The sequence below is a fragment of the Pseudomonas sp. UBA6315 genome (genome assembly GCF_002438125.1).
Classification (GTDB): domain Bacteria; phylum Pseudomonadota; class Gammaproteobacteria; order Pseudomonadales; family Pseudomonadaceae; genus Aquipseudomonas; species Aquipseudomonas faucium.
This window is the reverse complement of the sequence record NZ_DJTF01000139.1, coordinates 1-43,895: the sequence shown is the minus strand read 5'-3', so window position 1 is coordinate 43,895 and position 43,895 is coordinate 1. Positions and strand designations below refer to the sequence as shown.

Annotated in this window: 34 protein-coding genes and 1 pseudogene; 21 read left to right on the top strand and 14 right to left on the bottom strand. The window is 66.0% G+C overall.

What is annotated here, in order from left to right; translation table 11 throughout:
- From B3E94_RS16615 to B3E94_RS16605, 3 genes are all read left to right on the top strand, one after another.
- Positions 1–1,229, top strand: a 1,229-nt coding sequence (locus B3E94_RS16615) for a DUF2345 domain-containing protein (RefSeq protein WP_286914372.1), incomplete at its 5' end; no start/stop codon positions are given.
- A complete protein-coding gene (locus tag B3E94_RS16610; protein WP_286914371.1) occupies positions 1,226–3,046 on the top strand; it encodes a phospholipase D-like domain-containing protein in 1,821 nt (606 codons plus the stop codon). The genes B3E94_RS16615 and B3E94_RS16610, both read left to right, overlap by 4 nt.
- Positions 3,046–4,302 carry an SEL1-like repeat protein gene (locus tag B3E94_RS16605; RefSeq protein ID WP_286914370.1) on the top strand — a complete coding sequence of 419 codons (1,257 nt, stop codon included), beginning with the start codon at positions 3,046–3,048 and terminating at the stop codon, positions 4,300–4,302. The genes B3E94_RS16610 and B3E94_RS16605 overlap by 1 nt, the downstream gene beginning before the upstream one ends.
- A 70-nt stretch (positions 4,303–4,372) precedes the next feature.
- Here the strand turns inward: B3E94_RS16605 and B3E94_RS16600 are convergent, their stop codons facing one another.
- The gene (locus B3E94_RS16600; protein WP_286914368.1) at positions 4,373–4,852 is read right to left on the bottom strand and encodes a GNAT family N-acetyltransferase; all 480 of its coding nucleotides are present in this window, start codon (positions 4,850–4,852) and stop codon (positions 4,373–4,375) included.
- A gap of 125 nt (positions 4,853–4,977) precedes the next feature.
- Between B3E94_RS16600 and B3E94_RS16595 the strand changes: the two genes are divergently transcribed.
- The 4 genes from B3E94_RS16595 to B3E94_RS16580 all read left to right on the top strand — a co-directional run bounded on the left by B3E94_RS16595 (position 4,978) and on the right by B3E94_RS16580 (position 8,405).
- Complete coding sequence (locus B3E94_RS16595; protein WP_286914367.1) at positions 4,978–5,604, top strand: LysE family translocator; 627 nt, start codon at positions 4,978–4,980, stop codon at positions 5,602–5,604.
- A gap of 24 nt (positions 5,605–5,628) precedes the next feature.
- Entirely contained in the window at positions 5,629–6,528 is a 900-nt protein-coding gene (locus B3E94_RS16590; RefSeq protein ID WP_286914366.1) for an alpha/beta fold hydrolase, read from the top strand.
- A gap of 73 nt (positions 6,529–6,601) precedes the next feature.
- Complete coding sequence (locus tag B3E94_RS16585) at positions 6,602–7,465, top strand: pirin family protein (protein WP_286914365.1); 864 nt, start codon at positions 6,602–6,604, stop codon at positions 7,463–7,465.
- Between the two features lie 7 nt (positions 7,466–7,472).
- Entirely contained in the window at positions 7,473–8,405 is a 933-nt protein-coding gene (locus B3E94_RS16580) for a DNA-3-methyladenine glycosylase family protein (protein WP_286914364.1), read from the top strand.
- Here the strand turns inward: B3E94_RS16580 and B3E94_RS16575 are convergent.
- Complete coding sequence (locus tag B3E94_RS16575) at positions 8,374–8,601, bottom strand: DUF6555 family protein (protein ID WP_286914363.1); 228 nt, start codon at positions 8,599–8,601, stop codon at positions 8,374–8,376. The genes B3E94_RS16580 and B3E94_RS16575 overlap by 32 nt on opposite strands.
- 289 nt (positions 8,602–8,890) lie before the next feature.
- Between B3E94_RS16575 and B3E94_RS16570 the strand changes: the two genes are divergently transcribed.
- Positions 8,891–9,151 (top strand): DUF1652 domain-containing protein, encoded by a 261-nt coding sequence (locus B3E94_RS16570; RefSeq protein ID WP_176517617.1) that lies wholly within the window; start codon positions 8,891–8,893, stop codon positions 9,149–9,151.
- Between the two features lie 17 nt (positions 9,152–9,168).
- On the opposite strand, the gene B3E94_RS16565 is transcribed toward B3E94_RS16570, so the two are convergent.
- The 3 genes from B3E94_RS16565 to alkB form a co-directional block, all read right to left on the bottom strand.
- On the bottom strand, positions 9,169–9,783 hold the full coding sequence (locus tag B3E94_RS16565; RefSeq protein ID WP_236237531.1) for a Yip1 family protein: 615 nt from the start codon (positions 9,781–9,783) through the stop codon (positions 9,169–9,171).
- 86 nt (positions 9,784–9,869) lie between these two features.
- Positions 9,870–10,157, bottom strand: a complete 288-nt coding sequence (locus B3E94_RS16560) for a hypothetical protein (RefSeq protein ID WP_008091393.1) — start codon at positions 10,155–10,157, stop codon at positions 9,870–9,872.
- Between the two features lie 173 nt (positions 10,158–10,330).
- Positions 10,331–10,975 (bottom strand): DNA oxidative demethylase AlkB, encoded by a 645-nt coding sequence (gene alkB / locus B3E94_RS16555; RefSeq protein WP_286914362.1) that lies wholly within the window; start codon positions 10,973–10,975, stop codon positions 10,331–10,333.
- 286 nt (positions 10,976–11,261) lie between these two features.
- On the opposite strand from alkB, the gene B3E94_RS16550 reads away from it, so the two are divergent.
- From B3E94_RS16550 to qhpG, 4 genes are read left to right on the top strand one after another with little or no spacing between them, the layout of a single operon-like run.
- Complete coding sequence (locus B3E94_RS16550) at positions 11,262–13,172, top strand: sigma-54-dependent Fis family transcriptional regulator (protein WP_286914360.1); 1,911 nt, start codon at positions 11,262–11,264, stop codon at positions 13,170–13,172.
- Between the two features lies 1 nt (position 13,173).
- Entirely contained in the window at positions 13,174–14,907 is a 1,734-nt protein-coding gene (locus B3E94_RS16545; protein WP_286914358.1) for an ABC transporter ATP-binding protein, read from the top strand.
- Positions 14,897–15,574, top strand: a complete 678-nt coding sequence (qhpE, locus tag B3E94_RS16540; protein ID WP_286914357.1) for a subtilisin-like serine protease QhpE — start codon at positions 14,897–14,899, stop codon at positions 15,572–15,574. The genes B3E94_RS16545 and qhpE overlap by 11 nt, the downstream gene beginning before the upstream one ends.
- The gene (gene qhpG, locus B3E94_RS16535) at positions 15,567–16,859 is read left to right on the top strand and encodes a flavin-dependent monooxygenase QhpG (RefSeq protein ID WP_286914356.1); all 1,293 of its coding nucleotides are present in this window, start codon (positions 15,567–15,569) and stop codon (positions 16,857–16,859) included. The genes qhpE and qhpG overlap by 8 nt, the downstream gene beginning before the upstream one ends.
- 113 nt (positions 16,860–16,972) lie before the next feature.
- Here the strand turns inward: qhpG and B3E94_RS16530 are convergent, their stop codons facing one another.
- Positions 16,973–18,466, bottom strand: coding sequence for an aldehyde dehydrogenase family protein (locus tag B3E94_RS16530; RefSeq protein ID WP_286914354.1), 1,494 nt, complete (start codon positions 18,464–18,466; stop codon positions 16,973–16,975).
- A 463-nt stretch (positions 18,467–18,929) separates the two neighbouring features.
- On the opposite strand from B3E94_RS16530, the gene peaA reads away from it, so the two are divergent.
- From peaA to B3E94_RS16505, 5 genes are all read left to right on the top strand, one after another.
- Positions 18,930–20,495, top strand: coding sequence for a quinohemoprotein amine dehydrogenase subunit alpha (gene peaA, locus B3E94_RS16525; protein WP_286914353.1), 1,566 nt, complete (start codon positions 18,930–18,932; stop codon positions 20,493–20,495).
- 48 nt (positions 20,496–20,543) lie between these two features.
- Complete coding sequence (gene peaB / locus B3E94_RS16520; RefSeq protein ID WP_236236259.1) at positions 20,544–21,974, top strand: quinohemoprotein amine dehydrogenase maturation protein; 1,431 nt, start codon at positions 20,544–20,546, stop codon at positions 21,972–21,974.
- Between the two features lies 1 nt (position 21,975).
- Positions 21,976–22,299, top strand: a complete 324-nt coding sequence (gene qhpC / locus B3E94_RS16515; RefSeq protein WP_176517541.1) for a quinohemoprotein amine dehydrogenase subunit gamma — start codon at positions 21,976–21,978, stop codon at positions 22,297–22,299.
- Between the two features lie 32 nt (positions 22,300–22,331).
- Positions 22,332–23,453 carry a quinohemoprotein amine dehydrogenase subunit beta gene (gene peaD, locus B3E94_RS16510; protein WP_286914352.1) on the top strand — a complete coding sequence of 374 codons (1,122 nt, stop codon included), beginning with the start codon at positions 22,332–22,334 and terminating at the stop codon, positions 23,451–23,453.
- A 125-nt stretch (positions 23,454–23,578) separates the two neighbouring features.
- Complete coding sequence (locus tag B3E94_RS16505) at positions 23,579–25,252, top strand: fatty acid CoA ligase family protein (RefSeq protein WP_286914351.1); 1,674 nt, start codon at positions 23,579–23,581, stop codon at positions 25,250–25,252.
- Between the two features lie 129 nt (positions 25,253–25,381).
- Here B3E94_RS16505 and mobA read toward each other — a convergent pair whose 3' ends face one another.
- Genes mobA through B3E94_RS16490 form a run of 3 tightly spaced genes read right to left on the bottom strand, consistent with a single transcriptional unit; the run spans position 25,382 to position 30,318 of the window.
- Entirely contained in the window at positions 25,382–25,957 is a 576-nt protein-coding gene (gene mobA, locus B3E94_RS16500) for a molybdenum cofactor guanylyltransferase MobA (RefSeq protein WP_286914350.1), read from the bottom strand.
- A 60-nt stretch (positions 25,958–26,017) separates the two neighbouring features.
- Positions 26,018–29,140, bottom strand: a complete 3,123-nt coding sequence (locus tag B3E94_RS16495) for an efflux RND transporter permease subunit (RefSeq protein ID WP_286914348.1) — start codon at positions 29,138–29,140, stop codon at positions 26,018–26,020.
- Between the two features lie 11 nt (positions 29,141–29,151).
- Entirely contained in the window at positions 29,152–30,318 is a 1,167-nt protein-coding gene (locus B3E94_RS16490) for an efflux RND transporter periplasmic adaptor subunit (protein ID WP_286914347.1), read from the bottom strand.
- Between the two features lie 273 nt (positions 30,319–30,591).
- On the opposite strand from B3E94_RS16490, the gene B3E94_RS16485 reads away from it, so the two are divergent.
- Positions 30,592–31,293, top strand: coding sequence for a response regulator transcription factor (locus B3E94_RS16485; RefSeq protein WP_176517533.1), 702 nt, complete (start codon positions 30,592–30,594; stop codon positions 31,291–31,293).
- 6 nt (positions 31,294–31,299) lie between these two features.
- Positions 31,300–32,601 carry an ATP-binding protein gene (locus B3E94_RS16480; RefSeq protein ID WP_286914345.1) on the top strand — a complete coding sequence of 434 codons (1,302 nt, stop codon included), beginning with the start codon at positions 31,300–31,302 and terminating at the stop codon, positions 32,599–32,601.
- 54 nt (positions 32,602–32,655) lie between these two features.
- On the opposite strand, the gene B3E94_RS16475 is transcribed toward B3E94_RS16480, so the two are convergent.
- The 5 genes and pseudogenes from B3E94_RS16475 to wecB all read right to left on the bottom strand — a co-directional run bounded on the left by B3E94_RS16475 (position 32,656) and on the right by wecB (position 41,044).
- Positions 32,656–33,747 carry a GGDEF domain-containing protein gene (locus tag B3E94_RS16475; protein ID WP_286914344.1) on the bottom strand — a complete coding sequence of 364 codons (1,092 nt, stop codon included), beginning with the start codon at positions 33,745–33,747 and terminating at the stop codon, positions 32,656–32,658.
- Between the two features lie 134 nt (positions 33,748–33,881).
- Positions 33,882–34,721: a DUF4434 family protein gene (locus B3E94_RS16470; protein ID WP_286914343.1), complete on the bottom strand. Its 840-nt coding sequence runs from the start codon at positions 34,719–34,721 to the stop codon at positions 33,882–33,884.
- A pseudogene (locus B3E94_RS16465) lies at positions 34,721–37,722 on the bottom strand (phage receptor). Before B3E94_RS16465 ends, B3E94_RS16470 begins: the two are co-directional and overlap by 1 nt.
- Entirely contained in the window at positions 37,719–39,893 is a 2,175-nt protein-coding gene (gene nrfB, locus B3E94_RS16460) for a cyclic di-3',5'-guanylate-activated glycosyltransferase NrfB (protein ID WP_286914342.1), read from the bottom strand. Before nrfB ends, B3E94_RS16465 begins: the two are co-directional and overlap by 4 nt.
- Positions 39,890–41,044: a non-hydrolyzing UDP-N-acetylglucosamine 2-epimerase gene (wecB, locus tag B3E94_RS16455; RefSeq protein ID WP_236193775.1), complete on the bottom strand. Its 1,155-nt coding sequence runs from the start codon at positions 41,042–41,044 to the stop codon at positions 39,890–39,892. The genes nrfB and wecB overlap by 4 nt, the downstream gene beginning before the upstream one ends.
- Positions 41,045–41,349: 305 nt before the next feature.
- Here wecB and B3E94_RS16450 point away from each other — a divergent pair, with 305 nt between their 5' ends.
- Positions 41,350–41,781 (top strand): PACE efflux transporter, encoded by a 432-nt coding sequence (locus tag B3E94_RS16450; RefSeq protein WP_176518355.1) that lies wholly within the window; start codon positions 41,350–41,352, stop codon positions 41,779–41,781.
- Positions 41,782–41,965: 184 nt separating this feature from the next.
- Positions 41,966–43,528: a threonine ammonia-lyase, biosynthetic gene (gene ilvA, locus B3E94_RS16445; RefSeq protein ID WP_286914340.1), complete on the top strand. Its 1,563-nt coding sequence runs from the start codon at positions 41,966–41,968 to the stop codon at positions 43,526–43,528.
- The last annotated feature ends 367 nt before the right edge of the window (positions 43,529–43,895 follow it).

Below are 43,895 nucleotides of genomic sequence, written 5' to 3'. Positions count from 1 at the left end.
CGGACCACGTGACCCTGCGCAATTACCAACGCAACGTGTTGCGCACACCGGCCAACAACAAGCTGCGCATGGACGACACCCGGGGGCAGGAGCACGTCAAGCTGAGTTCCGAGCATGGCGGCAAGAGCCAGCTCAACCTGGGGCATGTGGTTGATGGGCAGAAGCAGAAGCGTGGTGAAGGGTTTGAGCTGAGGAGCGATGCCTGGGGCGCGATTCGCGGCGGCAAGGGCGTGTTCATCAGCGCGGACGAGCAGACGAAGGCCCAAGGCAACGTGCTGCACATGAGTGATGCGACTCGACGCCTGCAACAGGCGGGCGAGCAATTGCAGCAACTCTCTGCCGACGCTGAGGCCAGCCAGGCAGAGCCCGCCGATGTACAGGCGCAGCTGACACTGCTGAGCGACCAGCTCAATGAGCTCAAGGCCGCGGTGCTATTGCTTAGCGCACCGCAAGGCATTGCCGTGAGCAGCGGCAAGCACCTGCAGCTGGCCGCGCAAGACAACCTGATGCTTAACGCCGGCGGCCAAGCGGACCTGAGTGTAGTCAAGCGTCTGTTCGTCGGTGTTGGTAGGGGGCTGAGCCTGTTCGTGCGCAAGCTGGGGATCAAGCTGATTGCCAATCAGGGCCCGATAACCGTCCAGGCGCAGAACGACACCCTGGAGCTGTTGGCCCGCAATGGGCTGTCGATCACCAGCACCGAAGACGCAATCAGCATCACCGCCAAGAAGAAGATCACCCTCAATGCTGGAGGCAGCTACATCACCCTCGATGCCTGTTGCATCGAAGCGGGGACCGAGGGTGATTACAACGTCAAGTCGGCGCACTTCGATTACAGCGGCCCGGCGAGCATGAAGGCTGCGCATGCGGAGTATCCCAAGCGCCAGTCGCCACAGCGGATGACATTGAAGCTGCCACAAGTCCCCAACGCACCCTCGGCCACCTGGGCCGGCATGCCCTACACGCTGTTTGCGGATGGAGTCGTGCTGCAGCAGGGCGTGGTGGACGAAAGCGGTGCGCTGAAGGTGGACCATCAGGTTGTGACCCGCCAGTACAAGGTGCAATTCGCCAATAACGTCAGCCTGCGGATTCCCATACCGGACCAGTACAGCAACGTGGAGCAAGGCCACTTGGCCAATCGTGGCCTGCGTCGTCACACCTCCATTGCTGAGCCTATCGCCAATGCACGCAATGAGTACATCAAGCTGTTTGATCAGGAAGGCCAAGCATGAGTCAGAGCGTAACTGTCGTACCCCTCGCATTCCAGTACACCGATGAATGCACTTTCACCCCGCCCTGGTTCGTCGAGGAAACGGACTACGACCCCGCACTCGCCCGTTACACCCCTCTGGTCAACGGTGAAGAAACCTTCCGTACCGTGCACCTGGCCATAGCCGCCGCGCAGAAGTCGATCGACATCATCTGCTGGGGTTTCCAGCCTTCGATGTACCTGATCCGCGACGGCAGCGCCCCTTGCCTGGGCGAGCTGCTGCTGGCCAAGGCCCGCGAAGGGGTGCAGGTGCGCATCCTGGGCTGGGAAATGCCGTTCAACACGGCGGGTTTTGCGGGCGAGGCGAACCTGCCGGGCAAGGGGCTGCTGCGCCTCAAGGACCGCGCCATGCAGAGCTCGACCGAAACGCAGTACGCCTTCGACCGGGACTGGTTCAAGCTGTGCGAGGCCGCTGACCGCCAGGCGGCCAAACGTGTTGGCGGTGGCTTTCCGGTGTTCGTCAGCCGTGGCTTCAGCTGGCGTGAGCGTGCCGAAATTGCCTACCAGGTAAAGCGCCACGGCCTTGATCCGCACATCAGCACCAGCATGCGCCAAACCCTGAAACTGACGGCCACCCATCACCAGAAGAGTGTGCTGGTCGACTTTGAGCTGCCCGACAGCGCCGTCGGCTTCGTGATGGGCCACAACTTTCTCGACGAATATTGGGACACCGACAAGCACTCGGCGCTCAACCGTAGCGAGCACAGCAAACCCGCTCCGGACCGAGGCCCGCGTGGTATGCGGCCACGTCAGGACATTTCGAGCCAGGTCAGTGGCCCGGTGCTTGAACATCTGCACGCCAACTTCGCCACGGCCTGGCACAAGGAAACGGGCGAAGACCTGCTGGTCAATCGGCAAGCGCATGCCGTGGCCCAGGCGTTGAACCTCAAGTCGGGTAGCGGCCAGCGGCTGATGTGCCAATTGCTGCGAACTCAACCGCAGATGAGCACGAAGCGTGAGATCGAGGCGTTGTACCTGCAGGCCGTGAACAACGCCACCCAGTTCATCTACATCGAGAACCAGTACTTTCGTTGGCCGCCGTTGGCCGAGGCAATCAAGAAAGCCGCGCTGGACCAGACCGGCGGCGGGCGCGATCCCGGTGTGCACGGCGCCTTGCACCTGTTTGTGGTCACCAACGCCACCGACGACGGCATCGGTGCCGGGACGGTGAACACGCAGCGGATGATCGAAAGCCTGGGGCGGGCCGAGACCATCCCGCAGGTGACCAAGCTGCGCCGGATCGAACAGGTCAGGAAGGCCGCGCCGCCGCGGCCACGGCCTGACGGCCCGAATGACCAGGTGGGCCGGCGTGCTCAGGCGAAATGGCAGGCGGAACTCGATGAGCAGATCAAAGAGATAGAAGAAAGCACGGTGGCGCCAGAAGACATACCGGGGTTGAAAGTGCATCTGTGCTCGTTGGTGGCGCCAGATTCACCGGCAAAGCAGCCGTGGATGCCGGTGTATATCCACTCGAAGTTGATGATTGTGAACGATGTGTTCACCACGCATGGCTCGGCGAATATCAATACGCGGAGCATGCAGGTGGACAGTGAACTTAATATTGCGCACGAGTGGGCGAGTGAGGCGCAGAAGTTGAGGCGGCGGTTGTGGGAACTGCATACGAATGGGGAGGGGGTACAGGATAATCCCAGGGAGGCGTTTGATGCGTGGAGGGAGTTGATTGATGAGAATAGGCGCTTTCAGATTAAGAAGGCAGTTCCGAAATGCTCGCTTGTAGAGTTCTTCTACGGTAAGCCAGTCCTAAAGGATTTGGATTGATGCGATCATTTTTGTTTCCATTTTTCATGTTGCTTACGGCTTGTAGTGTGAGCGAAATTTCAGTGCGTCATAAGGTTAAGCAAATGGACTCTCTTCATGATGTTAAAGTGAGCGCAACTTCCAGGTGTTTGCACGAAACTTTTCCGCCTGCATCAAGTGATGCTGATGTTCTGTTTGGCTATGCGCGCTGGTTGCAGAGAAATAATCAGCTAAGACGAGACGTTGGTGTCAATGTTCAAGTTGAGCGACTTTATCGGATCAGTGCTGAGCATGATCATTACAAAGCGAACATCAATTTGCAAAATGGCGCGATGCGAGGGCACTTTAAGCTGCGCGGCTGGGAGCACTTGAGATTCAGTGAGAAATTGATTGAGGCTAAAGTTGCTACAGGTTATTTGTTTGTTGCCTATTTTCTTGAGCAGGGTTCGGCCGGTCTGCAGCAAGACTCAGAAATGGCCCTTCGATACTATCGAAGGGCTGCTGACGAAGGGAGTGCGCTAGCTCAATATTATGTTGCAGAAAAGCTTGAGTCGATTGACGCTTTGTCTCAGGTCGCAAACGAAATGTATCGCTGTGCTGCTGAACAGGGGCACGGCAAGGCTTCCGTTGCATTAGGGATAATACTTAGAGAGGGGGGTAAGTACCGTGAAGCACTTGAAGTGCTTCAATTGGGAATCGCGGGTGGTTACGAACATTCTGCGGGACGATTGGGGAATGCTTTTCGAGTCCAACCTGCACACAGTACGCGTTACTTTGGCATGGACGAAGATATAGAACGGGCCGACAGGTACAAAGCAATATGGAGTATCCTCGCAAACTACTCTTATGCCGATCCAAAAGTTCCTGAAATCAACGAAATCGTGCCCCTCCCACCCGCAAAATTGCCACCGTGGGACGGGAAGCTGCAATGGCTGGAAGCACGCCTGGCAAACGTTCCACCAGAGAAGCCTAGCGAAGCCCTTATTCAAAAATTGGCCAAGGAAAAGCTGCTTGACCCGGCCAGCGGCAAACCCCTGCCAGGCTCTCCCGCATTGAGCAAGGCCGACTTCCCAATCATGGTGTGCGCCAGTGGCCAAGCCTGCCCAGAAAGTGGCTACTGGAAAGTGATGTACAGAGGGGGAGAGCACATTCGGTATTTCAATGAGGGCGAAGTCATGCCGACTCATTTGATGGTCTGGACGCACCCTCGACCATGGCCGTTGCGAGATAAGCCCATGCAGCGGGAAATACACGTGGAGTGGGGGCTGCTTGGGTGAAAAGCAGCCCGGATAGACATCGCCCGTGGGTTGGCAAGTTCAAGCCCCCAGAGCAGCGAACCGGCGCTGTTCACCCCTGCGCAAACTGCCGCAGCTTCTCGCCATCGAGCCGATAGCGAATCCACTCATCCTGCGGCTCGGCCCCCAGCGACTGGTAGAACCCGATCGCTGGCTCATTCCAGTCCAGAACGCTCCACTCCAGCCGCCCGCAGCCGTTTGCGACCGCTTCGCGGGCGATGTGCCGCAGCAATTCACGTCCAGCACCGCCGCCACGTTGCTCGGGCGTGATGTACAGGTCTTCCAGGTAGATGCCGTTGCGCCCCAGCCAGGTCGAGTAGCTGTAGAAGTACACGGCAAAGCCGATCGCCTGCCCGTCGCGCTCACAGATCAGGCTGTGCACCGTGCTGCCGTCATCGAACAGGGTGCGCTCGATATCGGCGACGCTGGCGATCACTTCGTGGCGGGCGCGCTCGTACTCGGCCAGCTCGGTGATGAAGCGCAGGATCTGCGCGGCATCACTACGTACCGCAGGGCGAATGGTCAGGCTCATGCTTGGGTTCCTTGTGCTGCTGAGGTGGCGGTACAGTGATGTGTATCTGCGTAATTAACCATAACTGTACCGGTCGCAGGGCAGGGCGACTGCGTTAGTGTGACAGCACTCATAACGATACTGGAATGCCTGCCATGCTTGCCTCTGCCGACCTGCTCACGGCCTTCATGCTGTTTGCCTTCGTGTCCTCGATCACCCCGGGGCCCAACAACACCATGCTGCTGGCCTCGGGGGTGAACTTTGGCGTGCGTCGCTCGATCCCCCATGCCATGGGCATCAGCCTGGGCTTCATGGTCATGGTGCTGGCGGTCGGCCTGGGGCTGGGCGAGGTGTTCAAGGCGTGGCCGGTGCTGTACACCGTGCTGCGCTACGTGGGGGCGGCCTACCTGCTGTACCTGGCGTGGAAGATCGCCACCGCCGGGCCGCTGAGCGCCGAGTCGCCCAATGCGCGCAAGCCGATGGGCTTTTTCGGCGCGGCGGCGTTCCAGTGGGTCAACCCCAAGGCCTGGGTCATGGCGGTGGGGGCCATCACCACTTACACGCCGGCCCAGGGCTATGTGATGAACGTGATCGTCATCGCCGCGCTGTTCGCCCTGGTCAACCTGCCCAGTGTGGGCATCTGGGTGATGTTCGGCAGCGCACTGCGCAAGCTGCTGCAGAACCCGCGCTGGCTGATGCTGTTCAATGTCCTGATGGCCTTGCTGCTGGTGATTTCGCTTTATCCGCTGCTGTTTGTAGAATCGGCACCCTGATAGACCGCCGAGTACAGTAAACCGATGCAATTGATTCCCTGGTCCCACGACTGCTCCGAAGGCTTCACCCTGCGCGGCTGGCGCTCGGAGCCCAGTGGCAAGCCGTTGCTGCACTTCGTGCACGGCAACGGCTTCTGCTGCCTGGCGTACCTGCCGCTGCTGATGGACCTGGCCGAGCATTTCGACCTGTGGCTGTGCGACGTGCAAGGCCACGGCGACAGTGACCATGGCGGCGAGTTTCGCGGCTGGAACCGCACGGCGGCGCTGGCACTGGAAGCGTTCGAAAGTGGCCGCGGCGAGTACGGCGACGTGCCCCGCCATGCCTTGGGGCACAGCTTTGGGGGCGTGCTCACCGGGCTGATGCTGGCCAGTGCACCGGGCCTGTTCGCGCGTGCCGTGCTGCTCGACCCGGTGCTGTTCAGCCGGCGCATGATCGGCACCATGGGCATCGCTGCGCGCCTGGGCCTGCACCGCAGCCATGCCCTGGCGCGCAAGGCCGCCAGCCGGCGCACGCACTGGCCCGACCGCGAGGCGGCGCTGGCGTCGCTGAAGGGCCGGGGGATTTTCAAGGGCTGGAGCGATGCCGCGCTGCATGCCTACGTCGAGCACGCCCTGGGCGATTGTGGCGAAGGCGTGGTGCTCAAGTGCCGGCCCAGCCGCGAGGTGGATATCTTCAGCTCGTTCCCGGCGCGCATGTGGGCGCAACTGGCCGCCATCCAAGTGCCGACCTTGGTGCTGTATGGCGCGCGCACCTATCCCTTCGTGCCGCGTTCGGTGCAACGCCTGGCTCGCATCAACCCGCAGGTGAGCGCCCGTGAAGTGGCCGGTGGGCACTGTTTCATGCAGGAAGACCCGGCCACGGCGGCGCAACAGGTGTTGGATTTCCTGCAAAACGGCTCAACTGTTCCACTTATGGGACGATGAGTGCCATTTCAGCTGTCTACTGACAGATTGTGCGCACTGGTAAGGTTAACCCAGCCAAGAGAGGAGACTTCTCATGAAAAAGATTCTGGGTATCCACCACAGCCCGCATGCCCATTGGGTAGGCGACGGCTTCCCGGTGAGCAGCCTGTTCACCTACGACAACCTGGCCAGCCAGATCAGCCCGTTCTTGCTGCTGGACTACGCCGGCCCCCACACCTTCACCCCGACCAGTGCCCGGCGCGGCGTTGGCCAGCACCCGCACCGGGGTTTCGAGACCGTGACCATCGTCTACCAGGGCGAGCTGGAGCACCGCGACTCCACCGGTGCTGGCGGCCTGATCGGCCCGGGTGACGTGCAGTGGATGACCGCCGCCAACGGCATCATCCATGAAGAGTTCCATGCCCCGTCCTTCGCCAAGAGCGGTGGCACCCTGGAAATGGTGCAGTTGTGGGTCAACCTGCCGGCTCGCGACAAGCGTGCGGCAGCGGGCTACCAGACGCTGCTCGATGCGGATATTCCGGTCATCTCGCTGCAGGACGATGCGGGCAGCCTGCGCGTCATCGCCGGCAGCTATGCCGGCCAGCCGGGGCCTGCGCGCACCTTCACCGCGATGGACGTCTGGGACATGCGCCTGCGCGCCGGTGCCCAGCTGCAACTGCCGGTTGCCGCGGGGCGCAATGCCGCACTGGTGGTGCTCAACGGCAAGCTGCGGGTCAATGGCGAGCGCGATGCCGGCCCGGCGAGCCTGGTGTTGCTGGACCGGGCGGGCGAGGGTGTGGCCCTGCAGGTGCTGGAAGACACCAGCGTGCTGCTGCTCAGCGGCGAGCCGATCGATGAGCCGATCGTCGGTTACGGCCCGTTCGTGATGAATAGCCAGGCGGAGATCGCCGAGTCGTTCGACGATTTCCATGCCGGGCGTTTCGGGCAGATGGCATGATTGGCCGATGAGCCCCTTGCACGCGGTACGACGCATCAGCCGCAGCCACCTGCAGCACACGCTGTGGCTGCGCTACCGTGCGCCGTACCACTGGCCGTCGACCCTGGCCTTTTTGGCTGCCCGCTGTATCCCTGGCATCGAAACCTTCAACGAAGGCGTGTACCGGCGCACCCTGGTGGTCGCCGGCCGCCACGCCGTATTGGAGGCCAGGCCCGCACGCGGGCACCATTTATTGGTTCGTTTGACCGGCGTACCCAACGCCGCACTCCCAGGGCTGATCGCCCGCATCCGCCGGGTGTTCGACCTGGACACCAACCCCGCACACATCGCCCAAGCCTTGAACGCCGACCCGCTGCTGGCCCGTTTGCTAGCCGCGCGCCCCGGCCTGCGCGTGCCGCAGGGGTGGGACGCTTGCGAGCAGGCCATGCGCACGGTGCTGGGCCAGCAGATCAGCGTGGCGGGGGCGATGACCTTGGCCGGCCGCCTGGTGGCACGCCACGGCCAGGCGCTGCAGGTGCAGGTGGATGGTTTGACCCACATATTCCCCACCCTCGAAGCGATCGCCAGCGCCCAGCTGGAAAACCTCGGCATGCCGCGCTCGCGGGCGGCCACGCTCGCCACCCTTGCCCGTGCGCTGCAGGCGCAACCCGGCCTGTTGCGCCCGGGGCAGCCGCTTGAAACCGTGCTGGGCAACCTCTGCCGCCTCAAGGGCATCGGCCCCTGGAGTGCCCAGTACCTGGCCCTGCGCCAAGTCGGTGCGCGAGATGCATTGCCGTTGGGGGATGTGGCGCTGGTCAAGGCATTACGCCTGTACGAAGGCCCCGACGCCCAGCTTGGCGAACGCGCCCTGGCCTGGCGCCCCTGGCGGGCCTATGCCCCGCAGCACCTGTGGGCTTCGCTGGCCGACTTCAGCCCGACTGCCGCCAGCGCACGTCGCTGATGCCGAAGCGCTCGGCCATCGGCCGGCTGACCATGCGCACCTTTTCGTGGCTGTAGCGGCCAATGCGGCCCAGGCCGGCATCGCAACTGGCCCAGTGCCAGGCCTCGGCGTTGTCCATCTGCTCGGCACGGATGACGAAGGACTTGGGCTTGCCATGCAGCTGATAGTCGATCACGTAGAGTTTGGCGTCGATCATCGGGGCGTCAGCGTCCTGTGTGGCTTGAGCAATGGAGCCTCAGCGCCGGCAAAAAGTTTGCCCGTGCCCGCCCAATGGCGGTTTAGCGACCGCTGGTCGCCCCGTGCCATCATTGGACCGAACGGTCACCGCCTGCCGGGGTTCTTCCACTAAGGTGCTAGATGATCTCGCGCGCAACCATTGCCCAGGCGCATGGACGGCCGTTTGGGCATGCGCATTATCAATTGGCACCCTGCCTGCCAAAGGCGTACTCCAACAACAGGCCATCCAGTACAGAGAGGGTCGTACCATGTCGTTGATAGGCGTTTCGATGCTGGAAATGCGGCAAATGATCGAACAGGCCTGCCTGCCTGACCGCTGCGAAGTGAGCTGCACCGATGGCGTCAGCCTGACCATCCGGCTGGCCCAGGGGCAAAGCCTGGAGGAGGGCGTCGTCCTTACCGGGGTGTCGTTGCAAGGCCTCAACAGTTGCCGCGATGTGGTGAACCTGGTGGGGCAGCTGCACGCCCTGCGGTCCACCCATCCTTCGCCGCTCAGGGCCATCGCCTGAGCGACGCCGTGCACCGGTCAGCCGAGGCTGGCCGGGCGCACGTATTCGGGCATCAGCCCGTTGCTCCAGAACAGGATCATCGACACCAGGATGGTCACCAGCAGCAACAGCCCCACCCCCCACACGCAGGTTGCGAACAGCATCGCCTGTTCCTTGCGCAGGCGTAAAAAGGTCTGCAGGCCGCCATACAGCAGCACGGTGGCATAGGCAGACGCGGCCGCCAGCACGATCAACGCCAGCCAGCGAATCGGCACCAGGCCGATCACCCCGGCGAAGAACCACGGCGTGGCGCAATAGGCGGCAAAACCGATGCACTGGTTCAGGCTCGGTTGCGTATCGAAGCCGCGTGACATCCAGCGGATCATCACCCCCATCAGCATCACCCCGACCACCGTGGTGGCATACAGCAGCGCCGCCAGTTGCGCCGCGCTGGCCATGCTCAGGCGCACGCGCTCCTCGGCAGCCAGGCTCCAGCCAAAGGTGGTGGTGCCGACGAACAGGCACAGCGCCGGGATCAGCGCCAGGGCCAGCAGGCGCGGCAGGTATTGCTGCGGGTGGTCTTCCTCGGCCCGGCGTATTTCCATCCAGGCATCTGAAGGGTGGGTGAAAAGCTTGAGCAACGGACTGTTCATGGCGTTCTCCACAAAGGCAGGGGCCTTTAGGTATGGAGGTACGCCATTTGCGCCAGGTTCAGCCCGGTTCGCCGCCGTTGATCGGCTTACTGCAGCTCCACCAGCAGGTTGAGGCCGCCATCGCCGCATTTGCCCTGGTCGCGAACCACCCCATGGTAGCTGCGGCCATCCCAGATGAACGCAACGCTATGGGCGCGCTCGACCTTGTCGGGCAGCGGCGGGCAAATGTGCAGGCGCAGGGCGGGGCGCCCTTGCAGGCTCAGGGCGGCGAGCTGGCATTGGCATTCCACGCTCTGGGCCACCGGGCCGAACAGGGTGTCGCGCACATAGTCGAGCTGCACGGGGGTGTTGGGGGCGCGGCCGGGCATCTTCATGGCTGCGGGGCTTTTGTGGCGGGGCGCTGAGTGAGCATCGGCAAGCTCCTGACAGGGGCAACGAGTATCTCTGTTTTGAGCAGGATGAGGGGCAGATGTTCAAAATGATTCATGTGAATTCATCCCGGCCGCTGGCGATGGCGCAAGGCAGGCGCAAACCGCCGGAAAATGGCTCAGCCAGCCTTGCGCAGCGTCAGGTTGATCCGCCGTTCGCCCATCCGTGGATGCACGCCAGGCTTGATCGGCAGCACGCCATGAAAGCGCAGCCGGTCTTCGCCCCCCCACACCAGCACATCGCCATGGCTCAAGGGGATGCGCTGGGTGCGCTCGGCACGCTGCAGCCCACCGAACAGGAACACGGCGGGCAAGCCCAGTGAGATCGACACGATCGGCTGGCCGAAATCCGCTTCGTCGCGGTCCTGGTGCAGGCTCAGGCGGGTGCCGGGCAGGTAGTGGTTGACCAGGCAGGCGTCGGGCACGAAGCCTTCGAAGCCGGCAGCTGCGGCTGCACGCGTGGCCAGGCCGAGCAGCACCTGGGGCAGGGCGGGCCAGGGCTGGCCGCTGACGGGGTCGGTGGGGCTGTAGCGATAACCTTTGGCGTCACTGACCCAGCCCAGCGCGCCGCAGTTGGTCAGGGCCACTGCCATGTTCAGGCCGCCTGGGGTCTGCATGTGCCGCCAGGGCGCGGCGCGCAGCACCGGGCGCAGGGCATCCAGTATTGGCTCGATCTCGGGCAGGGCGAAGCCGGGCAGCAGCACGGTGTGGCTGGCCAGGCGTTGCGGCTGGGGGCCGAACAGGTCGAGGTCGGACTGGATCATGGTGGTGGCGTTGGGGTTGGGGGCTGCCCATTCTAACGCTGTTGGCCTGCCAGGCCGTGGGCCGTTGCAATAAATGTGGAAGATTGCGCCAGCCGGCAAGGAGCAGGCGCCGGCAAATCCACAAGCCAGGGGCCCTTTGCCAACCATCGCGTTCTCCCTTTACGTAAACGTCACCTTATGCCACCTTCTACCGCAGCCTGATGACGGTCAGGAATTTCTCCCGCACACTGCCCAAAATTCCCAAGCCCGTCCCCCGCCACCTTGCGGGGCACAGCCGGAGTAGAAAATGGCGCGACAACTAATAACAAACGCCCAAGACCCGCTGCACGAATCCCGCCAGGCTCGCCTGAAGCTGGCCAGTGAGGGCGAGCTGCCGCTGGGCATGCTGCGCGACGAAATCGACGCCTCCTGGCGCCGCAGCCTGGGCCATGGCCTGGACTGCCTGCAGGGCGAGCAGGTGGGCCTGGGCCTGGAGCAGGGGCATGACCTGCGCATGCTCCTGGAGCGCAACCGCCTGCTGGTCGACGCCGTTACCCCCGAGCTGGACTACCTGGTCGCACGCCAAGGCAAGGCGGGGATCATCATCCTTGGCGACGCCCAAGCCAACGTGCTGGCCATCGAAGGCCAGACCCACGTGCTCAGCCGCGAGGGCCTGCGCGACTTGCACCCGGGTAGCTGCTGGAGCGAGTCGCTGCGCGGCACCAATGCCATCGGCACGGCGGTGGTCGAAGGCCGGCCGACGCTGATCAACTGCGGCGAACACTACCTGGACCGCCTCAGCCCGTTCTCCTGCACCTCCGTGCCGCTGCGCGACCCGCACGGCGAGGTGATCGGTGTGCTCGACATCACCCGCGAAGGGGTGATGGCGCAACCGCAGGACAGCCTGACCACGCTGATGCTGGCAGCCGGCAACATCGAAAGCCGGCTGTTCGGCCTGTGCCACCCGGAGCATCTGGTGCTGGCCTTCCACAGCCGCACGCAATACCTCAACAGTGCCTGGCAAGGGCTGCTGGCGCTGAGCCTGGACGGTGAAGTGCTGGCCGCCAACGACAACGCCTGCCAGCTGCTGCAGGTGCCTCGCCATGAGCTGCTGGGCCGGCGCAGCAGCGACCTGCTGGGCGAGCGCTCGCCCGCCTTCATCGCGCGCCTGTGGCAGGGCGGGGTGAGCAGCGTGCAGACGGCCAAGGGCGAGTTCTACTTCCGCGCCTTGCAGCTGCCGCGCCATGCGCGGGTCAATGGCAGCGCGCCCGCCAGCAAGCCGGCGCTGAGCAAGCCAGCGCCCGCGCTCGAAGCGCTGGCCGGTGGCGACCCGCGCCTGGCGCGCAACCTGCGCATGGCCCGCCAGGGGCTGGGCAATGGCCTGCCGGTGCTGCTGCTGGGCGAGACCGGTACCGGCAAGGAAGTGGTCGCCCGCGCCTTGCACCAGGCCAGCCCGCGTGCCGACAAGCCCTTCGTGGCCGTTAACTGCGCGGCCATCCCCGAAGGGCTGATCGAGTCCGAACTGTTCGGCTACCGCGAAGGTGCCTTCACCGGCTCGCGCCGCGGCGGCATGGTCGGGCGCCTGATGCAGGCCCACGGCGGCACGCTGTTCCTCGATGAAATCGGCGACATGCCGCTGGCCCTGCAGGCGCGCCTGCTACGGGTGCTGCAGGAGCGGCGGGTGGCGCCATTGGGTGCGGGCGACGAGCAGGACATCGACGTGGCGCTGATCTGCGCCACCCACCGCGACCTGAAGCGCCTGGTGCAGGACCAGCATTTTCGTGAAGACCTCTACTACCGGGTCAACGGCGTGTCGCTGCGCCTGCCGGCACTGCGCGAGCGCGACGACCTGGCAGCGATCATCGAAGGCCTGCTGGACAAGGCCGGGGCCAAGGGCGTGAGCCTCGACCCGGCGCTGGCCGGTTTGCTCGAAGGCTTCGACTGGCCGGGCAACATCCGCCAGCTGGAAATGGTGGTGCGCACGGCGCTGGCCATGCGCGAGGACGGCGAACAGTTGCTGACCCTGGACCACCTCACCGATTGCCTGCTCGACGAACTGGCCAGCGGCGGTGCGCCCTCCGGGAGCTTGAAGGACAGCGAACTGGAGCTGATCCGCAACGCCCTGGCGCGCCATCAGGGCAATGTTTCGGCGGCCGCCGAGGCGCTGGGCATCAGCCGGGCGACCTTGTACCGCAAACTCAAGCAGTTGCGGGGCTGACATGGGCGGCTTGTTCGCAAGGCTGATGGAGTCCAGCGACCCTGTGCTCATGCGCCAGGCCCTGGCCTGGCTGTATGGTTTCGTGCGCCCGCAGCGGCGTGCCATCGGCGTGTTGCTGGGCCTGTCGCTGGGCGCCTCGCTGCTGGCCCTGGCGCAACCCTGGCTGGTCAAGACGCTGATCGACGAAGGCCTGCTGGCCAAGGATTACCAGACCCTCTGGCACATGGCGGCGATCATGATCGGCGCCGGGCTGCTCGGCACCGTGCTGGCCGGGGTCAACCGCTACCTGCACACGCGGTTGTCCGGGCGCATTCTGTTCGCCCTGCGTGACGACCTGTACCGCCACCTGCAGCGGCTGTCGCCGAACTTCTACGGGCGCCGGCGCACCGGCGATATCCTGTCGCGGCTCGATGGCGACGTTGCCGAGATCCAGCGGTTCGCCGTGGATTCGCTGTTTTCGGCGGTGTCGGCAGTGATCGGCCTGGTGGGCGCGGTGGCGCTGATGCTGATGCTGTCCTGGCAGCTGTCGCTGCTGCTGGCGCTGCTGATTCCGCTCGAGGTGCTGTGGCTGCGCTGGATGCGGCGCAAGGTCGAGCGCGAAGTGCGCAGCCTGCGTGAGCGTTCGGCGGATGTGTCCTCGTTCCTGGTCGAGACGCTGCCGGCGATGAAGTTCATCCAGGCCGCCGGCCAGCAGGGCCGGGAAGCCGGGCGCCTGGACCAGCTGGGCCAGGGCTACATGCGCCAGCTGCTCAAGGTGCAGGTCACCGAATTCTTCACCCAGGCGATCCCCGGCACGCTGACCTCGTGGTGCCGCGCCTGCGCGTTTCTGGTGGGCGGCTGGTGGGTGATCCAGGGTACCTGGCAGCTGGGCGCGCTGATTGCGTTCTCCACCTACATGGGCATGGCCGTGGGCCCGGTACAGAGCCTGTTGGGGCTGTATGTGGCGGTGCAGCGCATGGCGGTGAGCCTGGGCCGGGTGATGGAGCTGAAACAGGAAGCCGTGGCCGTGCACGAGGCGGCGGTGCCGCGGCCGATGCCGCAAGGGCCGGGCGAGCTGCGCCTGGAGGCGCTGCGCTTTGCCCATGACGGGCGCCAGGGCGCGGTGCTGGACAACGTCGACGCCTGCCTGCCCGGGGGCCTGAAGGTCGCCATCAGCGGCGCCTCGGGCGTGGGCAAGTCGACCCTGATCGACCTGCTGCAGCGCTTCTACGACCCCGATGACGGGCGCATTCTGCTCGACGGCGTGGACCTGCGCGAGCTCGACCTGGCCGCCGTGCGCCAGCGCATCGCGGTGGTCAGCCAGGACATCGTGCTGTTTCGCGGCACCCTGGCGCAGAACCTCGCCTACGGCGCGCCCCAGGCCAGCCGCGAAGCGCTGGAACAGGTGGTGCGCCTGGCGCACCTGGAAGGCCTGGTGGCCAGCCTGCCGCTGGGCCTCGATGGCCTGCTCGGCGAGCGCGGCCAGCAGCTTTCCGGTGGCCAGAAGCAACGCATCGCCATCGCCCGCGCGGTGCTCCAGGCTCCGTCGATCCTGGTGCTGGACGAAGCCACCTCGGCGGTGGACGAAGCCACCGAGCGCGAAGTGATCGCCGCCATCGACGAACTGTTCGCCGGGCGCACGCGCATCCTCATCAGCCACCGCGCCGCGACCTTGGCCGATGCTGACCTGCACTTGCATCTGCAGGGCGGGCAACTGCGGGTATTGCCCCAGGAGGCCCTGAAACATGGCCACTGAAATACGCCTCGGGATGGTCGACAGCGGCTGCACGCCGGCCCAGGCCGAGAGGCTGGGCGCCGCACGCCGCTTCTGGCTGGAAGAGGGCGTGCTGCGTGAAGGCGAATTGCAACCCGACCGCCTGGGCCATGGCAGCGCTGTGCTGGCGCGCCTGCAGGGGGAGGCGAGCAGGGTGCCGGTGCTGCTGGCCCAGGTGTTCGGCGAACAGGGCAGCACCAGTGCCTTGCAGGTAGCCGCTGGCATGCTGTGGCTGGCCGAGCAGGGGGCGACCTTGATCAACCTGAGCCTCGGGCTGCAGCAGGACCGCCCGGCGCTGCGCCAGGCCTGCGCCGAAGTGCAGGCCGCAGGCGTGCTGCTGTGCGCATCGAGCCCTGCCCAGGGCGCGGCGGTCTACCCGGCCAGCTACCCGGGGGTGATACGCATCACCGGTGACGCCCGCTGCGCGCCGGGCCAGTGGTCGTGGCTGGGCAGCGCCCAGGCCGATTTCGGTGGGCACGTCGGTGAACGGCGCATGGCCGGTGCCAGCCTGGGCTGCGCGGCGGTGGCGGGGCGGATGGCTGCCCTGCTGCAGCAACAGCCCGGGCTGGACCGCCAGCAGCTGCTCGCCTGGCTGCAGGCCCACGCCAGTTTCACCGGCCCCGAGCGGCGCAGGGCAGGCGATGCCTGAGCCGCGCATTGTGGTGCTGGGTGCAGGCCCGGCGGGCGCCGCTACCGCGCTTGGCCTGCGGCGCCTGGGCTACCCGGTCACCGTGGTCAGCGACTGGCGGCGCTTCGCCGCGCTCGAAGGGGTTTCCCAGCGGGTGCTGGAGGGCCTGCGCAACGCCGGCCTGGGCGGCGCCCTGGCAGAGGCGGCGATGCCGGCGACCCGCGAGGTGCGCTGGAATGGCCAGCACCTGCAGCTGAACCAGGAGTTTCTGCTCGACCGCCAGTGCTTCGACCGAGCCCTGCGCCTGGACCTCGAGCGGGCAGGGGTGAAGGTGGTCGAAGGGCGCGTGCGCGAGGTCACGCACAAGGGCGTGCATTGCGTCGGCCTGGACGACGGGCAGGTGCTGCACGCTGAGTTTCTGGTCGAAGCACGAGGCCGCCAGGCGCCGCTCTCGGCAGACCGTCTGCGCGGGCCGGAAACCATCAGCCTGCTGAACCTCTGGCAGGGTGAGCCCGGGGCGCCGGCGTCGGCGGTGGAGAGCCTGGACCAAGGCTGGGCGTGGATGGCCCGGCGCGCCGATGGCCGTTGCTACTGGCAGATCACCCTGGATGCCGGCGGTTTGCCGGGCAAGGCCGCATTGCCCGAGTACTGCGCCGAGCGCCGCCGGGGTTCGGCGCTGGTGGCCGAACTGTTCGGTGCGCAGGCCTTCGCGCCTGCCCAGGTGCATGCGCGCAGCAGCACGGCGATCCTTGCGGGTGAATGCGTGGGGGACGACTGGATCCGCGTGGGGGATGCCGCCATGGCGGTTGACCCCTTGTCGGGGAATGGGATTTTCCAGTCGCTGTCGTCGGCCTTGCAGGCGCCTGTGGTGGTCAACACCTTGTTGCGCAGGCCTGAGCGGGCGGCGTTGGCCAAGCGCTTTCACCAGCAGCGGGTGGAGCAGCTGTTTTTGCGCTTTGCTCGCATCGGGCGGGATTTTTATGGGCAGGAACAGGCGCGTGCCGGGCTTTCGTTCTGGGCCAGGCGCCGGGGCTGGCCGGATGCGCAGCCGCTGCACCTGGCGGCGGATTGGGCGGCGGTGCGGGTAGAGACGCGGCCTGTGTTGCGTGATGGGTTTGTGGATGAGGCCGAAGTGGTGGTGACGGCGGATCAGCCGTTGGGGATCTGGCATCTGCAGGGGGTGGAGCTGGCGCCGGTGGTGCGTGGGCTGCGGGGTGGGCTGGGGGTTGAGCACGTGCTCAAGGGCCTGGCCTTGGCGCAGCAGGGGATGGTGCGGCGGTGGCTGGTGGAGCAGGGTTGCAGTTGATGTTCTGTTGGGCTGTTCTGGCCCTATCGCCGGCAAGCCGGCTCCCACAGGGATAGCGCAGGGCTCACTGTGGGAGCCGGCTTGCCGGCGATAGGGCCGCTACAGATCTGCGATCAAAGCTTGATCAACACCGACTTAAGCTCGGTGTAATGCTCGATCGCCGCCGCGCCCATCTCACGCCCCACCCCAGACATCTTGTAGCCGCCAAACGGCAATGCCGGGTCCAGCGCGCTGTGGCAGTTGACCCACACCGACCCCGACTTGATCCGCGGAATCATCCGGTGCACCGCCGCCAGGTCGTTGGACCAGATGCTCGCCCCCAGCCCATAAGGGTTGTCGTTGGCCATGCCGATCACCTCGTCGAGGTCATCGAACGGCATCGCCACCAGCACCGGGCCGAAGATTTCTTCCTGCACCAGGCGGTGGCGCTGGTCGACGTCGACGATCACCGTCGGCTTGACGAAGTAACCTGGGCCGAACCCTTCGCCACCACAGGCAATGGTCGCGCCCAGCTCGCGGCCCAGCTCGATGTAGCCGGTGACCCGGTCCTGCTGCTTGGCCGAGATCAGCGGCCCCATCTGCACTGCCGGGTCCAGGCCGCTGCCCAGTTTCATGCCATTGGCGATGCCGGCGATGTCGGCCACCACGTTGTCGAAATGCTTGCGGTGCACATACAGGCGCGAGCCGGTGCAGCACACCTGGCCCTGGTTGAAGAAGATCGCCGTGGCGGCGCCGGCGGCGGCCTGCTGCAGGTCGGCGTCGGGCATGACGATGGTCGGTGACTTGCCGCCCAGCTCGAGGGTAACGCGGGTCATGTTGTCCATCGCCGCCTTGCCGATCAGCTTGCCCACCTCGGTGGAGCCGGTGAAGGTCAGCTTGTCCACGCCGGGGTGGCGGCTCAGCGCTGCACCAGCGTTCAGGCCGGTGCCGGTGATCACGTTGAGCACCCCGGCCGGGTAGCCGGCTTCGTCCACCAGCTCGGCGAGCTTGAGCGCGGTCAGTGGGGTTTCGTCGGCCGGCTTGAGGACCATGGTGCAGCCGGTGGCCAGGGCCGGGCCGAGCTTCCAGCAGGCCAGCAGCAGCGGGAAGTTCCAGGCGACGATGGCGCCCACCACGCCCACCGCTTCGCGGCGCACGAAGCCATGGAACTGGTCGTTGGGCATCAACGGCATCGACGCCTCGACGGTGCTACCCTCGATCTTGGTGGCCCAACCGGCCATGTAGCGCAAGAAATCGATCGCCAGCTGCACGTCCATGACCTTGGCCACGGCGGCGCTCTTGCCGTTGTTCAGGCATTCCAGCTCAGCCAGCTGCTGCGCGTCGCGCTCCATCAGGTCGGCCAGGCGCCACAGCAGGTTCTGCCGCTCGCGCGGGCGCATGCGGCTCCACGGCGAGTCGTCGAAGGCCTGGCGCGCGGCGCGCACGGCGCGGTCGACGTCCTCGGCCTCGGCCGCCGGCACTTCGCCGAGGATCTCGCCGGTGGCCGGGTTGCGGAACGACAGGGTGCGGCCGCTGGTGGCGTCCTGCCACTCGGCGCCGATGCGCATCTTCAGCTTGCGATCGAGGAAGGCGCGGGTGGCGGGCAGGATGGGCAGTTCGGAAAGCATGGGGCGGTGCCTCTTGTCATTGGATGTGCCCGGGGCTGGCGCAATGGCCGTGCCAAAATCGCGCATCGGGCGCAAAGGCCTGTGCTGCCTTGGCTTTGCCCAGGTGCAAGGGTGCGATTGCGTGGTTGCGCTGTTGCACTTTGAGACGGTGTGAGACGGTGGATGAAACAGTGCCTGTGAGGCCCTATCGCCGGCAAGCCGGCTCCCACAGGTAGGTAGGAGCCGGCTTGCCGGCGATGGCCTGCGCAGCGGGCCCTGTCTCAACCTGATACACCCTGTCGCGAATTGGCACGGTCCTACTCGCCCATGGCGGCCACCCGGTAACCCCAAAAACCCCTCAAGAGCCTGAAATACAACGACTTCCCAGCATCTGGCACAGTTTCTGTATCACAACTGTCACATGCACACCTGCTGTACCCAAGCGTGCGAAAACCATAAGAACAACAACCGTGGAGGTCTGACCTTGAAGACGACTCGACTCCGGCGGCATGCGGGCAAACTGGCGCTTGTCGCCGCCGCACTGCTGGGCACCCAGGCCATGGCGGCCGAACAGGGCCCGAGCCTGTTGCAGAACAAGTGCATGGGGTGCCACATCCCCGAAGGCAACGACACCTACAGCCGCATCAGCCACCAGCGCAAGACGCCCGAAGGCTGGCTGATGAGCATCGCCCGCATGCAGGTCATGCACGGCCTGCAGATCAGCGACGACGACCGCCGCACCTTGGTCAAGTACCTGGCCGACAAGCAGGGCCTGGCGCCGAGCGAAACCGATGGCGTGCGCTACGCCATGGAGCGCCGCCTCAACACCGTCGAGCACTTCGACAGCATGCTCAGCGAAACCTGCGGGCGTTGCCACTCCGGTGCCCGCGTTGCCCTGCAGCGCCGCCCGGCGCAGGAATGGGAGCACCTGGTCAACTTCCACCTCGGCCAGTGGCCGTCGCTGGAGTACCAGGCCCAGGCGCGCGATCGCGACTGGCTGGAAATTGCCCTGAAACAGGTAGTGCCGGAACTGGCCAAGCGCTTCCCGCTGCAAAGCCCGGCCTGGGAGCAATGGCAGCAAGCCAAGCCCAAGGCCGATAGCCTGCCGGGCCAATGGGCCTTCAGCGGCCACATGCTGGCCAAGGGCGACGTGCGCGGCGTGATGACCGTCAGCCCCGACCAGGGCGATACCTTCAAGGTCGAGGTCAAGGGCAGCTACGCCGACGGCACGCCGTTCAACGGCAACGGCTCGGCGATCCTCTACAACGGCTACGAATGGCGCGGCAACGTCAAGGTTGGCGAGGCCAACCTGCGCCAGGTGTTCGCAGCGCTCGATGGCGAGATGAAAGGCCGCATGTTCGAGGCCGACCACGATGAGCGCGGCCTGGACTTCAGCGCCGTGAAGGAAGGCAAGGCGCGCCTGCTGGCGGTGCAACCGGCGTTCATCAAGGCCGGGGGCGAAAGCGAGATCAGCCTGGTCGGCACCGGCCTTGACGGCAAGCCGGACCTGGGTGCGGGCGTGGAAGTGACCGAGGTGCTGGAGCAGACCCCGACCCTGGTGCGGGTCAAGGCGCGCGCCGCGGCCGATGCCAAGCCAGGCCTGCGCGAAATCGCCGTGGGCGCGCTCAAGGGCGTCAACCTGGCGGTGTACGACAAGGTCGAGGAAGTGAAGGTGGTGCCGGCGTTCTCCATTGCCCGCATCGGCGAAAACGGCGCTTCGGTGCCCAAGGTGCAGGGCCGCTTCGAGGCCGAGGCCTGGGGCAAGGATGCCAGCGGCCAGCCGCTGCGCATCGGCTACCTGCCGGCCACCTGGAAGGTCGAGCCGTTCAACGAGCGTGCGGTCGAGGACGAAGACGTCAAGTTCGCCGGCCAGATGCAGGCCGACGGCGTGTTCGTGCCAGGCGGCGCCGGCCCGAACCCGGCGCGCAAGATGATGACCAACAACGCCGGCAACCTGAAGGTGGTCGCGACCCTGGCTGACGGCGGCCAGACGGGCGAGGGGCACTTGATCGTCACCGTTCAGCGCTGGAACAGCCCGCCCTTGCCATAAGGGCCGGTTGCCAAGCTTGTTCAACGGATCGATTACGCGGAGGTCGCCATGGGCGCACTACTGAACCTGGTCGAGCGCAACCTGCACGAAGTGCAGGTCGACGCCGACCGCATGCTGTTCCATATCCCCAGCAGCTCGCTGTTCGCCACTGACGCGGTGACCGGCAGCATCATCGACACCCTGCGCCAGCAAGGCTGCAGCGCCGAGGAGCTGACCCAGCGCCTCGGCCAGCAGTTCGCCGGCCAGGACATCCAGGAAACCCTGCGCGAGCTGATCGCCCTGGAGCTGGTCAGCGACGGCTCGCCACTGACGCCGGAAATCGCCCTCAGGCAGGTCGAGCGCACCGCGCTCAACACCGTGGTGCTCAACGTCAACACCGGCTGCAACCTGAGCTGCACCTACTGCTACAAGGAAGACCTGGACAAACCCTCGGCCGGCAAGAAGATGAGCACCGCCACCGCCGAAGCCTCGGTGGAGATGCTGCTCAAGGAATCGCCCGACGAGCAGCGCTACAGCGTGGTGTTCTTCGGCGGCGAGCCGCTGTCCAACCGGCCGCTGATCGAGCACATGGTGGCCTACTGCGAGCGGCGTTTCGCCGAGGCGGGCAAGCAGGTGGAATTCATCATGACCACCAATGCCACGCTGCTCACCGAAGAGATCGTCGACTGGCTCAACGCCCACCGCTTCGGCCTGTCGGTGAGCATCGACGGGCCCAAGACCGTGCACGATCGCAACCGCATCACCGTGGGCGGGCAGGGCACCTATGACGTGGTGCGGCGCAAGGCCGACATGCTGCTGTCGCGCTACACCAGCCGCCCGGTGGGCGCGCGGGTGACCCTGACCCGCGGCATCACCGATGTCGAGACCATCTGGAACCACCTGTTCAACGAGATGGGCTTTGCCGAAGTCGGCTTCGCCCCGGTGACCTCCGGCGATATGTCCGACTTCAACCTCACCGGTGACGAGCTCATCGAGGTGTTCGCCAACATGAAGGCCCTGGGCCGGCGTTACCTGGAAGCGGCACTGGAGCACCGCAACATCGGGTTTTCCAACCTGCACCAGCTGATCACCGACATCCACGAGGGCCACAAGAAGGCCCTGCCGTGCGGCGCCGGGCTGAAGATGCTGGCGGTGGACCACGAAGGCGAGCTGAACCTGTGCCACCGCTTCACCGGCTCCAGCCTGCCGACCTTTGGCAACGTGCACCAGGGCGTCAAGCAGGCGCAGCTCAACGACTTTCTGTCCCAGCGCCTGGACCGCAGCAACACCGGCTGCGACAGCTGCCGCATCCGCAACCTGTGCTCCGGTGGCTGCTACCACGAGAGCTACGCGCGCTACGGCGACCCGCAGCACCCGACCTACCACTATTGCGAGCTGATGCGCGACTGGGTCGACTTCGGCATCGAGGTCTACAGCCGCATCATGGCCGCCAACCCGGCCTTCATCGATCGCTACATCACCCCGCGAAAGGCCCACTGACATGAAGCACTTGAAGCCCCTGAACAACAAGGCGCGCATCCTGGAGCAGGCCGCCGCCGAAGACCGCGTCGAAGAAGTCATGGCCATGAGCGCCGTGGCCGGCTGCACCGCCACCACCGACCCGGGTTGGGAAGTGGACGCCTTTGGCGGCGTCAGCTCGCTGTGCCAGCCGATGGAGGCCGACCTGTACGGCTGCTCCGACCCTTGCTGGTGGCCGGCCCAGGTGCCGGACATGATGAGCACCTACCAGGACTGGAACGCCCAGGCCACCAACTCCCAGGAAGACTGGCGCAACCTCGGCACCGTGTTCCCGAAAGACAAGTGACCGGCCCGACAAGAAAAACAAGGGGAAACCGCATGAATGCTGGACGCTGCGCGCAACTCGCGCTCACCATCGCCGCCACGGCCTGCGCCTGGGCGGTGCAGGCCGACGACGCAGGCAAGGCCCTGAAGGCCGGCCAGGAATACCTGGTGACCACCAACTACCCGAACAACCTGCACCTGGTCGATGTGGCCAGCGACACGCTCTACAAGAGCTGCCCGCTGCCCGGCAAGTTCGGCCCCGGCACCGCAATGATGGCGCCGGACAACCACACCGCCTACGTGCTCAACAACCACTACGCCGACATCTACGGCGTGGACCTGGACACCTGCAAGACCACCTTCCACGCCAACCTGTCGAGCGTGCCCGGTGAAGTCGGCAAGTCGATGTACTCGTTCGCCATCAGCCCCGATGGCAAGGAGATCTACGCCACGGTCAACCCGACCCAGCAGCTCAACGACCACTACGTGGTCAAGCCGCCGCGCCTGGAGGTGTTCAACAGCGCCGACGGCGTCGATGCCAAGCCCGTGCGTACCTTCCCGATGCCGCGCCAGGTGTACCTGATGCGCGCCGCCGACGATGGCAGCCTGTTCTTCGGCGGGCCCGACATGTACAAGATGGACGTGAAAACCGGCAAGTACGAGGTGGCCCTGCCGCTGCGCAACTGGCACCGCCAAGGCTACAGCGCCCCGGACGTGCTGTACTTCTGGCCGCACCAGAGCCCGCGCCACGAGTTCTCGATGCTCTACACCATCGCCAAGTTCAAGGACGAGAAACAGGACCCGAACACCGCCGAGCTGCTGTACGGCTACCTGAGCGTCGACCTCAAGACCGGCAAGACCCACACCCAGGAGTTCGCCGACCTGACCGAGCTGTACTTCACCGGCCTGCGCTCGCCCAAGGACCCCAACCAGATCTACGGCGTGCTCAACCGCCTGGCCAAGTACGACATCAAGCAGCGCAAGCTGATCAAGGCGGCTAACCTGGAGCACACCTACTACTGCGTGACCTTCGACAAGAAGGGCGACAAGTTGTACCTGGGCGGTACCTTCAATGACCTGGCGGTGTTCGACCCCGAGACGCTGGAGAAGGTGAAGAACATCAAGCTGCCCGGTGGCGACATGTCCACCACCACGCCGCAGGTGTTCGTCCGCTAGTTCGGTGTTGCCTCTATCGCCGGCAAGCCGGCTCCCACAGCAGGGCTCACAGCGCCCGGTGTGGGAGCCGACTTGCCGGCGATAGGGCCGGTTAATCCACTACAAGAACAACAAGGCGATCGCCCATGACCCAGCCCAGCTACACCCAGGGCAACCAGGACAAAGCCCTGCTCAGCCATTGCATCGGCGACGCCTTCGACGCCACCGTCGCCCGCTTCCCCGACCGCGAAGCCCTGGTGGTGCGCCATCAGGCGCTGCGCTACACCTGGCAGCAACTGGCCGAAGCCGTCGACCAGCATGCCCGCGCCCTGATCGCCCTGGGCGTGCAGCCGGGCGACCGCTTGGGCATCTGGGCGCCCAACTGCGCCGAGTGGTGCATCACCCAGTTCGCCAGCGCCAAGGTCGGCGCGATCCTGGTCAACATCAACCCGGCCTACCGCAGCAGCGAACTGGACTACGCCCTCGGCCAGTCGGGCTGTCGCTGGGTGATCTGCGCCGATGCCTTCAAGAGCTCCGACTACCACGCCATGCTCCTGAGCCTGATCCCAGGCCTTGCGCAAGGGCAGCCCGGCGCGCTGATCTGTGCGCGCTTTCCCGAGCTGCGCGGGGTGGTCAGCCTGGCCGTGGTGGCGCCGCCTGGTTTTCTTGCCTGGCACGAACTGCAGGCGCGCGCGGCGTCGGTCAGCCACCAGGCCCTGGCCGAGCGCCAGGCGCAATTGCGCTGCGACGACCCGATCAACATCCAGTACACCTCCGGCACCACCGGCTTTCCCAAGGGCGCCACGCTCAGCCACAGCAACATCCTCAACAACGGCTACATGGTCGGCGAGAGCCTGGGCCTGACAGAGCACGACCGCCTGGTGGTACCGGTGCCGCTGTACCACTGCTTCGGCATGGTCATGGCCAACCTCGGCTGCATGACCCACGGCAGCACCCTGATCTACCCCAACGATGCCTTCGACCCGTTGGCCACCTTGCGCGCCGTGGCCGAAGAAAAGGCCACGGCGCTGTACGGCGTGCCGACCATGTTCATCGCCGAGCTCGACCACCCGCAACGCGGCGAATTCGACCTGTCGAGCCTGCGCACCGGGATCATGGCCGGCGCCACCTGCCCGATCGAGGTGATGCGCCGGGTGATCGACGAGATGCACATGGCCGAGGTGCAGATCGCCTACGGCATGACCGAAACCAGCCCGGTGTCGCTGCAGACCGGCGCCAATGACGACCTCGAGCGCCGCGTCACCAGCGTGGGCCGCACCCAGCCACGGCTGGAAAGCAAGGTGGTCGATGGCGACGGCCACTGCGTGCCGCGCGGCGAGATCGGCGAGCTGTGCACCCGCGGCTACAGCGTGATGCTGGGCTACTGGAACAACCCCAACGCCACGGCCGAGAGCATCGATGGCGAAGGCTGGATGCACACCGGCGACCTGGCGGTGATGGACGAGCAGGGCTATGTGCGCATTGTCGGGCGCAGCAAGGACATGATCATCCGCGGTGGCGAGAACATCTATCCGCGTGAGCTGGAGGAGTTTTTCTTCACCCACCCGGCGGTGGCCGACGTGCAGGTGATCGGCGTGCCGTGCAGCAAGTATGGCGAGGAGATCGTGGCGTGGGTGCGTTTGCATCCTGGGCAGGTGGCCAGCGAGGACGAGCTGCGCGAATGGGCGAGGGCGCGGATTGCGCATTTCAAGGTGCCCAGGTACTTCCGCTTTGTCGACGAGTTCCCGATGACGGTGACCGGCAAGGTGCAGAAGTTCAGGATGCGCGAGATCAGTGTCGAGGAATTATCAGTGGGTTGATGGGCTGTATCTGCTGGCCCTATCGCCGGCAAGCCGGCTCCCACAAAAGGGCTCACATCGCCCTCTGTGTAGGCGCCCTCCTGTGGGAGCCGGCTTGCCGGCGATAGGGCCAGTACAGCCACCCACCACTCAGCCCTGCAGCAAATCCGGGCTGTTGAAGTTGCTCAGCCGAGCATCCCCCTCGGCACATTCCAGCCCCTGTACCGCCTCCAGCAGCAGCGCCTTCTGCAAGCTTCGCTCACCCGCCGCCCAGGCCTGCTCCAGCGCCGGCAACAGCCTGCGCGGCAACACGCTGAACATCGGCTGCCAATACCCACCCTGGCGCACCATGGCCGCACAATCATTGGCCACCGCCAAGTGCAGCAAGCCCTCGATCAACGCCCGGTCAATCAACGGCGCATCGCAGGCCAGCACCACCACCCACGGATGCCGCGCCGCCGCCAAGCCTGCGATCACCCCCGCCAAAGGCCCAGGAAAGTCCGCTTCGGCATCGCCCACCAACTGGTCGGCAAAGGGCCGATAGAGCGCCTGGTTGCGGTTGCAGGAGATCACCACATCGTCACTGAGCGGCCGCACCACCCGCTGCACATGCGCCACCAGCGGCTCGCCGCGCCATGCCAGCAGCCCTTTGTCACGGCCGCCCATGCGCTGGCCACGGCCACCGGCGAGAATGAGGATGGAGCAGGGGGGGAGTGCGTCAGTCATGAAAAAGGGTCCCGGGCGTCAATGCCCGGAACCCTCTCATTCAACGCAAGGCTTGTCCAGTCAGGCTTGGCGGGTTTCTGCCTGCTCGGCAGAGGCCGCTTTACGCCCGGCCAAACGCATCACCACCACGAAGAACACCGGCACGAACACGATCGCCAGGGTGGCGCTGAGCATGCCGCCGATCACCCCGGTGCCGATCGCCTGCTGGCTGGCCGAGCTTGCGCCGGTGGCGATGGCCAGCGGCACCACGCCGAGGATGAACGCCAGCGAGGTCATCACGATCGGCCGCAGGCGCAGGCGGGCGGCCTGCACGGCCGCATCGACGGCGTCCACGCCCTGGTCCACCAGGCCCTTGGCGAACTCGATGATGAGGATGGCGTTCTTCGCCGACAGGCCGATCAGGGTGATCAGCCCGACCTTGAAGAACACATCGTTGGGCATGCCGCGCAAGGTCACGGCCAGCACCGCGCCGAGCACGCCCAGCGGCACTACCAGCAGCACGGCGGTGGGGATCGACCAGCTTTCGTACAGCGCCGCCAGGCACAGGAACACCACCAGCAACGACAAGGCCATCAACAGCGGGGCCTGGCTGCCGGAGAGGCGCTCCTGCAGCGACAGGCCGGTCCATTCCAGGCCGGCGCCGGCCGGCAGCTGGGCGACCAGGCGTTCCACCTCGGCCATGGCCTCGCCAGAGCTGTAGCCGGCGGCCGGCTCGCCGGAAATCGACACCGCCGGGTAGCCGTTGTAGCGGGTCAGCTGCACCGGGCCGCTGACCCACTTGGCCTGGACGAACGCGCCCAGCGGCACCATCTTGCCGCTGCTGTTGCGCACGTGGATCTTCAGCAGGTCTTCGACCTGGCTGCGCTGGTCGCCTTCGGCCTGCACCACCACCCGCTGCATGCGGCCCTGGTTGGGGAAGTCGTTGACGTAGTTGGAGCCCACGGCGGTGTCCAGCACCGCGCCGATGTCGGCGAACGAGATGCCCAGCGCGTTGGCCTGGCGACGGTCGATTTCCAGCTGCACCTGCGGGCTTTCGGCCAGCGAGGCTTCGCGCACGTTGACCAGCACCTTGCTCTTGCGCGCACCGTCCAGCAACTCGTCACGCGCCGCCATCAGCTCGGCATGGCCCATGCCGCCACGGTCCTGCAGGCGGAACTCGAAGCCGGTGGACTCGCCCAGGCCGTCGATCGGCGGCGGCAGCACCGAGAACGCCACGGCATCGCGTATTTGCGCAAACGCAGCGCTGGCCCGGTCGGCAATCGACTGGGCGCTGTCGTCGGCGCCGCGTTCGGACCAGTCCTTCAAGGTGGTAAAGGTCAGCGCCGCGTTCTGCCCGCTGCCGGAGAAGCTGAAGCCGAGGATCACCGTGGTGTTGCCCACGCCCGCTTCCGCGGCGTTGTGCGCCTCGATCTGCGCGGCCACCTGCTCGGTGCGCATGCGGCTGGCACCCGGCGGCAGCTGGATGTCGGTGATGGTGTAGCCCTGGTCCTCGGTGGGCAGGAAGGCCGTGGGCAACTGGCTGAAGCCGTAGCCCAGCACCGCCAGCAGCACGCCGTACACCAGCAGGTAGCGCCCGCTGCGCTTGAGCGCCTGGACCACCCAGCGCTCGTAGCCCTTGCTCATCGACTCGAAGCGGCGGTTGAACCAGCCGAAGAAGCCTTTGCGCTCATGGTGCTCGCCCTTGGCCAGGGGCTTGAGCAAGGTGGCGCACAGGGCAGGGGTCAGGCTCAGGGCGAGGAACGCCGAGAACAGGATCGACACCGCCATCGACAGCGAGAACTGCTGGTAGATGACGCCCACCGAGCCCTTCATGAAGGCCATCGGCAGGAACACCGCCACCAGCACCAGGGTGATGCCGACGATGGCGCCGCTGATCTGGCCCATGGCCTTGCGGGTCGCCTCCTTGGGCGGCAGGCCTTCCTCGGCCATGATCCGTTCGACGTTCTCCACCACCACGATGGCATCGTCCACCAGGATACCGATGGCCAGCACCATGCCGAACAAGGTCAGCACGTTGACCGAGAAGCCCAGCGCCAGCATCACCGCGAAGGTGCCCATCAGCGCCACCGGCACCACCAGGGTCGGGATCAGCGTGTAGCGCAGGTTCTGCAGGAACAGGAACATCACCGCGAACACCAGCAGCATGGCCTCGAACAGGGTGTTGATGACCTGCTGGATCGACACCTTGACGAACGGCGAGGTGTCGTAGGGGATGTCGTACTTCACCCCTTCGGGGAAGTAGCGCGACAGCTCCTGCATCTTCGCCCGCACCAGGGTGGCGGTTTCCATGGCGTTGGCGCCCGGCGCCAGCTGCACGCTGAAGGCGCTGGCCGGCTTGCCGTTCAGGCGGGTGCCGTACTGGTATTCCTGGGCGCCGATTTCCACCCGGGCGACATCGCCGATGGTCACCGTGGAGCCGTCCTGGTTGGCCCGCAGCACGATCGCGGCGAACTCCTCGGGGGTGCTCAGCTGGCCCTTGACCACCACGTTGGCGGTGATTTCCTGGGTGCCGCGGGCGGGCAGGTCGCCGATGCTGCCCGGGGCCACCTGGGCGTTCTGCGCGGCGATGGCGTCGGCCACATCGTTGGGGGTGAGGTTGAAGCCGATCAGCTTGGCCGGGTCGATCCAGATCCGCATGGCGCGTTCGGAGCCATACAGCTGGGCCTTGCCGACACCCTTGAGGCGGCGAATCTCGTTCATCACGTTGCGTGCCAGGATGTCCGACAGCGCGGTTTCATCCAGGCTGCCGTCCACCGAGGTGAGGGTGCCCAGCAGCAAAAAGCCGGTGGAGACCTTTTCCACTTGCAGGCCCTGCTGGGTGACCGGGCGCGGCAGGCGCGACTCGACCACCTTGAGGCGGTTCTGCACGTCCACCTGGGCCAGGTCCGGGTGGGTGCCCGGCTCGAAGGTGGCGGTGATGGTGGCGCTGCCCAGGCTGCTCTGCGACTCGAAGTACAGCAGGTTGTCGGCGCCATTGAGCTCCTGCTCGATCAGGCTGACCACGCTCTCGTCCATGGTCGCCGCCGAGGCGCCTGGGTACACGGCGTAGATTTCCACCTGCGGCGGCGCCACGTTGGGGTACTGGGCCACCGGCAATTGCGGGATGGCCAGGGCACCGGCCAGCAGGATGAACAACGCGACCACCCAGGCGAACACCGGGCGGTCGATGAAGAATTGCGGCATGGGTCAGGCCCTCACTGGCCGTTGTGCTGGGCGATGGGCTGGGCGCCGTCGACGTGTACCTGGTCGCCGGCCTTGACGTGCTGCAGGCCTTCGACCACCACGCGCTCGCCGGCGGCCAGGCCGTCGCTGACCAGCCAGCGGTCGCCCTGGGCGCTGCCCAGCTGCACCTGGCGTTCGCTGACGCGCGCCTGGGCGTCGACCACCAGCACCTTGGGCACGCCTGCGCTGTCACGCAGGATGGCCCGCTGCGGCACGCTCAGGCCCTTGGGCTGCAGCGCCTGGTCCAGGCGCACGCGCACGTAGCTGCCGGGCAGCAAGTCGAGGTCGGGGTTGGGGAACTCGCTGCGCAGGGTGATCTGGTTGGTACTCGGGTCGACGCTGATGTCGGAGAACAGCAGCTTGCCGGGCAGCGGGTAGGCGCTGCCGTCGTCCTGGATCAGCGTGGCGCGCGCCTCGCGGGCGCCCACCTGCTGCAGTTCACCGGCCCGCAGGGCGCGGCGCAGGGCATTGAGCTCGCGGGTCGACTGGGTGACATCGGCGTGGATCGGGTCCAGTTGCTGGATGGTCGCCAGTGGCGTGGTCTCGTTCTGGCCGACCAGCGCACCTTCGGTCACCAGTGCGCGGCCGATGCGCCCGGAGATGGGCGCGGTGACCGTGGCGTAGCCCAGGTTCAGGCGTGCCCGCTCCAGGGCAGCCTTGGACTCGGCGACCACGGCATCGGCCTGCAGGAAGGCGGCGCGGGCGTTGTCGTATTCCTGGCGGCTGACCGCCTTGTCGTCGACCAGTTCGCGGTAGCGCTGCTCTTGCAGGCGGGCCTGGTACAGGTTGGCCTCGGCCTTGGCCAGGGTGGCGCGGGCGCTGTCGTGGTCGGCCTTGAACGGGGCCGGGTCGATGAGGAACAGCACGTCGCCCTGCTTGACGTCGCTGCCCTCGCGATAGACGCGCTTGAGCACCACGCCCGCGACCCGGGCGCGGACCTCGGCGGTGCGCGGGGCGAGGATGCGCCCGCTCAGCTCGGTGCTGATGGCCAGGGGCTCGAGCTGCAGGGTTTCTACCCGCACCTGGGGCTTGGGGGCGTCTTCGGGCTGTTCGGCGCTGTCGTTGCAACCGGCCAGGGAAACGGCCAGCAGCGCCACGAGCGCCACGGGGCGCAGGTGCGGGGGGAGGATGATAGGCATACGGATCTTCCGATGATGACCCGGTGTATGCTACGGCAGCCGTTCCCTGGGTGCCTGTTAACAGCTGTAGGACGTGTGTGAAAAAGTGTGAAGAATGAGCCTACCCAGTTGTAGGATTCTATATTCTCCTTGGCTATCTGTGCTGGCTTCTTCGCGGGGCAAGCCCGCTCCCACAGGTACCCCGTAGCCCTTGAAGCCTGCGGGATACCTGTGGGAGCGGGCTTGCCCCGCGAAGAGGCCGGTAAGGTCCTCCCCCATTTTTCTCAAGCGCCTATGCCCAATATTCTCCTGGTCGAAGACGACAGTGCCCTGTCCGAGCTGATCGCCAGCTACTTGCAACGCAACGATTTCCATGTACGGGTGATTGCCCGTGGCGACCATGTGCTCGACAGCTTCCACCGCGACAAGCCGGACCTGGTGATCCTCGACCTGATGCTGCCCGGCATCGACGGCCTGCAGGTGTGCCGCCTGTTGCGCCAGGCTTCGCAAAGCCTGCCGATCCTGATGCTGACCGCCCGCGACGACAGCCACGACCAGGTGCTGGGCCTGGAAATGGGCGCCGACGATTACGTCACCAAACCCTGCGAGCCACGGGTACTGCTGGCCCGCGTGCGCACCTTGCTGCGCCGCAGCAGCGTCAACGAACCGCGCCTGGACAACGAGCAGATCCTGGTCGGCGGCCTGCGCATCGACCTGGCCGAGCGCCTGGTCAGCTGGCGCGGCGAGGAGGTGGAGCTGTCCAGCGGCGAATACAACCTGCTGGTGGTGCTGGCGCGCAACGCCGGCGAAGTGCTCAGCCGCGACCGCATCCTCCAGCAATTGCGCGGCATCGAGTTCAATGGCACCGACCGTTCGGTGGACGTGGCCATTTCCAAGCTGCGCCGCAAGTTCGATGACAGCGCAGGCGAGGCGCGCAAGATCAAGACCGTGTGGGGCAAGGGCTACTTGTTCAGCCGCGTCGAGTGGGAGTGCTGAGGGCACATGCTGAAGATCCTGGTGCGCCTGTACCTGGTGATCATCGTCGCCTACGCCGGCGCGCTGCTGCTGATCCCCGATGCCATCGTCGGCCTGTTCCACGAGCGCTTCATGGCCTACAACCTGGACCAGGCCAAGGGCGTGCAGTCGCTGATCGTCCGCCAGTTCCGCCAGGCCCCGCAGGCGCAATGGCCGGCCGTTGAAAAGGAACTGGCGCAGGCCTTCGCGCCGCTGCAGGTCAGCCTGCTGCGCAACGACCAGGCCGATTTGAGCGCCGCCGAGCAGGCGCGCCTGGAGCACGGCCTGTTCGCGGTGCGCATCGGCGACTGGGGTTACTACCAGACGGTGCTGGCGCCGCTGGACAAGGACTGGCTGGTCAGCCTGCATGCGCCGCCCGACCCGCTGGACATCAACCTGCTGTCCTGGGGCGTGACCGTGCTGATCGGCGCCGCCATGCTCGGCTGCCTGCTGCTTTGGGTATGGCCGCACTGGCGCGACCTGGAGCGCCTGAAGGAAACCGCCCGGCGCCTGGGCCAAGGGCAGATGGCCGAGCGCACGCACATTTCGCCGCATTCGAACATCGGTGAACTGGCCGGGGTGTTCGACACCATGGCCAGCGACCTGGAGCGCCACGTCAACCAGCAGCGCGAGCTGCTCAACGCGGTGTCCCACGAATTGCGCACGCCGCTCACCCGCCTGGATTTCGGCCTGGTGCTGTTGTTCGACGAAGTGCCGCCGAGCAGCCGCAAGCGCCTGCTGGAACTGGTGGGGCATGTGCGCGAGCTGGACGAGCTGGTGCTCGAGCTGCTGTCCTACAGCCGCCTGTACAACGCCGACCAGGCCCGCGAGCGGGTCGAGGTGTCGTTGCTGGAGCTGGTCGACAGCGTGCTTGGCAGCTTTGCCGAAGAACTCGATGCCCGTGGCATTCGCTGGGAGGTGCAGGCCGAAGGCAAGCTGCCACGCTTCGTGCTCGACCCGCGGCTGACGGCGCGGGCGGTGCAGAACCTGGTGCGCAATGCCATGCGCTACTGCGATGAGAGCCTGCTGCTGCGCCTGCGCCTGGAAGAGGACGGCGCCTGCCTGCTGACGGTGGAAGATGACGGGATCGGCATTCCGGTGGAAGAGCGCGAGCGGATTTTCCAGCCGTTCTACCGCCTGGACCGCAGCCGCGACCGCAATACCGGTGGCTTTGGCCTGGGGCTTGCGATCAGCCGGCGGGCGATCGAGGGGCAGGGCGGCACCTTGACCGTGGCGCAGTCGGCGCTGGGTGGGGCGCAGTTCAGGATTCGTTTGCCTGCGGGCGGCTAGGTTGGCAGGCCCGGCCCTATCGCCGGCAAGCCGGCTCCCACAGGCAGGCGCTGGCTAACTGTTTTCTGCAAGCCTGGCAGTCCACAGGACGAAGCGATCCTTGCCACTGTGCTTGGCCTCGTACAACGCCTGGTCGGCCTTGACCAGCGCCATGGTCAGGGTGTCCTCGCTGTCTACCCGCGCCAGCCCGATGCTGATGGTCACCGGGTGTTCACCCACATCCTCGCGCACCCGCCTGCACAACGCCGCCACCTGCCGCTCGGCGCCTGCCTGGTCGAGCTCCTTGAAAAAGATCACGAACTCCTCGCCGCCAAGCCTGGCGAATTCATAGCCGCCCATGGTCGCCTTGATGTGCACCGCCACGCGCTTGAGCACCTCATCGCCGATGTCATGGCCAAAGCGGTCATTCACCTTCTTGAAGTTGTCGATGTCGACCATCGCCAGGTACTGCCCGGCAGGCGCGGCCTTGAGCTGACGCTCGGCCTTGGCCATGAACGAGCGGCGGTTGGGGATGTCGGTCAGCACGTCGATGTAGGCCTGGTCCAGCAGCACCTTGGACATGTAGAAATTGTGCAGCTTGGCCTGGCGGATGCGCAGGTAGCTGTAGACCACCAGGCCGCTGAGGAACAGCGCATAGCTGATGAGCATGGCCGCTTCCAGGTCGGTCAGGCGGATGTTGGTGCTGAAGAAGGGGTTGAGCACGGCCCAGGTGATGGCCATGGCGCAGAAGAACGACCAGCGCCGCACCGGCAATACCGACACGCTGTAGAGCACGGTGGAGGTGCCCAGCACCAGCCAGACCGGGCGCAGGGCGATGGGGATGCCTTCGATGACCAGGCGCATGCCCAGGGTGATGACGGCGATGAACAGCAGGTTGAGTACGTCGAAGTGGTGGGACTTGCGGGTGAAGCCCAGCACCACCGTGAGGCTGCACATCAGCCCGACGAACAGGCCCGAGCGCCAGGTGAAGCCCTGGTGGCCCAGGTAGCTGACGATCAGGTCGAAGATCAGCCAGACGGCGATGCTGACGCAGAAGATCAACTGGCAGAAACGCCGGGAGTTCTCGAATTCGTATTGGCGAAACTCCGAGCGCAACGCGGCGGGGGCGACTTGTTGGCGAACGTAGTCTTCGATGGTCCTGAGCATCGGGGTTTCCTTGTGCGGACTGCTTTTGCCTGGGCCGGCCCTTTCGCGGGGCAAGCCCGCTCCCACAGATTCTCCACCGATTCGGAAACTAACTGTGGGAGCGGGCTTGCCCGCGAAAGGGCCGGCACTGACACTCAATTGAACGACAGGATACCCCGAGCCCAAGGCCGATAGCGCAATGCAAACACCGCTTCGGCATGGCACCCACCGCTCAGCCTGGGCTCACCCGGCTCGGCGCGAAACGCCTGCCCCGGTGCACTCACCTGGCGAAACGCTTCACGCACCACACCCACCCGGCACGGCAGGGCCTGCTCATAGCCCTGGCGCACCAGCGGCGGCAGCCGCCCGGTGCCGATGCCGTCCTGCCACCACACGGTCAAGCCCAGCCCGGCCAGTTCATCCAGCCACGCGGCATTGACCCGCGGCGCCAGGTGGCCGGCGCTAAAGGCGCTGATATGCAAGGGTTTGTCCAGCTGGCGGTTGAAGGCCTGCAACTGCTTGAACAACGCCTCGCGGCGGCTGGCGTCACGAAAGTGCAGGTCATCCAGCTCCAGCGGCAGGTACCAGCCCGCCACGGGTAACTGCCAGTCCTTGCTCACTTGCTGGTACTGGCTCAGCGAGCGGCCCAGCTGTGCCTTCCAGTAGCTGCCCAGGCCATCGGCGTCGAGCGCTTCGATGCGCTGGTAGTAGGCCGGGTCCATGTACAACCCCAGCACCAACTGCAAGCCCTGGGCCTGGGCCTCGCGCAGGCTGTTCGCCAGCCAGCCCTGGGCACCGCCGAAATCGCTGTCGCCATAGGCGCTCCATTGCACGATCAGGGTCTTGCCGCCCTGGGCCACGGTGGCGCGCCACAGTTGCTGCCACTGGGCGGCGCTGACCCCGGCATCGCGGTTCAGCGGCTGGTAGAACAGGCGCTGGTCGGCCATGGCCGGCAGGCACAGGGCAAGTAGGCAAACGGCCAGGAAGGTACGCATCAGAAGGTCATCTCCGCGCCAACCAGCACGCCGTTGGCGCGCTCGTAGAGGTTGCCACCCAGCGACTGCTGGTACTCGGCGCGCACTTTCAGCGAGCCGCGGTAGGCGTTGTAGCGATCGTCGTCGAACCACCATTGCCAGCGCACGCCGACACCGGCGCGGGCATCCTGGCGCCAGTCGTTGCTCGGGTCTTGGCTTGAGAACTCGAAGAAGCCGTAGGGCATGAGGGTTTGCGGCGAATTGCCGGGCAGTTTCCAGGCATGGCCCTGCTGGTAGCGCGACAGCCAGGCGTGATCGCCGGCGCGGGTCCACCAGGCGGCGTCGAGGTAGAGGAAGCGCTCGTTCCAGTCGTCCTCGTCGACCCGCCAGTCGTTGCGCCAGTCGCCCTGGTCGAGGAACGAGGCGGTGGCCCGCAGCAGCAGGTCGTTGCTCGACTCGGCATGGTGGCGCAGGTCGCCCCAGTTGCCGCCGACCTTGGCCGGGCTGAGCAGCTCGCCCAGGCTCAGGTTGTTATTGTGCTCTTCGTCGATCTGGCGCTGGTGGTAGAGCTCGGCATACAGGTTGAGGTTGGCCTGGCCCAATGGCTTGTAGCGCAGGCCCACCCCGGTGCCCATGCTCTGGGCGTAGTCGGTGCGGCTCTGGCCGCCGAACAGCACACGGCCGTACACCGACAGGGTGCTGCCGTTGCGGCTGGGTTCTTCGCCCAGGGCGTGGTCCCACATGGCCAGCTGCACGTTCTGCGACTGGGCGCGGCGCGAGCTGCCGCTGCGCTGGCCGTTGTCGAGGAACTTGTCGTTGGTCGAGGTGCCGGCGGGCGACCAGGTGCTGGCCAGGGTGATGGTGTCACGCCGCGACAGCGCTTCATGGGCGCGCCGCTGGCGGTACTCGCGGGCTTTCAGGCTGCCGTATTCGTCGTCGCCGTCGACCAGGTTCTGCTCCACATCGAGGATGCGCCGCAGCTCGCGGCGCGCGGCGGCGCTGTCTTCGGCTTCGTCGTAGCGCAGCGCCAGGGTTTCACCCAGGCGGTAATCCTCGGGGAAATCGCCAGTGGCCTGTTGCAGGTAGGGGATCGACTGGCGGCGCTGGGCCTTGTCCGCCGAGCCGGCCAGGCGCATCCCGTAGTCGGCGCGGTAGCGTGGCTGGTCGGGGGCCAGGCGCACCGCTTCGGCGAGCCAGGCGGTGCTCTGCGCGCTGTCGCCGGCCAATTGCGCGGTGCTGGCGGCGGCATAGTAGTGGTCGGCCCGCGGGTTGCTCGCCAGCGCCTGGCGCTGGAAGCCCAGGGCTGCCTGCAGATCGCCCTGGCGCTGGGCAAGGCGGCGCCCAGCGCCCAGTCATCGGCGCTGCGGTGGGCGGCGGCATCCCAGTAGCGGCGGGCGGTGTCGGCATCGCCGAGGTTCAGTGCGCCGCTGGCGGCGGTCAGCCGGGCGTTGTCGGTCCAGGCGCTGTCCGGCAGGCTGCGCCAGATTGGCGCGGCCGCCTGGGAATCGCCGGCGGCTTCCAGTGCATAGGCCAGTGGCAGGCGGCTGCCGGCACCGTCCAGGCGCTCGGCGGCCTGGTAGTAGACCACCGCTTCACCGGGCTGGTCGGGCATGGCGCAGCGGCCCAGGGCACGCAACTGGCCCGCTTCGTTCGGGGTTGCCGGGATGGCCTGGCGCACGGCCGCGCACTGGCCGTTTTCGGCCAGCCGGGCGAGCAGCTGGGCGCGGGTGTTGGCATCGACCCTGGGCACCAGGTTGAGCAGGCGGCGGCTGTCCAGCGGGCCGTCGTTGCGGGCGTAGAGATTGCCCAGGCGCTGCAGCAGCGATGGCGTCAGCCGGCCTTGGCGGCGGTCGTAGGCCTGCTCCAGCAAGGCCCTGGCACGCTCGCTCTGGCCCTGTTGCAGGAGCAGGAAGCTGGCTTGCTCCAGCGCCGCCAGGTCACCGCTCTGGCGGTAACGCCGCTCCCACTCGGCCGCCGTGCGCGGTTGCGGCGGTTGCACCGGGTCGCCATACAGGCGCTGCTTGAGCACGGCATAGGCGCGGGCATCGGCCGTGGCGGGGCAGGCCTTGAACTGCTCGCGGGCCAGCTCCGGGTCGTGCCGCGACAGCCAGTCCACGGTTTCCAGGCAAGGGCGTTGCAGCTCGTTGCTCAGGCGCCGCACCAGCACCGCGTCGTCGCCTTCGCGGGCCAGCTCCCAGAGTTGCTGGCGCAGCTCTGGCCGTTGCAGCTGGTCGCTCGGCAGGGCCTGCAGCGAACGCTGCGCCAGCTGGTTGTGGCCCACGGCGATGGCGCGGTTGGCCATGGCCAGGCGCGCCTGGTTGGCGGCTTCGGCAGAGGGCGCGCTGGCGAGCAGCTTGTTCAGCCCTTTTTCGTCGACCTGCTGCACATAGGCATTGGCCAGGCGCTGCCAGTCCTGTGGCGGCAGCTGGCCCTGGTCGGCCAAGGGCGCGAGTTGTTCGATGGTTTCCTTCCAGTTGCGCAACTGTTCGGCGAAGTTGGCCCGGGCCAGGCGCAGCACCTGGCCATCGTTGCGCGGTGGCAATTGGTTGAGCCAGTCCAGGGCCTTGGCGGCGCCGCCGAACTTGGCCAGGCTCAGGCTGTAGGCCTGCCATAGGCGCACGCGCTGGTTGCCGTCGGCGGCGGCCAGCCAGCTTTCCACCTGGCTTGCCGGCGGCGGGTCCTGCTCGATCCAGGTCAGGCGCAGCTCCAGCAGAGCATCGGCATGTTCGGCGCCGTCGCCCATCTGCTCGGCCATGGCCTCGGCTTCCTTGTAGCGGCGCTGATGGGCCAGGGCCTCGACCAGCAGGGCGCGGGCCTCGTCGTTGTTCGGCACGCGGCCGAGCACGTGGCGGGTCAGGCGCTCCACTTCGGCCCAGTTGTCCTTTTTCGCTTCGCGGTAGCTGCGCTCCATGAACGGGTAGCTGGTGAAGCGCTGGAAATCGGTCATCGGCGCGGCCACGGCGGGGAGCGCGGCGCAGCACAGTAAAAGGCTGGTGAAGGTCAGGGTAAAGCGCGGCTTCATGCCACCTCCCGGATCAGGTCATAGGCGGCCTGCTGTTCGCTGGCCTGTTCGGCGAGGGCTTGTTCGAGCACCTGCTCGGTGATGATGCCGCGGGCGATCAGGTGTTCGCCGAGGCTCTCCTGCTCGGGGTCGAAGTCGATCAGCGCCTGGTTGAACAGGGTCACCGGGACCATGCCGCGCACCTGCAGCAGGGCGCCGAGCATGACCTGATGGCTGCTGACCTGTTCGAGCAGCTCGGCGTTGTCCTGGTGCTGTTCGAGCACCTGGAGCATGTGCCGGGTTTCTTCCTTCTGCCAGGGGCTGGGGTAGTGGTAGCGCAGGCCCAGGGTGACCCGGCCCTGGGGCGCCAGGCGGTAGCTGACCGGGCGCTTGAGCTGGCGGCTGATCACCCCCAGCGAAACCTGGCTGACCGGGCTTTCGCTGGCCAGCACCAGGGTGTCGCCGTCCTCGGCCACCGGCAGTACGCCGTAATGGGTGGCCAGGCGCCGCGGCAGCGCGGCGATCAGCTGCGGGTCGAGCTTGAACGGGTTGAGCGGGGCCCAGGGCAGGTCGAGCTGCTCGGCCAACGCCTGCACCAGTTGCTCGCTGCTCAGCCAGCCGCGCAGCAGCAGCTCGCGGCCCAGGCGCCGGCGTACCGGGCTGTTGATGGCCTGGTCGAGCTGCTGTTCGCTGATGTACCCCTTGGCCACCAGGCGCTGGCCCAGTGGTGTGCGCGCAGGCGCAGCGATGGCGGGGAACTCGTGGGTGGTCTTGTCCCAGGCCACCCGGCGCGAGTCGCCCATCTCCATCACCTGGCGCAAGGCGCGCAGGTTGGCGAAGAAGTTGACGAAGTTGCTCCACATCATCCGCGGCGCCGACAGCAAGCCTTCGCCGATGCCGTAGTAGCGGGTGACGAACCAGCCGCGCTGGAACAGGCGGTTGATCAGCATCAGGCCGTTGAGCCAGAGCAGGGTGGTGAGCAGCTGGCTGTCGCTGAGGATCGACATGAACCGCCACGACTGCGGCGCGATCACGGTCACCAGCCACATGGCCAGCAGCACCAGCAGCAACAGGTTGACCAAAAAACTCAGCAGGTAGGCGAACAGGCCGCGGCGGTCACGCCAGAGGAAGTAGTTGAGCGCGCCGGTGCGGCTCCAGCCCAGGTTGCTGGTGCCCTGGAACACGATGCCGACGATCCACCGGGATTTTTGCCGGATGGCGTGCTGCCAGTCGCGCGGGAAGTGCTCGCGCACGCAGATCACCTGGGAGAACTCGCGGCTCATGCCCAGGCGCCACTCTTGCTTGAGGGTCAGCGCAGGGTCGGTGATGGAATAGCGGGCGAAGATGCACTTCATGCCCTTTTGCTTCAGGCGAAAGCCGATGTCGTAGTCTTCGGTGAGGCTCTGCACGTCGAAGGCGATGCCGTCGCCTTCTTCGAGCAGCGCGCTGATGGCGCGGCGGCTGAAGCAGGTGCCGACCCCGGCGCTGGGCACCTGGCCGGTGAGCGCCTCGCGCACGATCACGTCCTTGCCATGGTTCTCGGCGAACTCGTCCACATAGTGCCCGGCGGTGAAGCCTTTCCATTCCGGCGCATAGGGGTACACCGGGATCTGGATCATGTCCTTGGCCGGCAGCAGGTAGTTGAACAGGCGCAGTTCCATGGGCGAGATGACGTCTTCGGCGTCATGCAGGATGAAGCCTGCGAACTCGATGCGGGCATCGTCCTGAAAGCGCAGGATGGCGTCGATGATGTTGTTCAGGCAGTCGGCCTTGCTGGTCGGCCCGGGGCGGGCGCAGACCACTTTGTGCACGTTGGGGTAGTGCAGGCACACGGCGTCGACGTCGGCCTGGGTCTGTGGGTCGTTGGGGTAGGTGCCGACGAAGATCTGGTAGTTCTCGTAGTCGATGGTCGAGGCTGCCAGGCGCGCCATTTCGCCGACCACGCCAACCTCGTTCCAGGCGGGCACCATGATCGCCAAGGGCTTTTCGGGCACCTCGAACAGGCGTTTCTCGTCGGCCTTGTCGTACTTGTCGTAGATGCGGAATCGGCGGATCAGCTTGCGGCACCAGTAGCACAGGTCGATGAACAGGTCATCGAGGCCGAGCAGGAACATCAGCGTGGCGAGGATGATCGCGAGGATCTTGAGGCCGAACAGTACGTAGGTGAGAAAGTCGATGAAAGCCAGGCTCATGCGTCGTCCTGTTGGTTGGCAGTTTCCTCGAACCAGCGGCTCAGGCGCTCGGCGATGATTTCGCTGGCATGGCCGTCACCGAAGGGGGTGAACACGCGCGCCATGCGCTGGTAGGCGGCCTGGTCGTCGAGCAGTTGGCTGGTTTCCTTGACGATGCGCTCGGTCTGGGTGCCGACCAGCTTGACCGTGCCGCCCTCCAGCACCGAGGGCCGTTCGGTGACCTTGCGCAGCACCAGCACCGGCTTGCCCAGCGCCGGGGCTTCTTCCTGCACGCCGCCGGAGTCGGTGAGGATGATGTGCGCGCGGTTCATCAGCCAGACGAAGTGCTGGTAGTCCTGGGGTGGCACCAGGTAGATGTTGTCGCGCCCGGACAGCAGGCCGTACACGGCCTTTTGCACATGCGGGTTGAGGTGCACGGGGTAGACGAACTGCACATCGGGGTGACGCAGGGCCAGCTCGGCCAGGGCCAGGCAGATGCGCTCGAAGCCGGCGCCGAAATTCTCCCGGCGGTGGCCGGTGATCAGCACCATGCGCTGGTCGTCGCGCAGGGCATGCAGCGGTGACTCGGCGGCGGGGTGCCAGGTGCTTTGGGTGAGGAATTCGCGCATCCACAGCAGGGCGTCGATCACGGTGTTGCCGGTGACTTCGATGTGCTCCGGCGGCACGCCTTCGCGCAGCAGGTTGTCGCGGCTCTTGGTGGTGGGGGCGAAGTGCAGGTCGGCGATCACCCCGGTCAGGCGCCGGTTGGCTTCCTCGGGCCAGGGTTGCTGCAGGTTGCCGGTGCGCAGGCCTGCTTCCACGTGGCCGACCGGGATGTGCCGGTGGAAGGCGGCGAGGGCGGCGATGAAGCTGGTGGTGGTGTCACCGTGCACCAGCACGATGTCGGGCTGTACCTGTTCGTAGGCCTTGTCGATCTTGTCCAGCAGGTCGCGGGCCAGGCCGTTGAGGGTCTGGTTCTGGGTCATCACCTTGAGGTCCTGGTCGACGCTCAGGCCGAAGGCGGTGAGCACCTGGCCGAGCATCTCGCGGTGCTGGCCGGTGGAGCAGATGTGCAGGTCGATGTCTGGCCATTCACGCAGCACCCTGGCCAGCGGGGCCATCTTGATCGCCTCTGGGCGGGTGCCGAATACCATCATGACGGTGTTAGCCATTGTCTTGTTTCCTCGTTCGATTCCCCGGACGAAGCTGTAGGATTTGTGCCCCTAGCAATGGATAGATACAAGCAGTCAAGCGCGGGGTTGTCCAATGCACGGCCGTTCGCGGTCAGCGCCTGGGCTGAGCGAATCGGGGTGGGGGTTGGTTGCAGGGCGGGGTTGCCGGGTGCCGGGGAATGGGTGTCGCTGAAACGTTTAGTCTAAATATTCTTAATTGAACGTTCAGTCAAAAATGTATTTCAGGCTTTTTCTTACAAGCAGCTTCTTGTAATTTGGCAGGTCATTTCCAAACGGAGCTGCACATGCAAGGCAAGGCACGCAAGATCGTCCAGGCCATTCTCTACGAGGCAATTGCCGTGGCCTGCGTGGCGCCGGCGCTGGAGCTGGCGTTCGATGCGGGCATGGCCCAGTCGACCCTGTTGTCGATCCTCATGTCGGGCATCGCGATGAGCTGGAACATGGCCTTCAACTGGGCGTTCGAACGCTGGGAGGCACGCCAGCCCAAGCGCGAGCGCACGCTGCTGCGCCGCTTGCTGCATGCCCTGGGCTTCGAGGGCGGGCTGGTGCTGCTGTTGCTGCCGCTGGTGGCGTACTGGCTGGACGTCAGCCTGTGGGCGGCGCTGCTCACTAACCTGGCGCTGTTCGTGTTCTTCTTCGTCTACGCCTTCGTCTTCCAGTGGGGCTTCGACAAGGTGTTCGACGTGCCGCTTTCGGCCCAGCAAGCCAAGTGTTGACTTGCCGCCAGCTTGCAGGATAAGTTCCCATCCCATGAACACTTTCCCGCACGTGAACGCCATTATTATTACCGCCATTATCAGTTTGGCGGGCTAGCGCGCACGTGCACCGAACCCGCCCTGGAGGCGGGTTTCTTCTCTCTGACTCCTGGGCAACGCAAATAAAGCCAAGGAGTTGCACCCGATGACCAGCCTCAACGTCAGCCCCCGTACACCGCTTACCCCGCAGCAGCTGCTGTCGGAGCAGGTGCGCCGCATTCTCTCGGCGCCGGTGTACGACCTGGCCATCGAAACCCCGCTGCAGCTGGCACCGGCACTTTCGGCCAGCCTGGGCAACCAGGTGCTGCTCAAGCGCGAAGACCTGCAACCGACCTTCTCATTCAAGATCCGCGGTGCCTACACCCGCCTGGCGCGGCTGAGCAGCGCCCAGCGCGAGCGCGGGGTCATCACCGCCTCCGCTGGCAACCACGCCCAGGGCGTGGCCATGGCGGCGGCGCGGCTGGGCATCAGGGCGACCATCGTCATGCCCACCACCACCCCTTCGCTGAAGGTCGAGGGCGTGCGTTCACGCGGTGGCCAGGTGGTGCTGCACGGTGAAAGCTTCCCCCATGCCCTGGCCCACGCGCTGACCTTGGCCGACAGCGAAGGGGCAACCTTCGTGCCGCCGTTCGATGACCCCGACGTGATCGCCGGGCAGGGCACCGTGGGCATGGAAATCCTGCGCCAGCAGCCGGGGGCGCTGGACGCGATCTTCGTGCCGGTGGGTGGCGGCGGGCTGGTGGCCGGCATCGCCGCCTACGTCAAGTACCTGCGCCCGGATGTCAAGGTGATCGGCGTCGAGCCGCAAGATTCCAATTGCCTGCAGGCCGCGCTGGCGGCCGGCGAGCGGGTGATCCTGGCGCAGGTCGGCACCTTTGCCGATGGCGTGGCGGTGGCCCAGGTCGGTGCCCATTGCTTCGAGCTGTGCCGGCATTTCGTCGATGAAGTGATCACGGTCAGCAGCGACGAGCTGTGCGCGGCGATCAAGGACATCTACGACGACACCCGCTCGATCACCGAGCCCTCCGGTGCCCTGGCGGTGGCCGGGATCAAGAAGTACGTGGCCCGCGAAGGCGTGCAGGGGCAGACCCTGGTGGCCATCGACTCCGGCGCCAACGTCAACTTCGACCGCCTGCGCCATGTGGCCGAGCGTGCCGAGCTGGGCGAGCAGCGTGAAGCGATCATCGCCGTGACCATCCCCGAGCAGCCCGGCAGCTTCCGCGCGTTCTGCCAGGCGCTGGGGCGCCGGCAGATCACCGAGTTCAACTACCGCTATTACCCCGGCAAGGAGGCGCGCCTGTTCGTCGGCGTGCAGACCCACCCGCAGCACGACCCGCGCGAGCAACTGCTGGCGAGCCTGGGCGAGCAGGGCTACAGCGTGCTCGACCTGACCGACAACGAACTGGCCAAGTTGCACGTGCGCCATACCGTGGGCGGGCATGCGGCGCCGGGCGCGCAGGAGCGGGTGCTGCGCTTCGAGTTCCCGGAGCGGCCGGGGGCGTTGCTGGGCTTTCTCGAGCGGCTGGGCAAGCGCTGGAACATCAGCCTGTTCCATTACCGCAACCATGGCGCGGCGCAGGCGCAGGTGTTTGCGGCGCTGGAGGTGCCGGTGGAGGAGCAGGTGGGGTTGCCGATGGCGCTGGAGGAGATGGGGTATCGGTATTGGGATGAGACCGAGAACCCGGCTTATCGGTTGTTTCTGGGGTAGTGCGGTGGGTGTCAGTACTGGCCCTATCGCCGGCAAGCCGGCTCCCACACATACAGCGCTGTGCCTGTGGGAGTACTGGCCCTATCGCCGGCAAGCCGGCTCCCACACATACAGCGCTGTGCCTGTGGGAGTAATGGCTCCATCGCCGGCAAGCCGGCTCCCACATGTACAGCGCTGTGCCTGTGGGAGCCGGCTTGCCGGCGATGGGGCCAGCGCGGCTGCTAGCGCTCGCGCATGAAGAACCCGGCCACATACTTGCGGAAGGTCTCCAGGCTCTTGAAGTCGGCATAGCGCTTGAAGTTCTCGGCATCGGGCTCCGGCCCGATCGGCTGCTCCAGCAACGATACCGACAGCACCCGGTCCTGAT

Bases quoted from the DNA above. Each gene is read 5' to 3' on its own strand.
- B3E94_RS16610 (WP_286914371.1), top strand. From the start codon at position 1,226: ATGAGTCAGAGCGTAACTGTCGTACCCCTCGCATTCCAGTACACCGAT.
- B3E94_RS16605 (WP_286914370.1), top strand. From the start codon at position 3,046: ATGCGATCATTTTTGTTTCCATTTTTCATGTTGCTTACGGCTTGTAGT.
- B3E94_RS16600 (WP_286914368.1), bottom strand. From the start codon at position 4,852: ATGAGCCTGACCATTCGCCCTGCGGTACGTAGTGATGCCGCGCAGATC.
- B3E94_RS16595 (WP_286914367.1), top strand. From the start codon at position 4,978: ATGCCTGCCATGCTTGCCTCTGCCGACCTGCTCACGGCCTTCATGCTG.
- B3E94_RS16590 (WP_286914366.1), top strand. From the start codon at position 5,629: ATGCAATTGATTCCCTGGTCCCACGACTGCTCCGAAGGCTTCACCCTG.
- B3E94_RS16585 (WP_286914365.1), top strand. From the start codon at position 6,602: ATGAAAAAGATTCTGGGTATCCACCACAGCCCGCATGCCCATTGGGTA.
- B3E94_RS16580 (WP_286914364.1), top strand. From the start codon at position 7,473: ATGAGCCCCTTGCACGCGGTACGACGCATCAGCCGCAGCCACCTGCAG.
- B3E94_RS16575 (WP_286914363.1), bottom strand. From the start codon at position 8,601: ATGATCGACGCCAAACTCTACGTGATCGACTATCAGCTGCATGGCAAG.
- B3E94_RS16570 (WP_176517617.1), top strand. From the start codon at position 8,891: ATGTCGTTGATAGGCGTTTCGATGCTGGAAATGCGGCAAATGATCGAA.
- B3E94_RS16565 (WP_236237531.1), bottom strand. From the start codon at position 9,783: ATGAACAGTCCGTTGCTCAAGCTTTTCACCCACCCTTCAGATGCCTGG.
- B3E94_RS16560 (WP_008091393.1), bottom strand. From the start codon at position 10,157: ATGAAGATGCCCGGCCGCGCCCCCAACACCCCCGTGCAGCTCGACTAT.
- alkB (WP_286914362.1), bottom strand. From the start codon at position 10,975: ATGATCCAGTCCGACCTCGACCTGTTCGGCCCCCAGCCGCAACGCCTG.
- B3E94_RS16550 (WP_286914360.1), top strand. From the start codon at position 11,262: ATGGCGCGACAACTAATAACAAACGCCCAAGACCCGCTGCACGAATCC.
- B3E94_RS16545 (WP_286914358.1), top strand. From the start codon at position 13,174: ATGGGCGGCTTGTTCGCAAGGCTGATGGAGTCCAGCGACCCTGTGCTC.
- qhpE (WP_286914357.1), top strand. From the start codon at position 14,897: ATGGCCACTGAAATACGCCTCGGGATGGTCGACAGCGGCTGCACGCCG.
- qhpG (WP_286914356.1), top strand. From the start codon at position 15,567: ATGCCTGAGCCGCGCATTGTGGTGCTGGGTGCAGGCCCGGCGGGCGCC.
- B3E94_RS16530 (WP_286914354.1), bottom strand. From the start codon at position 18,466: ATGCTTTCCGAACTGCCCATCCTGCCCGCCACCCGCGCCTTCCTCGAT.
- peaB (WP_236236259.1), top strand. From the start codon at position 20,544: ATGGGCGCACTACTGAACCTGGTCGAGCGCAACCTGCACGAAGTGCAG.
- qhpC (WP_176517541.1), top strand. From the start codon at position 21,976: ATGAAGCACTTGAAGCCCCTGAACAACAAGGCGCGCATCCTGGAGCAG.
- peaD (WP_286914352.1), top strand. From the start codon at position 22,332: ATGAATGCTGGACGCTGCGCGCAACTCGCGCTCACCATCGCCGCCACG.
- B3E94_RS16505 (WP_286914351.1), top strand. From the start codon at position 23,579: ATGACCCAGCCCAGCTACACCCAGGGCAACCAGGACAAAGCCCTGCTC.
- mobA (WP_286914350.1), bottom strand. From the start codon at position 25,957: ATGACTGACGCACTCCCCCCCTGCTCCATCCTCATTCTCGCCGGTGGC.
- B3E94_RS16495 (WP_286914348.1), bottom strand. From the start codon at position 29,140: ATGCCGCAATTCTTCATCGACCGCCCGGTGTTCGCCTGGGTGGTCGCG.
- B3E94_RS16490 (WP_286914347.1), bottom strand. From the start codon at position 30,318: ATGCCTATCATCCTCCCCCCGCACCTGCGCCCCGTGGCGCTCGTGGCG.
- B3E94_RS16485 (WP_176517533.1), top strand. From the start codon at position 30,592: ATGCCCAATATTCTCCTGGTCGAAGACGACAGTGCCCTGTCCGAGCTG.
- B3E94_RS16480 (WP_286914345.1), top strand. From the start codon at position 31,300: ATGCTGAAGATCCTGGTGCGCCTGTACCTGGTGATCATCGTCGCCTAC.
- B3E94_RS16475 (WP_286914344.1), bottom strand. From the start codon at position 33,747: ATGCTCAGGACCATCGAAGACTACGTTCGCCAACAAGTCGCCCCCGCC.
- B3E94_RS16470 (WP_286914343.1), bottom strand. From the start codon at position 34,721: ATGCGTACCTTCCTGGCCGTTTGCCTACTTGCCCTGTGCCTGCCGGCC.
- nrfB (WP_286914342.1), bottom strand. From the start codon at position 39,893: ATGAGCCTGGCTTTCATCGACTTTCTCACCTACGTACTGTTCGGCCTC.
- wecB (WP_236193775.1), bottom strand. From the start codon at position 41,044: ATGGCTAACACCGTCATGATGGTATTCGGCACCCGCCCAGAGGCGATC.
- B3E94_RS16450 (WP_176518355.1), top strand. From the start codon at position 41,350: ATGCAAGGCAAGGCACGCAAGATCGTCCAGGCCATTCTCTACGAGGCA.
- ilvA (WP_286914340.1), top strand. From the start codon at position 41,966: ATGACCAGCCTCAACGTCAGCCCCCGTACACCGCTTACCCCGCAGCAG.